General features: G+C 62.1%; 51 protein-coding genes and 1 pseudogene (2 of these 52 cut by a window edge). 27 read left to right on the forward strand and 25 right to left on the reverse strand.

Annotated features, from left to right (window positions below):
• The 5 genes from AO268_RS20990 to AO268_RS21010 all read left to right on the forward strand — a co-directional run.
• Positions 1-629 carry the 3' portion of a Yop proteins translocation protein K gene (locus AO268_RS20990; RefSeq protein WP_099169716.1) on the forward strand. 13 nt of this gene lie to the left of the window's left edge, so 629 of the gene's 642 nt are visible here — the last part of the coding sequence; its start codon lies off the left edge, out of view; its stop codon occupies positions 627-629.
• Positions 608-1,291, forward strand: a complete 684-nt coding sequence (locus AO268_RS20995; RefSeq protein ID WP_076963233.1) for an HrpE/YscL family type III secretion apparatus protein — start codon at positions 608-610, stop codon at positions 1,289-1,291. The genes AO268_RS20990 and AO268_RS20995 overlap by 22 nt, the downstream gene beginning before the upstream one ends.
• Before the next feature lie 208 nt (positions 1,292-1,499).
• Entirely contained in the window at positions 1,500-3,419 is a 1,920-nt protein-coding gene (locus AO268_RS21000) for a patatin-like phospholipase family protein (RefSeq protein WP_275942356.1), read from the forward strand.
• A 6-nt stretch (positions 3,420-3,425) separates the two neighbouring features.
• Positions 3,426-3,836, forward strand: a complete 411-nt coding sequence (locus AO268_RS21005) for a CesT family type III secretion system chaperone (RefSeq protein WP_099169718.1) — start codon at positions 3,426-3,428, stop codon at positions 3,834-3,836.
• Between the two features lie 298 nt (positions 3,837-4,134).
• Positions 4,135-4,350 (forward strand): TOBE domain-containing protein, encoded by a 216-nt coding sequence (locus AO268_RS21010; RefSeq protein WP_003173733.1) that lies wholly within the window; start codon positions 4,135-4,137, stop codon positions 4,348-4,350.
• A 45-nt stretch (positions 4,351-4,395) separates the two neighbouring features.
• On the opposite strand, the gene AO268_RS21015 is transcribed toward AO268_RS21010, so the two are convergent.
• Genes AO268_RS21015 through AO268_RS21025 form a run of 3 tightly spaced genes read right to left on the reverse strand, consistent with a single transcriptional unit; the run spans position 4,396 to position 7,210 of the window.
• Positions 4,396-5,544, reverse strand: coding sequence for a MalY/PatB family protein (locus AO268_RS21015; RefSeq protein ID WP_076963231.1), 1,149 nt, complete (start codon positions 5,542-5,544; stop codon positions 4,396-4,398).
• Positions 5,545-5,594: 50 nt separating this feature from the next.
• Positions 5,595-6,275 carry a Crp/Fnr family transcriptional regulator gene (locus AO268_RS21020; protein WP_099169719.1) on the reverse strand — a complete coding sequence of 227 codons (681 nt, stop codon included), beginning with the start codon at positions 6,273-6,275 and terminating at the stop codon, positions 5,595-5,597.
• A 47-nt stretch (positions 6,276-6,322) separates the two neighbouring features.
• On the reverse strand, positions 6,323-7,210 hold the full coding sequence (locus AO268_RS21025; protein ID WP_099169720.1) for a LysR family transcriptional regulator: 888 nt from the start codon (positions 7,208-7,210) through the stop codon (positions 6,323-6,325).
• A 113-nt stretch (positions 7,211-7,323) separates the two neighbouring features.
• Here AO268_RS21025 and AO268_RS21030 point away from each other — a divergent pair, with 113 nt between their 5' ends.
• Positions 7,324-8,184, forward strand: coding sequence for a DMT family transporter (locus AO268_RS21030; RefSeq protein ID WP_099169721.1), 861 nt, complete (start codon positions 7,324-7,326; stop codon positions 8,182-8,184).
• A 55-nt stretch (positions 8,185-8,239) separates the two neighbouring features.
• Here the strand turns inward: AO268_RS21030 and narL are convergent, their stop codons facing one another.
• Together narL and AO268_RS21040 are read right to left on the reverse strand one after the other, a co-directional pair.
• Entirely contained in the window at positions 8,240-8,887 is a 648-nt protein-coding gene (gene narL / locus AO268_RS21035; RefSeq protein ID WP_099169722.1) for a two-component system response regulator NarL, read from the reverse strand.
• A complete protein-coding gene (locus tag AO268_RS21040; RefSeq protein WP_099169723.1) occupies positions 8,884-10,689 on the reverse strand; it encodes a HAMP domain-containing protein in 1,806 nt (601 codons plus the stop codon). The genes narL and AO268_RS21040 overlap by 4 nt, the downstream gene beginning before the upstream one ends.
• 310 nt (positions 10,690-10,999) lie before the next feature.
• Between AO268_RS21040 and AO268_RS21045 the strand changes: the two genes are divergently transcribed.
• From AO268_RS21045 to AO268_RS21105, 13 genes are all read left to right on the forward strand, one after another.
• Positions 11,000-12,268 (forward strand): MFS transporter, encoded by a 1,269-nt coding sequence (locus tag AO268_RS21045; RefSeq protein WP_099169812.1) that lies wholly within the window; start codon positions 11,000-11,002, stop codon positions 12,266-12,268.
• The gene (locus AO268_RS21050) at positions 12,265-13,662 is read left to right on the forward strand and encodes a NarK family nitrate/nitrite MFS transporter (protein ID WP_099169724.1); all 1,398 of its coding nucleotides are present in this window, start codon (positions 12,265-12,267) and stop codon (positions 13,660-13,662) included. Before AO268_RS21045 ends, AO268_RS21050 begins: the two co-directional genes overlap by 4 nt.
• Positions 13,663-13,731: 69 nt before the next feature.
• Positions 13,732-17,505 (forward strand): nitrate reductase subunit alpha, encoded by a 3,774-nt coding sequence (locus AO268_RS21055; RefSeq protein ID WP_099169725.1) that lies wholly within the window; start codon positions 13,732-13,734, stop codon positions 17,503-17,505.
• Between the two features lies 1 nt (position 17,506).
• Complete coding sequence (gene narH, locus AO268_RS21060) at positions 17,507-19,045, forward strand: nitrate reductase subunit beta (RefSeq protein ID WP_029291316.1); 1,539 nt, start codon at positions 17,507-17,509, stop codon at positions 19,043-19,045.
• A gap of 3 nt (positions 19,046-19,048) precedes the next feature.
• Positions 19,049-19,804, forward strand: coding sequence for a nitrate reductase molybdenum cofactor assembly chaperone (gene narJ / locus AO268_RS21065; RefSeq protein ID WP_076963222.1), 756 nt, complete (start codon positions 19,049-19,051; stop codon positions 19,802-19,804).
• The gene (gene narI / locus AO268_RS21070) at positions 19,797-20,474 is read left to right on the forward strand and encodes a respiratory nitrate reductase subunit gamma (RefSeq protein ID WP_076963221.1); all 678 of its coding nucleotides are present in this window, start codon (positions 19,797-19,799) and stop codon (positions 20,472-20,474) included. Before narJ ends, narI begins: the two co-directional genes overlap by 8 nt.
• A gap of 10 nt (positions 20,475-20,484) precedes the next feature.
• Positions 20,485-21,381, forward strand: a complete 897-nt coding sequence (locus AO268_RS21075; RefSeq protein ID WP_099169726.1) for a peptidylprolyl isomerase — start codon at positions 20,485-20,487, stop codon at positions 21,379-21,381.
• Between the two features lies 1 nt (position 21,382).
• Positions 21,383-22,369, forward strand: coding sequence for a GTP 3',8-cyclase MoaA (moaA, locus tag AO268_RS21080; protein ID WP_076963219.1), 987 nt, complete (start codon positions 21,383-21,385; stop codon positions 22,367-22,369).
• Between the two features lie 133 nt (positions 22,370-22,502).
• On the forward strand, positions 22,503-23,555 hold the full coding sequence (locus tag AO268_RS21085; protein WP_076963218.1) for a PDDEXK nuclease domain-containing protein: 1,053 nt from the start codon (positions 22,503-22,505) through the stop codon (positions 23,553-23,555).
• A gap of 96 nt (positions 23,556-23,651) precedes the next feature.
• The gene (locus tag AO268_RS21090; protein WP_099169727.1) at positions 23,652-25,646 is read left to right on the forward strand and encodes a ribonucleoside triphosphate reductase; all 1,995 of its coding nucleotides are present in this window, start codon (positions 23,652-23,654) and stop codon (positions 25,644-25,646) included.
• A 35-nt stretch (positions 25,647-25,681) separates the two neighbouring features.
• Positions 25,682-25,837, forward strand: a complete 156-nt coding sequence (gene nrdD / locus AO268_RS21095; protein WP_038441552.1) for an anaerobic ribonucleoside-triphosphate reductase — start codon at positions 25,682-25,684, stop codon at positions 25,835-25,837.
• Positions 25,834-26,529 (forward strand): anaerobic ribonucleoside-triphosphate reductase activating protein, encoded by a 696-nt coding sequence (locus AO268_RS21100; RefSeq protein ID WP_076963216.1) that lies wholly within the window; start codon positions 25,834-25,836, stop codon positions 26,527-26,529. The genes nrdD and AO268_RS21100 overlap by 4 nt, the downstream gene beginning before the upstream one ends.
• A gap of 99 nt (positions 26,530-26,628) precedes the next feature.
• Positions 26,629-28,248: a methyl-accepting chemotaxis protein gene (locus AO268_RS21105; protein WP_099169728.1), complete on the forward strand. Its 1,620-nt coding sequence runs from the start codon at positions 26,629-26,631 to the stop codon at positions 28,246-28,248.
• A 221-nt stretch (positions 28,249-28,469) separates the two neighbouring features.
• Here the strand turns inward: AO268_RS21105 and AO268_RS21110 are convergent, their stop codons facing one another.
• From AO268_RS21110 to AO268_RS21125, 4 genes are read right to left on the reverse strand one after another with little or no spacing between them, the layout of a single operon-like run.
• Positions 28,470-29,795, reverse strand: coding sequence for a 4Fe-4S binding protein (locus tag AO268_RS21110; RefSeq protein ID WP_099169813.1), 1,326 nt, complete (start codon positions 29,793-29,795; stop codon positions 28,470-28,472).
• Between the two features lie 32 nt (positions 29,796-29,827).
• Positions 29,828-30,670, reverse strand: coding sequence for an FTR1 family iron permease (locus AO268_RS21115; RefSeq protein ID WP_099169729.1), 843 nt, complete (start codon positions 30,668-30,670; stop codon positions 29,828-29,830).
• A 17-nt stretch (positions 30,671-30,687) separates the two neighbouring features.
• Positions 30,688-31,011 carry a cupredoxin domain-containing protein gene (locus AO268_RS21120; protein ID WP_076961120.1) on the reverse strand — a complete coding sequence of 108 codons (324 nt, stop codon included), beginning with the start codon at positions 31,009-31,011 and terminating at the stop codon, positions 30,688-30,690.
• Between the two features lies 1 nt (position 31,012).
• Positions 31,013-31,543 (reverse strand): iron transporter, encoded by a 531-nt coding sequence (locus AO268_RS21125; RefSeq protein ID WP_076961119.1) that lies wholly within the window; start codon positions 31,541-31,543, stop codon positions 31,013-31,015.
• 176 nt (positions 31,544-31,719) lie between these two features.
• On the opposite strand from AO268_RS21125, the gene AO268_RS21130 reads away from it, so the two are divergent.
• A complete protein-coding gene (locus tag AO268_RS21130) occupies positions 31,720-31,929 on the forward strand; it encodes a DUF3079 domain-containing protein (protein ID WP_076961118.1) in 210 nt (69 codons plus the stop codon).
• Between the two features lie 206 nt (positions 31,930-32,135).
• Here the strand turns inward: AO268_RS21130 and AO268_RS21135 are convergent, their stop codons facing one another.
• Positions 32,136-33,020 carry an alpha/beta hydrolase gene (locus AO268_RS21135; RefSeq protein WP_099169730.1) on the reverse strand — a complete coding sequence of 295 codons (885 nt, stop codon included), beginning with the start codon at positions 33,018-33,020 and terminating at the stop codon, positions 32,136-32,138.
• Between the two features lie 74 nt (positions 33,021-33,094).
• Positions 33,095-34,264, reverse strand: a complete 1,170-nt coding sequence (locus AO268_RS21140; protein ID WP_099169814.1) for a GGDEF domain-containing protein — start codon at positions 34,262-34,264, stop codon at positions 33,095-33,097.
• A 186-nt stretch (positions 34,265-34,450) separates the two neighbouring features.
• Here AO268_RS21140 and AO268_RS21145 point away from each other — a divergent pair, with 186 nt between their 5' ends.
• Positions 34,451-35,047, forward strand: a complete 597-nt coding sequence (locus tag AO268_RS21145) for an NUDIX domain-containing protein (RefSeq protein ID WP_099169731.1) — start codon at positions 34,451-34,453, stop codon at positions 35,045-35,047.
• 97 nt (positions 35,048-35,144) lie between these two features.
• Entirely contained in the window at positions 35,145-35,732 is a 588-nt protein-coding gene (locus AO268_RS21150; RefSeq protein WP_076961115.1) for a LysE family translocator, read from the forward strand.
• Between the two features lies 1 nt (position 35,733).
• On the opposite strand, the gene AO268_RS21155 is transcribed toward AO268_RS21150, so the two are convergent.
• From AO268_RS21155 to gloB, 11 genes are all read right to left on the reverse strand, one after another.
• A complete protein-coding gene (locus AO268_RS21155; protein WP_099169732.1) occupies positions 35,734-36,555 on the reverse strand; it encodes an AraC family transcriptional regulator in 822 nt (273 codons plus the stop codon).
• Between the two features lie 77 nt (positions 36,556-36,632).
• A complete protein-coding gene (locus AO268_RS21160) occupies positions 36,633-39,101 on the reverse strand; it encodes a TonB-dependent siderophore receptor (RefSeq protein WP_099169733.1) in 2,469 nt (822 codons plus the stop codon).
• 117 nt (positions 39,102-39,218) lie between these two features.
• A complete protein-coding gene (locus tag AO268_RS21165; RefSeq protein WP_099169734.1) occupies positions 39,219-40,187 on the reverse strand; it encodes a FecR domain-containing protein in 969 nt (322 codons plus the stop codon).
• Entirely contained in the window at positions 40,184-40,714 is a 531-nt protein-coding gene (locus AO268_RS21170) for a sigma-70 family RNA polymerase sigma factor (RefSeq protein WP_083743021.1), read from the reverse strand. The genes AO268_RS21165 and AO268_RS21170 overlap by 4 nt, the downstream gene beginning before the upstream one ends.
• Before the next feature lie 251 nt (positions 40,715-40,965).
• A complete protein-coding gene (locus tag AO268_RS21175) occupies positions 40,966-42,576 on the reverse strand; it encodes an ABC transporter ATP-binding protein (RefSeq protein ID WP_099169735.1) in 1,611 nt (536 codons plus the stop codon).
• 1 nt (position 42,577) lies between these two features.
• On the reverse strand, positions 42,578-43,597 hold the full coding sequence (locus AO268_RS21180; RefSeq protein ID WP_076961110.1) for an ABC transporter permease: 1,020 nt from the start codon (positions 43,595-43,597) through the stop codon (positions 42,578-42,580).
• A gap of 1 nt (position 43,598) precedes the next feature.
• The gene (locus AO268_RS21185; protein WP_076961109.1) at positions 43,599-44,672 is read right to left on the reverse strand and encodes a microcin C ABC transporter permease YejB; all 1,074 of its coding nucleotides are present in this window, start codon (positions 44,670-44,672) and stop codon (positions 43,599-43,601) included.
• 1 nt (position 44,673) lies between these two features.
• Entirely contained in the window at positions 44,674-46,512 is a 1,839-nt protein-coding gene (locus AO268_RS21190) for an extracellular solute-binding protein (RefSeq protein ID WP_099169736.1), read from the reverse strand.
• Entirely contained in the window at positions 46,509-48,338 is a 1,830-nt protein-coding gene (locus tag AO268_RS21195) for an extracellular solute-binding protein (protein WP_099169737.1), read from the reverse strand. The genes AO268_RS21190 and AO268_RS21195 overlap by 4 nt, the downstream gene beginning before the upstream one ends.
• 163 nt (positions 48,339-48,501) lie before the next feature.
• Positions 48,502-49,902: a lytic transglycosylase domain-containing protein gene (locus tag AO268_RS21200; RefSeq protein ID WP_076961106.1), complete on the reverse strand. Its 1,401-nt coding sequence runs from the start codon at positions 49,900-49,902 to the stop codon at positions 48,502-48,504.
• Between the two features lie 98 nt (positions 49,903-50,000).
• The gene (gene gloB, locus AO268_RS21205) at positions 50,001-50,768 is read right to left on the reverse strand and encodes a hydroxyacylglutathione hydrolase (RefSeq protein ID WP_099169738.1); all 768 of its coding nucleotides are present in this window, start codon (positions 50,766-50,768) and stop codon (positions 50,001-50,003) included.
• A gap of 65 nt (positions 50,769-50,833) precedes the next feature.
• Here gloB and AO268_RS21210 point away from each other — a divergent pair, with 65 nt between their 5' ends.
• A complete protein-coding gene (locus tag AO268_RS21210) occupies positions 50,834-51,592 on the forward strand; it encodes a class I SAM-dependent methyltransferase (protein ID WP_076961104.1) in 759 nt (252 codons plus the stop codon).
• Between the two features lie 85 nt (positions 51,593-51,677).
• Positions 51,678-52,130, forward strand: a complete 453-nt coding sequence (gene rnhA / locus AO268_RS21215) for a ribonuclease HI (protein WP_010171667.1) — start codon at positions 51,678-51,680, stop codon at positions 52,128-52,130.
• Between the two features lie 3 nt (positions 52,131-52,133).
• On the opposite strand, the gene AO268_RS33260 is transcribed toward rnhA, so the two are convergent.
• Complete coding sequence (locus AO268_RS33260; RefSeq protein WP_257154427.1) at positions 52,134-52,595, reverse strand: hypothetical protein; 462 nt, start codon at positions 52,593-52,595, stop codon at positions 52,134-52,136.
• Positions 52,596-52,722: 127 nt separating this feature from the next.
• A pseudogene (locus AO268_RS33265) lies at positions 52,723-53,118 on the reverse strand (glycerophosphodiester phosphodiesterase family protein); the annotation flags it as partial.
• A gap of 327 nt (positions 53,119-53,445) precedes the next feature.
• Between AO268_RS33265 and dnaQ the strand changes: the two are divergent.
• The 3 genes from dnaQ to AO268_RS21235 all read left to right on the forward strand — a co-directional run bounded on the left by dnaQ (position 53,446) and on the right by AO268_RS21235 (position 57,227).
• Positions 53,446-54,186, forward strand: a complete 741-nt coding sequence (gene dnaQ / locus AO268_RS21225; protein WP_162237649.1) for a DNA polymerase III subunit epsilon — start codon at positions 53,446-53,448, stop codon at positions 54,184-54,186.
• A 213-nt stretch (positions 54,187-54,399) separates the two neighbouring features.
• Positions 54,400-56,655, forward strand: a complete 2,256-nt coding sequence (locus AO268_RS21230) for an Orn/Lys/Arg decarboxylase N-terminal domain-containing protein (protein ID WP_099169739.1) — start codon at positions 54,400-54,402, stop codon at positions 56,653-56,655.
• Positions 56,656-56,663: 8 nt separating this feature from the next.
• Complete coding sequence (locus AO268_RS21235; protein WP_076961101.1) at positions 56,664-57,227, forward strand: GNAT family N-acetyltransferase; 564 nt, start codon at positions 56,664-56,666, stop codon at positions 57,225-57,227.
• A 3-nt stretch (positions 57,228-57,230) separates the two neighbouring features.
• Here the strand turns inward: AO268_RS21235 and AO268_RS21240 are convergent, their stop codons facing one another.
• Positions 57,231-57,671, reverse strand: partial view of a LysR substrate-binding domain-containing protein gene (locus tag AO268_RS21240; protein ID WP_076961100.1) — the end only. 450 nt of this gene lie beyond the right edge of the window; only the last 441 of its 891 coding nucleotides appear in the window; its start codon lies off the right edge, out of view; it ends in the stop codon at positions 57,231-57,233.

Raw genomic sequence — 57,671 nt, forward strand, 5'->3', positions numbered from 1 at the left:
TGACGCCCTACCAGCTACGGTTTTGCCCGGCCCGTTACATTCACCCTGCACGCCTCCCATCTTCGCTGGCGGGCCTGACCGAAACCCTGGACCACTGGCGCCGGCACAGGGGGATCAATGCATGGCTGCTCAATGAGTTTGCGCTGGGCATCGAGTATGAATTGCCACCCATGCTCGGCGGTCTCGCGTTTTTTGAGCAGGCCGCGCTGGAAAAGACTCTCGGTTATCTGGGCGCACTGCTGCATGGTCACGCGATTCGGCAAGTGCTGGACGCGCAAAGCCTGCGGCGGGTTCACGCTGCGATTGGCGAAGCCGGGCATCGTTACTGTCTGGAACAACTGGAGCTGATTATTGGCGCCTGGCCGCAAGGCTGGCAGCAACCGTTACCAGCAGGAGAACTGGTTGATTGCCTGCGCCAGCGCGCGCTGGAGTTCTGGCTGCTGGCCTGTGATGACGCACCATCGGGATTTTCCAGGCGCCTGGCTTTACGCCTGGCGCCTGGAAAATCCCAGTTATTGGTGCCCCCTCAGCGTTGGCATGTCAGTAACAGCCAGCGTCCATTGGCCCAGGCGTTGTGTCTGAAAATCGCCCGACAAGTGAGCCCGCAATGCTTCCATTTATTGAAATAAAAGCATCTGAAGTCCGCCTCGCACCGGATCAGGTTCTGCTGCGCAGTGCTGACTATCAAGACTATCTGACGGCAGGCGAGTTGGTTGAAGTCGCCCGCAAACGTGCCGAGGAAATCGAGCGTGCTGCCCATGATGTCTATGAGCAACAGAAGGCGTTGGGCTGGCAGGCCGGCATTGAAGAGGCGAACAAGCGTCAGGCTGTACTGATTCAGGAAACGCTGTTGCAGTGTCATCAGTATTACCGCGAGGTCGAGCAGCAGATGGGCGGTGTGGTGCTGCAAGCCGTGCGCAAGATCCTTCAGCATTACGACAATATCGAGCTGACGTTACAGGTGACACAACAGGCGTTGTTGCTGGTCAGTAATCAGAAACAGGTCATTTTGCATGTGCATCCGGATCAGGTACTTGAGGTGCGCGAGCAGATTTCCCGAGTGCTCAAGGACTTCCCGGAGGTGGGCTATGTCGAGGTCGTCGCCGATGCCCGACTCGACCAGGGTGGCTGCATCCTTGAGACCGAGATCGGCATCATTGACGCGAGCGTTGGCGGCCAATTGGGGGCACTGGAAGCCGCCTTGCAGCAAACGTGGCAGCATGAAGCGCGAGCGCCTGCCCCTTCGATCGACAGACAAACTGAAGGGCAATCACTGGAAACGCTAAATTGATAAAAAAACGTCTGATACTGAAAAGGCCGGAAAACCCATTCCCTTAGTATTTGCTCCAGTCAACAACTGACTTGCCCCAGGAGCCTTTATGCTAATTCCGTCTTCAGTCAACGCACTTGCCGCTACCGGCCGGCCGCAGGAAATTACGCCGCCCAAGGATCAACCACCGCCCAAGGCCAGGTTGTCCACGGACCCTGTGGGCCAGGGTTTGACGGCGGCACTCAAGAGCAGCATCGGTGTAGCCGTCAGTGCGCAATTGCCGGATATCAGCCGGGCTGCCCTGGTGGCACCGCAACCCGAAGGCGCGTCGCAGTTGATCGCCGAAGGCGCGGGGAAGCGGCAGGTCACGCTGCGCAGTTTCGAGAACGGTGTCACCGAGGTCAAACTGACCCGGCCACCGTTGACCGGTCTGGTTCTCAGTGGCGGTGGTGCTAAAGGCGCAGCGTATCCAGGCGCTATTTCAGCGCTCGAAAATAAAGGAGCGTTGGACGGTATCAAGAGCATTTCCGGATCTTCGGCTGGGGCAATCACAGCGGCATTATTGGCGTCCGGGATGAGCGCTGGTTCGTTCAAGAGCCTGTCCGATAGCATGGACTTGATCTCCCTGCTCGACAGCGGCAAAGGCTGGATGAAAAAGCTCCAGCATCTTAACTCTGGCCTAGGCAAGTTGATAACCTTCGGCAACAACGGCGTGGTCGCCAGCATTGTGCGCTTGCTGTACAACATCCTCCCGCGCATGGGTTCAGAAGCAGCGCCACTGGAAAAAGTCCTGCGCACGGAGTCCAGCAAGTCCGTACTGAACCAGATTGCGGCCCATCCCGAGGTCGCTCGGCAGCCCGCCGTCAATGCTATTGTGCAAAAACTGCAAAAGGGCGGCGCAGTCACCTTCAGCGACCTGTCCGTGCTCAGCAGGCAGATCCCGCAGATCAAAGAACTGAACATCACCGGCACGGCAATGTATGAAGGCCGTCCGCAGTTGGTGGTATTCAATGCCGACCTGACTCCCGACATGGACATCGCCCGCGCCGCGCACATCTCCGGTTCGTTCCCGCTGGTGTTCAAACAAATGGGCGAAACCAACCATCCGTTCCAGGCAGAGAACGAGCGTACCAAGTTCCAGGACGGTGGCGTGATGCTCAACGTTCCGGTAGCGGAAATGATCAACCAACAGTTCTCGAACAGCCCGCTACGTCAAGATGACAACCTCATTCTCAAGTTTCCTGAGGACGCAGTTCCCGAGAAGGGGCCTAGTCAGTACCGCCCCAGTGTTTTCGAGTGGGTTGTAGGGGCTCCGTTGGGCGCACAAGCGGCATTGCAGGCGCGCGGGCTCGCTGCGCTGGAGGACCAGACCGTCGTGGTGCCGCTCAAAACAGAGTCGGGGGACTACAGTGGCATGCTCAGCGGAACCCTGAATTTCACAATGCCCGATGGCGTCAAGAACGAATTGCAATCGCTGTTGCACAAAGAGGTCGGCAACCACCTCGATAACCGTTTGCAGGCCCGTGAGGCCCACACGTTTGCAACCATGGAAAGCGCGCTGCTGGCGTTGGACGATGAAATGCTTGCCAGCGTTTCGGCGCAAGAGCCGGTTCGTACGGCGGATGTCGTGCAATTTAGGCGGGCGGCGACGCAGGCTTTTTCCGAACTCACAGTGGCCATCCTTTCGGCCAAGGACATGAAACTGTCCGACGGCATAAATTCGGCTTTGGCGCGCCTCGATACGTTGGCGTCGACCCCGGAACGCAAGGCATGGGTAGCCAATGCGCTGAACAGTACCGATAACACCGACCATCAGCGCTTGTTGGGGGCCTTGCGCAACACGCCTGTGGAGTCGCCGGTATTGAAAGCTGCGGTCGATGAAATGCGCAGACGTGATGTGGCAGTGATCGCCGACAACATCCGCAAAGAAGTGATTCTGCCGTCCCTCTATCGCGTTGGCCAGCCAGCCTCCAACGTCGCGCTGCTCAATCGTGTCGAGCACAGCCTGATGCGTGCGATAAGCCCGGCCCAGATCAATCAGGCCCTGGACGATCTTATCGATAACTACGGCGCACGAAACAAACCCTGGAGCAAACCGTCGAGCTCCACCACTGTCGAAATGGCCAAGGCCTGGCGAATTGCGGAGTAAGCTTGAATGTCATTGAAAAACTGGTTGGAACAATGGGATCTGGCAATGCCGCCAGAAGATCAGCCTACCTGCCGTCTGCACATTGGCGAGGATCCCGAAGTGCTACTGGAGCGAATACCGCATGGCTGGCTGATCGCCCTGCGCCTGGGCGCGCTGCCCAAGCGATTGCTGCAAGGTGTGGTGCTTCAGTTATTGCAGGTCAACAGCCCGTTCTCGGTGCTTGCCCCCGTCAGACTGACCGCTGACGCCGCTGGCGATCTGGTGCTGTGGGTCGAGGCGTTGGACGGGCAGAGCGATGTCGAGAGCCTGAACGCCTGGTATGGCAAGTTGCTCCAGGGGCATACCTTGTTCAAATCGTTGACCGAGCCAGGTGCGACGCTGTCTGATGCGCCCTTGTCGGGTGGGGTCTTTGTCTGAATGGGCTGAGTTGGCCGATCGCTTTCAAATGTGAAATAACACCGGGCCCTAATTGGGCCCGGTGTTATTTCGGTGCTTCAAACATTCAGTTCAAGGCTGCGCCGGTGAGACCGCGTTGGCCATGCAGGGGATCTACGTTCAAACCGTAGGCATTTTTGGTATGCAATTACAGAATTCTTAATATGTCAAAAAGGAATAAATAAATAGTTATTTATTCCTTTTATTGTTTGTGTGAGTGGCGCATTTTGAGGGCCTGCGCATTCGTGCGGATTGACCCAACCGTAAAAGGAAACCTCACATGACCATCAAAGCGATCAACGTACGCAACCAGTTCAAGGGCGTGATCAAGGAGATCCTGCTGGGCGAAGTGGTGTCCGAGATTGACGTGCAAACGGCGTCGGGGATTGTCACTTCGGTGATCACCACCCGCTCGGTGCGCGACCTGGAGTTGAAGGTGGGCAGCGAAGTGATTGCCTTCGTCAAATCCACCGAAGTGTCCATCGCCAAGCTCTGAGCCCAGCCCTTGCCGGAGCCGGCAAGGCGGCTCCGGCAGAGCGGTTCAGCGGTTTTGCAGGCTGCGTTCCAGGCGGGAAAGACCTTCTTCGAGCAAGGCCCGTGGGCAGCCGAAGTTCAAGCGCACGAACTGCTGGCTGTCATCGCCAAATTCCACACCCGCACTCAACCCTACCTTGGCCTGTTCCAGGAAAAACCGCTGCGGGTCTTCCAGGCCCAGGGCGCTGCAATCCAGCCAGGCCAGGTAGGTGCCTTGGGGGGCATGCATGACCACGCCCGGCAGGCGCTTTTGCACCGCCTCCAGCAGGTAGTCGCGGTTGTCTTGCAGGTACGCCACCAACGCCTGCAACCATTCCCCACATTGGCTATAGGCCGCCCAGGTGGCTTCCAGGCCCAGGGGGCTGACGCTATCGACCATGCCGCAGCGCGCCTTGTTGAAGCGCTCGCGGATGACCGGGTCCTGGACAATGGCAAAGCAGGTCTTCAGGCCGGCGACGTTGTAGGCCTTGCTGGCCGACATCAGGGTAATGGTGCGGCGGGCGATCTCTGCGCTCAACGAAGCGGTGGGGATATGCCGGCGCCCGTCGAAGCACAGTTCGGCATGGATTTCATCGGAGATGATCAGCGCGCCTGTATCCAGACAGGCGTTGGCCACGGCCAGCAGTTCCTCGCGGGCGAACACCTTGCCCAGGGGGTTGTGAGGGTTGCTCAGCAGCAAGGCGCCAGCGCCTTTCAAGGCCTGGCGCAAGGCGGGCAGGGGGGTCAGGTATTCGCCCTGGTCGCTCAGGGCAAACGGCACTTCGATCTTCGGCAGGTTCCAGTTGCCCGCCGCATGGCGTAGCGGTGCGTAGTTGGGGGTCTGCAACACCACCGGCTGGCCGGGCTGGACAAAGGCGTGCAAGGCCATGTTGAAACCCGGCTCCACGCCCGGCAGGAACAGCAGTTCATCGGGCTGCACGCGCCAGGCGTACTTGTCCCACAGGTCGCTGATGATCGCCTCGCGCACTTCGGGGCGGGCGACACTGTAGCCGAGCATCTGCTGGTCCAGGCGTGCGTGCAGGGCCTTGAGGATCGCCGGTGGGGCGGCGATGTCCATGTCGGCAATCCACATGGGCAAGACGTCTTCGGGGTAGCGGCTCCACTTGGTGCTGCCGGTGCCGAGGCGAGGGTGGATCGTGTCGAAATCAAAGCTCATGGGCGGCGCTCGTGTCAGGAAGGCGGGCGAAGAATGGCGTCGATTCTAAGTCAGCCAGCCTGATAGGTCATCAATTGCTCCTCGCACAGGATGCGGATGGTGCGGCGTTGCACCTCGATCAGGCCGGCGTCTATCAGCCGGTGCAGAATCCGCGAAAACGTCTCCGGCTGAATCCCAAGCTTGGAGGCCACCAGACGCTTGGGCACCTGCAGCACCACATCGCCGCTGACGGTATCGCGCTCCTGGATCAGAAAATTGATGACCCGGCGGCTGGCATTGGCCAGGGTCAGGGTGTCGATGTCCTTGAGGCGTTGGTGCAGGTGCAGGCTCATGGTGCCGAGGATCGCCAGGCAGATCTGTGGCTGGTCCTCCAGGGCCTTGCGGTAATGATGGCCCTCGATGCTCACCAAGACGCTGTCCTTGAGCGCCGTGGCACTCACCGGATAGGCCTTGGCCTGGCTGAACAACAGCGCTTCGGCAAAGGTCTGGCCGGGGCGGATGACTTCCACCAGATGCTCCTGGCCTTCGCCGGTGACCCGGTGCAACTTGACCTGGCCACTGACCAGCAGAAAAAACCGATCGGCAGGGTCGCCCTGGTGCATCAGGGTGGCATGCCCGGGCAGGCGCTTGAGATTGGCCAGGGTACAGACGTCCTGGAAAATCTTCTCCGGCAACGGGCTGAATAGATGATGCCGACGCAGGGTCAAGACAATGGATGGATGGGTCAACATGGCGTACCTCCGCTCCCGCCCATGGTAGGGCGTGGCGGTGGTTGGGCCTATGCCTCGTTGGAGGTAGCCCCGTGGAGGCAGTGCCCCTGCAACAGTGCCGAAAACGCATCCCGGGCCGGATGACAACCGACGTTGGCATGCCAGTAAAACAGGTTGTCGATGTGCGCCAGTTCCGCGAACTCATGGCCTTGCCAGTTGGCGCCCTGGCGGTATTGCTCGTAGATCCCCCGCGGCACCAGCGCGGCGCCGCTGCCGGCGCTGACACAGCCGACAATCGTGCCGTAGCTGGCGATGCTGACGATGGGGCAGACCTGGTCGTGGCGTGACAACCATTGTTCCAGGGCCAGGCGATACGGGCAGCCTGTGGGCCACATAAACAGGGTCAGGCCGTGCAGGTCTGCGGCACTGCGCACCGGGCCCAGCGATGTGGGGGCAATCAATATCAGGTCTTCGCTATACAGCCGCGTGCTGTGCAGCCCGGGGCGTTGCACATCCACGGCGACAATTGCCGCGTCCAGCCGATGGTGCTGGATATCCTCGAGTAACTGCGACCAGGTGCCGGTGCTCAACGCCAGCGACACCTGGGGGTACAGCGCGTGATAGCGCGCCAGCAACTGCGGCAAGCGCCCGGTTGCACTGGACTCGATAGCGCCGATACGCAAATGCCCCTGGGGCGCGCCACCCAGTGCGACGGCACGCCGGGAGGCTTCGGTCAGGTCGAGGATTTTCGTCGCGTACTCGATAAACACTTCGCCGGCGGGGCTGACCCGCAGGCCCCGGCCCTCACGCACCAACAGCGCGACGCCGAGTTCCTGCTCCAGGGCCTTGAGGCGCGCGGTGATATTGGACGGCACGCAATGCAGCTGCTGCGCAGCACGGGCGATGCTGCCCAGCTCGTAGACCGTCTTGAACATACGCAGTTGGGACAGTTCCATGGTTCACCTGGAGTGAAGAGTGGGCTCAGTTTAAGTCACTTTTTTCAAGGCCTGGGGTTTCTCATACTGTTGCCAGGCAGTGCCTGTGTGCTGCCACGTCCCCGAGAACGCCCATGCCCCGCGCAAAAGTTGTCCTGGCAACCGTCTTTGTCATTCTCTGCTGGGCGTATTCGCCTATCGGTATCCATATCGCTTTGCAGGCCTACGCCCCCGACAACCTGGCCTTGCTGCGCTTTTTGATTGCGTCGGTATTGATGGCCGCGGTGGCCTGGGGCAAGGGCATTGCACGGCCCCGGGTCCGGGATTTGCCTTTGTTTGCGGTGCTGGGGTTGTTTGCGGTGACCCTGCACCACATCGCCCTCAATTACGGCCAGCGCGGTGTGAGTGCCGGCGCTGCCAGCGTCCTGGCGCAATCTACACCACTGTTCAGCGCGGTGCTGGCCAGCACCGTGTTCAGGGAACGGCTCGGCGCCTGGCAATGGGGCTGTGTACTCGGCGGCCTGCTCGGTGCCGGGGTGGTGGCGGTGGGGGATCGCGGCTTGGGCGAGCTGGAGGGGCATAGCGTGTTGATCCTGTTGGCGGCGGCGTCCTGGAGCCTGTATTTCGCCCTGCAAAAGCGTTATTCCCAGCGTTATGACGGGCTGACGATGGTGTGCTGCACCCTCTGGTCAGGCACGGCGTTGCTGCTGGTGTATCTGCCGGGGTTGCCGGGGGAGCTGGCCCAGGCTTCGATATCGGTGAACCTGGCCGTGCTGGTGCTGGGCATTTTTCCCAGTGCGCTGGCGTACCTGGCTTGGGCTTATGTACTGGCCCATAGCCAGGTCAGCCGGGCAGCGATTGCGCTGTATCTCATCCCGCCGGTGGCGATGCTGATGGGGTGGGTGATACTGGCGCAGCGGCCTTCGGTGATGGTGATGGTGGGGACGGTTATTGTCCTGGCGAGTGTGGGGGCGTTGACAGTGAAAGGGCGATGAGGACGCAACTAAGCTGTAGGTGCTGGCTTGTCGGGTCGTTCCCACAGGGCAAACCCTACCCAGCCTGACGCAAATGCTCCATCGCCCACACCGCCGCTTCCACCCGCGAGCGCAACCCCAGCTTGTGCAGCAGGTTCTTCACATGCACCTTCACCGTGCCTTCGGTAATCCCCAGCTTATGCCCGATCACCTTGTTGCTATAGCCCCCGGCAATGGTCTTCAACACCTGCCGCTCGCGCTCGGTCAGTTCCACCGCCGCATGGGGCTGGGGCGAGCGCAAGGCCTGGGCCAGCACGCGGGTCAGGCCGGGGCTGATCACCAGGGCGCCGTGCAGGGCATCGCGGATGTACTGGATCAGCAACTCCGGCTCCATGTCCTTGAGCAGATACCCGTTGGCATCCAGGCGCAGGGCATCGCGGATATCGTCTTCGGCATCGGACACGGTAAACAGCAAGACCTTGCCGCCATAAGCCATGGCCCGCAGGCGGCGCAGGGTTTCCAGGCCGTTCATCTGCGGCATGTTGTTGTCCAGCAGCACCAGGTCCGGTTGCAGCGACTCGATCAGGCCCAGGGCCTCCTCGCCATTGCCGGCTTCGCCCACCACATGCAGGTCATCTTCCAGTTCGAGCATCTGGCGCATGCCGTGGCGCATCATCGGGTGGTCGTCGACGAGCAGGATGCGGTGGCGCAGTGAGGTGTTCATGACAAGCTACCTTCTTGGAGAGAGTGCCCGAGAAACTCCGGGCGAAACAGCAAGTGCACCCGCGTGCCCTGGGGCTCGCGGGGGGAAATATCCAACTGGCCGTGCAGGCTGCGGGCGCGTTCGTCCATGATGGTCAGGCCGTGGTGTTCGCGCTGGTCCACCGGCTCGCTGAAGCCGCGGCCATCGTCTTCAATGCTCAGGCTCACGGTTTCGCCATGCTGGCGCAGTTGCAGCCAGGCGTTTTCGGCGTGGGCATGGCGCAGGCAGTTGGACAGCGCTTCGCGGGTTACTTGCAACAGGTGGATCTGTTCACTGGCCGACAGCTGGAAGGCCAGGGCATCCACATGCAGGTGCACCTGGAATTCGCCACGGCGCGAGAATTCCTCGGCGGTGTCTTTGAGCTCCTGCACCAGCCCTGCATCGTGGATTTGCAGGCGGAAGGTGGTGAGCAACTCGCGCAGTTGCCGGTAGGCATTGTTCAGGCCTTCGCGCAGTTCGCCGGTGACGGTTTCCAGGGTGGCCTTGGGTTCGTCGCGGCGCAGCAGGGTCTGCATGCGGCTGACTTGCAGCTTCATATAGGACAGGGCCTGGGCCAGGGAGTCATGCAGTTCGCGGGCGATGATGGTGCGTTCGTCCAGCAGCAATAAACGGTGGTCCTGCTCACGCTGGCGCTTGAGGGACAGCGAGGTGCCAATCAGGTTGGCCAGGGCCTGGATCAGTTGCTGCTCCCAGGCCTGGGGCGTATGGCCGTCGACAAAGTGGGCCTTGAGTTCGCCCAGTTCCGCACCCTGGTTGCTGATGCTGAACACCTGGGGCGGGGCGACGTGATGGCGCTCGCAGGTGGCGCAATCGCCGATGGCGCAGACATTGCGGCTGTTCTCGCCATGCAGCGCCAGCATCTGTTTGGCGGGGGCGAGGAAGTGCCCTTGCAGGCACAGCGACAGGCGCAGGCCCGGCAGGCGTTTCTGAAAGCGGCGGATCAACTCGTCGAGGCCCTCGGCATTGGCCAGGCGCGTGGCCAGGCTGCGGCTGCTCTCGTAGAGCAATTCCAGGGCGGCGTTGGCCTGTTGCAGGTTGAGGGTCTTGTGCTGCACCTGGCTTTCCAGGGTGCGATGGGATTGCTCGATGGTTTCGGCCAGGGTGTTGAAGCTCAGGGCCAACTGCCCCAGTTCGTCCTGGGAGCGATGATTGACCCGCGCCGTGTAGTCACCCTCACGAAAGCGCCGGGTGGCGTCCACCAGTTCCTTCAAGGGCGTGACCACACCGTACTGCAATTCATACAGCCCCAGCAGCAGGATGATCAGGGTGCTGAACAGCGCCAGGCCCTGGATCAGTTGTTGCCAGCCTTGTTTGTGCTCGCTCTGTTGCTGCAACAGGCTGACGAACTGGTTCAGTTGCTCGACAAAGGCCGGCGCGTGCTCGCGGAAGAACACGCTGTCGCCGCGCTCGATGGCCGGGCGCAGCTCTTGGTTCCAGTGTTGCTGGATCTGCCGGTAGCTTTGTTGCAGGGCGCTGTGGGGGCCGTCTTCCAGCACTGCTTTCAAGGACTGGCTGTCCAGGCGTCGTTGCAGGCTCTGGGTGATGGCCTGGATCTCGTCGGCGGGGGCGTGGTCGGCGAGTTTCCAGCTCAGGTGGTAGGTCTCCATGCGCACTGAACCGGCGGTGTTGATGGCCGCGCCGTCGCCCTGGCTGAACCAGGCGATCAGCCCGGCGCTCAGGGAACTGGCCAGGGCCAGGATCGCAATCAGGATCACCGCGACACCGGCGCGCGCGGGCAGGGAGCTGCGCAGCCAGTTAAACATCACGGCGTAATCGAAGGGGCAAGAACAGCAGCATGGCGGCACCTGGCAAAGGAAACAGTATTCAATTCTGCATTCCCTGGCGCACTACCTCTAAAGAGTTGCCGGCGCACCCTCCCACGGGAAAAAGCCGGCACAAGAGATCAATCCATTGATAAATAAAGACTTTCTCTTGTTATTTAGCCTACCTCTTAAGAGGTAGATGGGCCCAGCATAGGCCAATACCCCCCAGGTGGACGTTGATCTGGGTCAAGTTCCTGGAGGACGTCGCCCCTAACCTGCGCTCATGGAATCACTTCTGGGAGCGCAAACCGTGACTCAACCCCGTGTAAGACAAGGCCTGGTGCTGGGCATGAGTACGCTGGCCTTCACCGTGTGCTTTATGGTCTGGATGATGTTCGCCGTGCTCGGCGTGCCGATCAAAGAGCTGCTGCAACTCAACGAAACCCAGTTCGGCCTGCTGGCGGCCACCCCGGTCTTGACCGGCTCCCTGGTACGCCTGCCCCTGGGCCTGCTGACTGACCGCTTCGGCGGGCGCATCGTGTTCTTTGTCTTGATGCTCACCTGCGTGCTGCCGCTGTACCTGATCACCTACGCCACGGCTTTCTGGCAATTCCTGGTGCTGGGGCTGTTTGTCGGCCTGGCCGGCGGCTCGTTCTCGGTGGGTATCGCCTACGTCGCCAAGTGGTTCGACAAAGACAACCAGGGCTTTGCCATGGGCGTGTTCGGTGCCGGCAACGCGGGGGCGGCGGTCACCAAGTTTCTGGCGCCGGCCCTGATTGCCCTGGGCACCTGGCACCTGGTGCCGAAGGTGTTCAGCGCGATCCTGTTTATCACCGCGCTGCTGTTCTGGTTCCTCACCAGCGAAAACAAGGCCCACCGCAGTGCCGGCGGCGCCACCTTGCGCGAACAACTGCTGTGCCTCAAGGACCCGGCCGTATGGCGCTACTGCCAGTACTACTCGATTGTGTTCGGTGGCTACGTGGCCCTGGCGCTGTGGGCGACCAAGTACTACGTGCAGGAATACGGCTTCAGCCTGCAAAGCGCCGCGCTGTTGGCCGCGTGCTTTTCCCTGCCCGGTGGCGTGCTGCGCGCTGTGGGTGGCTGGATGTCCGACCGCTGGGGCGCCCAGAGCGTGACCTGGTGGGTGTTGTGGGTGAGCTGGATCTGCCTGTTCCTGCTCAGCTACCCGCAGACCCAGTTGCAGGTGCAGACCGTCAACGGCCCGCTGGATTTCCACATCGGCCTCAACGCCACCGTCTTCACCATCCTGCTGTTTGTGATGGGCATCGCCTTCGCCTTCGGCAAGGCCTCGGTGTTCAAGTACATCGCCAATGACTACCCGCAAAACATGGGTGCGGTGTCCGGCATCGTCGGCCTGGCGGGCGGCCTGGGTGGTTTTGTGCTGCCGATCATGTTCGGCGCCCTGGTGGACCTCACCGGCGTGCGCTCCTCCTGCTTCATGTTGATGTACGGCGTGGTCTGGGTGTCCTTGACCTGGATGTACTTCAGCGAAATCCGCAAACAGCCGCTGCTGGGCAAAGCCCCGGCGGCCCAGCCTCTCCAGGGAGAATCAGTATGACTATCGCGCAAAAGCCCGACTCGGGCCCGGTGATCCACGACTGGCGCCCCGAAGACCCGGCGTTCTGGGGTGCCAGCGGCAAACAGACCGCGACCCGCAACCTGTGGATCTCGATCCCGGCGCTGCTGTTGGCCTTCGCTGTGTGGATGGTGTGGAGCACGGTGATCGTGCGCCTGAACGCCATCGGCTTCAGCTTCACCACCGACCAGTTGTTCTGGCTGGCGGCGTTGCCGGGCCTGTCTGGCGCCACGTTGCGCGTGTTCTATTCGTTCATGGTGCCGATCTTCGGTGGCCGCCGCTGGACGGCCCTGAGCACCGCGTCGCTGCTGATTCCATCACTGTGGATGGGCTTCGCGGTACAAGACCCGAGCACCTCCTACAGCGTGTTTGTATTGATCGCGCTGCTGTGCGGCTTCGGTGGCGGCAACTTCGCCTCTAGCATGTCCAACATCAGCTTCTTCTACCCCAAGTCCCAGCAAGGCACGGCCCTGGGCCTGAACGCCGGCCTGGGTAACCTGGGGGTGTCGGTGATGCAGTTCTGCGTGCCGCTGGTGATTACCTTCGGCGTGTTCGGCCTGCTTGGCGGCCAGCCACAGACCCTGGAAGACGGCAGCCAGTTGTGGTTGCAGAACGCCGGGTTTATCTGGGTGCCGTTCATTATCACCGTGACCCTGTTTGCCTGGTTCGGCATGAATGACCTGTCCAGCGCCCGCGCTTCGTTCAGCGAGCAGGCGGTGATCTTCAAGCGCAAGCACAACTGGCTGATGTGCTGGTTGTACCTGGCCACCTTCGGTTCCTTCATTGGCTTTTCGGCCGCCTTCCCGATGCTGATCAAGACCTCGTTCCCGGACGTCAACGCCCTGAAATTTGCCTTCCTCGGCCCGCTGGTAGGTGCCCTGGTGCGCCCTTTGGGCGGCTGGCTGGCCGACAAGCTGGGCGGTGCGCGGGTGACCTTGTGGAACTTCGTGCTGATGATCGCGATGGTGTTCGGCGTCCTGCACTTTTTGCCCCTGAACGGCGAGGGCGGCAGCTTCTACGGCTTCCTTGGCCTGTTCATGCTGCTGTTCATCACCACCGGCATCGGCAATGGCTCCACCTTCCGCATGATCCCGGTGATCTTCCGCACCCAGCATGAAAAAGCCAGCGCCGGCAAACCCGTCGCCGTGCGTGAGCAGGCCCTCAAAGACGCGAGCAAGGAGTCGGCCGCGGTGCTGGGCTTCAGCTCGGCCATGGGCGCCTTCGGTGCGTTCTTCATTCCCAAGACCTTTGGCTCGTCCATGGCCTACACCGGCAGCCCGGCCATGGCGTTCTACATGTTTGTCGGCTTCTACCTGACCTGCATCGTCGTGACCTGGTGGTGGTATGCGCGCAAAGGCGCCGAGACCCCCTGCTGAGTCGACCCGAATTCAAACCTTGCGTGGGCGGGGCACAGAACCCCGCAGCAAGCCTCTGAGGAAAGCACCATGAGTCATTTACTCGATCAACTGCGGTTCTTCAATCGCAAGCAAGACGAATTCTCCGAAGGTCACGGCGAGACCCGCAAGGAGTCCCGCGACTGGGAGAACGTCTACCGTTCGCGCTGGCAGTACGACAAGATCGTGCGCTCCACCCACGGGGTGAACTGCACCGGCTCGTGCTCGTGGAAGATCTACGTGAAGAACGGCCTGATCACCTGGGAAACCCAGCAGACCGACTACCCGCGCACCCGCAACGACCTGCCTAACCACGAGCCGCGCGGCTGCCCCCGTGGCGCGAGCTACAGCTGGTACATCTACAGCGCCAACCGCCTGAAGTACCCGAAGATCCGCAAGCCCTTGCTCAAGCTGTGGCGCGAGGCGCGCCTGACCCTGTCGCCGGTCGAGGCCTGGGCGAGCATTGTCGAGGACAAGGCCAAGGCCGACTCCTATAAAAGCAAGCGTGGCATGGGCGGCTTCATCCGCTCCAACTGGGATGAAGTCAACGAGATCATCGCCGCGTCCAACGTCTACACCATCAAGCAGTACGGCCCGGACCGCATCGTCGGCTTCTCGCCGATCCCGGCCATGTCCATGGTCAGCTACGCGGCAGGTTCGCGTTACCTGTCGTTGATCGGCGGCGTGTGCCTGAGTTTCTACGACTGGTACTGCGACCTGCCGCCAGCCTCGCCGATGGTCTGGGGCGAACAGACCGACGTGCCGGAATCGGCCGACTGGTACAACTCCAACTACATCATTGCCTGGGGTTCCAACGTCCCGCAGACCCGCACCCCGGATGCGCACTTCTTCACCGAGGTGCGCTACAAGGGCACCAAGACCGTGGCCATCACCCCCGACTATTCGGAAGTGGCCAAGCTCACCGACCTGTGGCTCAACCCCAAGCAGGGTACCGACGCCGCACTGGCCCAGGCCTTCAACCATGTGATTTTCAAGGAATTTCACCTGGATAAACCGAGTGCCTATTTCACCGACTACGCCAAGCGCTACACCGACTTGCCGGTGCTGGTAATGCTCAAGCCCATGACCGGTTTTGCCCCGGGCGCAGGCTTCCAGCCGGACCGCTTCCTGCGTGCGTCGGACCTGGTGGACAACCTGGGCCAGGACAACAACCCGCAATGGAAAACCATCGCCCTCGACGAGAGCGGCGAACTGGTTTCGCCACAAGGTTCCATCGGCTATCGTTGGGGCGAGAAGGGCAAGTGGAACATCCTGGCCAAAGAAGGCGGTGAAGGCCGCGAGATCGACCTCAAGCTGAGCCTGATCGGTGAGGACGTCGCCGAAGTGGCATTCCCGTATTTTGCCGGTGAAGCCCACGACTACTTCCAGCACGTGGCCGGCGATGCCGTGCAGTTTCGCCGGGTACCGGTACACAGCGTGACCCTGGCCGATGGCTCGGTGGCCAAAGTGGCGACGGTGTTCGACCTGTCGGCGGCCAACCTGGCCATTGACCGTGGCCTGGGCGGCAGCAACGTGGCCAAGGACTACAACGACGCCAGCGTACCGGGCACGCCAGCCTGGCAGGAGGCAATCACCGGGGTCAGCCGCGAAAAGGCGATCCAGATCGCCCGTGAGTTTGCCGACAACGCCGACAAGACCCGTGGGCGTTCGATGATCATCGTCGGCGCGGCGATGAACCACTGGTACCACATGGACATGAACTACCGCGGGCTGATCAATATGCTCATGCTCTGCGGTTGCGTCGGCCAGACCGGCGGTGGTTGGGCGCACTACGTGGGCCAGGAAAAACTGCGTCCGCAATGCGGCTGGCTGCCTCTGGCATTCGGCCTGGACTGGAACCGTCCGCCACGCCAGATGAACGGCACCAGCTTCTTCTACGGCCACAGCTCGCAATGGCGCCACGAGAAGATGAGCATGCACGACATCCTCTCGCCGCTGGCTGACAAGTCGCAGTTCCCCGAGCACGCCCTGGACTACAACATCCGCGCCGAACGCGCCGGCTGGTTGCCCAGCGCGCCCCAGCTCAATACCAACCCGCTGCACATCTGCCGCGACGCGGCGGCAGCCGGCATGGACCCGAAAGACTACGTGGCCAAGTCCTGGCAGGACGGCAGTCTGCGCTTTGCCTGCGAGCAGCCGGACAGCCCGGTGAACTTCCCGCGCAACATGTTTATCTGGCGCTCCAACCTGCTGGGTTCGTCGGGCAAGGGCCACGAGTACATGCTCAAGTACCTGCTCGGCACCAAGAACGGGGTGATGAACGAAGACATCGGCCACAGCACCGAATGCAAGCCGACCGAGGCCGAATGGGTCGAAGACGGCGCCATCGGCAAGCTGGACCTGGTGACCACCCTGGACTTCCGCATGTCCTCGACCTGCGTCTACTCCGACATCGTGTTGCCAACGGCAACGTGGTACGAAAAAGACGACATGAACACCTCGGACATGCACCCGTTCATTCACCCGCTGTCGGCGGCGATTGATCCGGCGTGGGAGTCGCGTTCGGACTGGGAAATCTACAAAGGCATCGCCAAGGCGTTCTCGGCCATGTCGGTCGGCCACCTGGGCGTGGAGCAAGACCTGGTCACCGTGCCGTTGTTGCATGACAGCGTTGGCGAACTGGCCCAGCCGTTTGGCGGCACCGACTGGAAAAGCGCCGGCGTGGCACCGGTACCGGGCAAGAATGCGCCGAACATGGCGGTGGTGGAACGGGACTACCCGAACATCTACAAGCAGTTTTCGTCCCTGGGCCCGCTGCTGGAAAAACTCGGCAATGGCGGCAAGGGCATCAACTGGAACACCGACGAAGAGGTCGAGTTCCTTGGCGAACTCAACCACCACGAAGGCGACGCGGGCATCAGCCACGGCCGGCCAAAAATTGACACGGCCATCGACGCCGCCGAGGTGATCCTGTCCCTGGCCCCGGAAACCAACGGCAAGGTCGCCTTGAAAGCCTGGGCGGCGCTGTCGGAATTCACCGGCATCGACCACAGCCACCTGGCGATTTCCAAGGCCCACGAAGCGATCCGCTTCCGCGATATCCAGGCGCAGCCGCGCAAGATTATCTCCAGCCCCACCTGGTCGGGCCTGGAAGACGAGCACGTGAGCTACAACGCCGGCTATACCAACGTCCATGAAAACATCCCATGGCGCACCATCACTGGCCGCCAGCAGTTCTACCAGGATCACCCGTGGATGCAGGCGTTCGGCGAGCAATTGATGAGCTACCGGCCACCGGTCAACACCCGCACCATCGAAGGGGTGAAGGGCAAGCGCAGCAATGGCCAGACCGAGATCGTCCTGAACTGGATCACGCCGCACCAGAAGTGGGGGATCCACAGCACCTACAGCGACAACCTGCTGATGCTCACCTTAAGCCGTGGCGGCCCGATTGTGTGGCTCTCGGAAATCGACGCCAAGCGCGCCGGGATCGAGGACAACGACTGGATCGAGTGCTTCAACGTCAACGGCGCCCTGACGGCCCGTGCGGTGGTCAGCCAGCGGGTCAAGGAAGGCATGGTGATGATGTACCACGCCCAGGAACGCATCGTGAACGTACCGGGTTCGGAAACCACCAAGACCCGCGGCGGCCACCACAACTCGGTGACCCGCGTGGTGCTCAAGCCGACCCATATGATCGGCGGCTATGCCCAGCAGGCCTACGGTTTCAACTATTACGGCACGGTCGGCTGCAACCGCGATGAATTCGTGGTGGTGCGCAAGATGGTCAAGGTCGATTGGCTCGATGGCTCCAGCGGTGATGATCTGCCGCGTCCATTGCCGACCGATATCGAGGAGAACTGAGATGAAGATCCGCTCACAAATCGGCATGGTCCTGAACCTGGACAAGTGCATCGGCTGCCACACCTGCTCGATCACCTGCAAAAACGTGTGGACCAGCCGCGAAGGCATGGAATACGCGTGGTTCAACAACGTCGAATCCAAGCCCGGTATCGGCTACCCCAAGGAGTGGGAAAACCAGGACAAGTGGAAGGGCGGCTGGATCCGCAACGCCAACGGCTCGATCAACCCGCGCATCGGCGGCAAGTTCCGCGTGCTGGCGAACATCTTTGCCAACCCGGACCTGCCGAGCCTGGACGACTACTACGAGCCGTTCGACTTCGACTACCAGCACCTGCACACCGCGCCTTTGGGCGAGCACCAACCGACCGCACGCCCGCGTTCGGTGGTGTCCGGCAAGCGCATGGAAAAAATCGAGTGGGGCCCCAACTGGGAAGAAATCCTCGGCACCGAGTTCGCCAAGCGCCGCAAGGACAAGAACTTCGACCAGATCCAGGCCGACATTTATGGCGAGTACGAAAATACTTTCATGATGTACCTGCCGCGCCTGTGCGAGCACTGCCTGAACCCTGCGTGCGCGGCGTCGTGCCCCAGCGGCGCGATCTACAAGCGTGAAGAAGACGGCATCGTGCTGATCGACCAGGAAAAATGCCGCGGCTGGCGCATGTGCATCAGCGGCTGCCCGTACAAGAAAATCTACTTCAACTGGAAGAGCGGCAAGTCCGAGAAGTGTATCTTCTGCTATCCACGGATCGAAGCCGGCATGCCCACCGTTTGCGCGGAAACCTGCGTCGGACGTATCCGCTACCTCGGCGTGCTGCTGTATGACGCCGACCGCATCAGCGAAGTGGCCAGCACCGCCAACGAGCACGACCTGTACGAGAAACAGCTGGAAATCTTCCTCGATCCGAACGACCCGGCGGTGATCCGCCAGGCCCTGGCCGATGGTGTACCGCAGTCGGTGATCGACTCGGCCCAGCGTTCGCCGGTGTACAAAATGGCCGTGGACTGGAAGCTCGCCCTGCCGCTGCACCCGGAATACCGCACCTTGCCGATGGTCTGGTACGTGCCGCCCCTCTCGCCGATCCAGAACGCGGCCGCCGCTGGCACCGTGGGCATGAACGGGGTGATCCCGGATGTCGACAGCCTGCGTATTCCCCTGCGTTACCTGGCCAACATGCTCACCGCCGGTGACGAAAAGCCGGTCAAGCGTGCCCTGAAACGCCTGCTGGCCATGCGCGCCTTCAAGCGCTCGCAGCAAGTGGATGGCGTCGAGGACCTGCAAGTATTGGCCGACGTGGACCTGAGCGTGGCCCAGGTGGAAGAGATGTACCGCTACCTGGCGATTGCCAACTACGAAGACCGCTTTGTGGTGCCCAGCGCCCACCGTGAAGATGCGATGAGCGATGCATTTGCCGAGCGTTCCGGCTGTGGTTTCAGCTTCGGCAGCGGCTGCAGTGGCAGCTCCGACACCAATATGTTCGGGGCGAAAAAGGCCAACCGCCGCGACGTGCTAAAAACCGTCCAGATCTGGGAGGATTGAGCCATGCGCATTCTTAAAGTGATCTCGTTGCTGCTGGACTACCCCACCCAAACCCTGGTCGACGGCCACGATGAACTGGAGCAGGCGATTATCGAAGCGCGGGAAATCAGCCCCAAGCAACGCGGTGCGCTGTTCGAGTTGCTGGAACTGATCTGCAGCAATGACCTGATGGATGGCCAGGAGCATTACGGCGCACTGTTTGGCCGCGGCCGCTCGCTGTCGTTGCTGCTGTTCGAGCACGTGCATGGCGAGTCGCGGGACCGCGGCCAGGCCATGGTCGACATGATGGCCCAGTACCAGGAAGCCGGGTTTGCCATCGGCGTCAAGGAGCTGCCGGACTATATCCCGCTGTACCTGGAGTTTCTGTCCACCCGCGAAGACATCGAGGCCCGCGAGGGCCTGGCGGATGTGGCGCACCTGCTGGCCCTGCTGGCGGCGCGCCTGGATGAGCGTGAAAGCGCCTACGCCAGCTGCTTCCGTGCGCTGTTGCAGATCAGCGGCGCCGAGCCGCATCAGGCCATTGCCGAGTTGCGCGCCCAGGTCGCCGCCGAAGTGCGCGACGACTCCCTCGAAGCCCTGGACAAGGTCTGGGAAGAGGAGGCCGTGGACTTTATGCAGGCCGAGCAGCAGGACCGTTGCAGCTCGATGCCCAGCGCACCGGGCAAGGCCCGCGAAGAAAGTGCGGTGCCGTTGCACTGGGTGGATTTTCAGCACGAAGGGCTGGCCGCCGTGCCAGCCAAGGAGGTGGGTAATGTCTAAGTGGAATTTGCTGGTATTTGGCGTGTATCCGTATGTCGCCCTGGCCATTTGCCTGTTGGGCAGTTGGGCGCGGTTTGACCTGTCCCAGTACACCTGGAAGGCCGGCTCCAGCCAGATGCTCAATAACCGTGGAATGCGCGTGGCGAGCAACTTCTTCCATATCGGCGTGCTGTTCGTGCTGGCCGGGCATTTTGTCGGCCTGCTGACCCCGGCGTCGATCTATCACCATGTGATCAGCACCGAGCACAAGCAACTGCTGGCGATGGTCTCCGGGGGCTTCTTCGGCCTGCTGTGCCTGGTGGGCCTGCTGATGCTGGTCAAGCGCCGCCTCACCGACCCACGGGTTCGGGCTACGTCGAGCCCGTCGGACATCCTGATCCTGCTGGTGTTGCTGGCGCAGTTGGTGCTGGGCTTGCTGACCATCGTCGCCTCGACCGGGCATATGGACGGCTCGGTGATGGTGATGCTCGCGGACTGGGCGCAGAACGTGGTGTTGCTGCGGCCCGTGGAAGCGGCGGCGGCGATTGCCCCGGTCAGCCTGATCTACAAGGCCCACGTGGCGCTGGGCCTGACCCTGTTTGTGCTGTTCCCGTTTACCCGTCTGGTGCATATGGTCAGCGCGCCGATCTGGTACTTGGGGCGTCGTTATCAAATCGTGCGGCAGAAGTGAGGAGAACGTCATGACGACAGGATGCGGATGTGGTGGCGGTTGCAGTTCTTCGGCCAAGGCGGTGGAAGTGGTGTTGCCCGAGGTCGAGGTGGCGGTTGAGCCGCAACTGATCGCCAGCAGCGAGCAGGAATGGCCGATTGTCAGCGTCAACGGGGTGCTGATCAGCCCCGAGACGATGGCCCAGGAGCTGCAATATCACCCGGCGCAAAGCCGCGAGGAGGCGGTGTTCCTCGCCGCCCGCGCGCTGGTGATCCGTGAGCTGTTGCAGCAGCGGATCCGCGAGTTGGGTGTGCAACTGGAAGTGGGCGCCGGCGAGAACGAAGAAGAGGCGGCGACCCGCCTGTTGCTGGAGCGCGAAGTCAAGGTGCCGGACTGTGACGAGGCCACCTGTGTGCGCTACTTCGAGAGCAATCGCGGGCGCTTTCACAGCGCGCCGTTGCTGGCGGTGCGGCACATCCTGCTGGAGTGCGCGCCGGATGACGCCGAGGCGCGGCATGTGGCGCACTCCCAGGCCGAGGTGCTGTTGCTGAGCCTGGAAGAGACGCCCGGCGCGTTTGCCGAACTGGCGCTGAAGTATTCGGCGTGCCCCTCCAAGGCCCAGGGCGGCTCCCTGGGGCAGGTCAGCAAGGGCCAGACTGTGCCGGAGCTGGAGCGCCAGTTGTTCACCCTGGCGCCAGGGTTGGCCAGTAAACCCCTGGAAAGCCGTTATGGCTGGCACGTCATCAGTGTCGATCAGCGCATCGAAGGCCAACCGCTGCCTTACGAAGCCGTGGCGACCGCCATTCGTACCCAACTGCAGCAAGGGGTGTGGCAGAAGGCGCTGGTGCAATACCTGCAAACCCTGATTGGCGCGGCCGATGTGCGTGGCATCGCGTTGCAGGGCGCCGACTCGCCGTTGGTGCAGTGACATGAGCCTGGTGGATGGTGTGGGCCGTTCCATTGACTACCTGCGGTTGTCGGTGACCGATCGTTGTGATTTTCGTTGTGTGTATTGCATGGCGAAAAACATGACCTTCCTGCCGCGCCAGCAGGTGCTGACCCTGGAGGAACTGCAACGGCTGGCGACGGTGTTCGTCAGCCAGGGTGTGCGCAAGATCCGCCTGACCGGGGGCGAGCCGCTGATCCGTCCGGGCATTGTCGAGCTGTGCCGCCATATCGCCGCGTTGCCTGGCCTGCGCGAACTGGTGATGACCAGCAACGGCTCGCAACTGGGCCGTCTGGCGCGGCCGCTGGTGGAGGCTGGGGTCAAACGCATGAATATCAGCCTCGACAGCCTTGACCCCGAACGCTTTCGCGCGATTACCCGCAACGGCGACCTGCGCCAGGTACTGGACGGTATCGAGGCGGCACGGGATGCCGGGTTCGAGCGGGTCAAGCTCAACTGCGTGGTGATGCAGGGGCGCAACTTCGATGAAGTCCCGGCGCTGGTGCAGTACGCCATCGACCAGGGCATCGATATCAGCTTTATCGAAGAGATGCCATTGGGCGATGTAGGGCGCTCGCGGGGCGAATCCTTCTGCTCCAGCGAGCAGGTCCGGGCCTTGATTGCTGAACATCACCCGCTGCTCGACAGCCCCGAAAACAGCGGCGGCCCGGCGCGCTATGTACGCCTGGCCCGGCATCCGCAGACGCGCATCGGCTTTATCTCGCCCAACTCCCATAACTTCTGCGCCAGCTGCAACCGGGTGCGGATGACGGTGGAAGGGCAGTTGCTGTTGTGCCTGGGGCAGGACAATGCGGTGGATTTTCGGGCGTTGGTACGCCGCTATCCACTGGATGACCAGCCGTTGGTGGAAGCGCTGCACAAGGCGTTGCGGGGCAAGCCATTGCGCCATGATTTCACCGGGCAGGGCGAGGTGCAGGTGGTGCGGTTTATGAATATGAGTGGGGGGTGAGGAGGTGCTGGAACCCTGTTGCATAGTAGTTCCCGTCATTTTGTATCAAGGGCATTCCGCTGGCCCGCGTGGCTTTTTTCCGTCGTTACCATTGCTGGTTTCTACAACGTGCAATATCGACAAGGAACTCGGAATGAATCGATCAGATGATGGCCTCACTACACCACCTGAGGGATATGGCGACTGGTTGAAGGAATTGAAAAAACGCATCCACTCTGCCCAGATTCGTGCATCCCTGGCGGTAAACCGCGAGCTTGTGCTGCTGTACTGGCAGATTGGCCAGGACATATTGACCCGACAGGCGCAGCAGGGGTGGGGAGCCAAAGTCATTGAGCGTCTGGCGCGGGATTTGCGTTCGGCTTTTCCTGATATGAAAGGTTTTTCGCCGCGTAACCTCAAGTATATGCGCGCATTTGCCGAGGCTTGGCCTGATGTTCAATTTGTGCAACAGGCTGCTGCACAATTGCCGTGGGGTCATAATTTGGTCCTGCTGGATAAACTGCCCGGCCCCGAAACCCGCCGCTGGTACGCCGCCCAAGCCATTGAACACAACTGGTCACGCAATATTCTGGTCATGCAAATCGAGACCCGTTTGCTGGAGCGTAGTGGCAATGCTGTCAGCAACTTTGAAAACCTGCTGCCCAAGCCCCAATCGGACTTGGCCCGCGAGTCGCTGAAAGATCCCTATCGTTTCGACTTTCTGGGGCTGACCCTGGACGCGCAGGAGCGTGAGATCGAAAGCGCACTGATCAAGCATGTCACCGACTTTCTACTGGAGTTGGGGGCAGGCTTTGCCTTCGTCGGCAAGCAGGTACTGCTGGATGTGGGCGGCGAGGAGTTCTTTATTGACCTGCTGTTTTACCACCTGAAATTGCGCTGTTACGTCGCTATTGAGCTCAAGGCCGGCAAGTTCAAGCCAGAGCATCTGGGGCAGTTGGGTTTTTACCTCGCCGCGGTGGACGCCCAACTCAAGCACCCACAAGACAGCCCCACCATTGGTTTGCTGCTGTGCAAAAGCAAAAACAAGATCGTGGCTGAATATGCCTTGCGCGACAGCGCTCGACCCATCGGGGTGGCGGAGTACCAGTTGGTCGGCTCCCTCCCGGCAGAACTGCAAACCAGCTTGCCCAGCATCGAACAGATTGAACGTGAACTGGCCTGTGACGATACCTCTGCGCAAACTTGACCCTGGTCAATTGCAACCCACCTTTCACTGCGTACCATCACTGCATATTGTGTTTATACAAATTATTAAATCTATATGTAGTGTTTGGAGCCCCCAATGCAGATCACCTCAAGCCCGCTGGCCAGTACCCGCCTACACAAGCGCGATGGCACCCTTGTTGCCTTTGACGCCGAGAAAATCCGCCAGGCGATGATCGCCGCGGGCAACGCCACCGGTGAGTATCAGGATGCCGAGGTCGATCTGTTGTTGGGGGCGGTGCTTGCCCGGTTGCGCGGGATTGTTCGTCTGGATGTGGAACAGATCCAGGACAGTGTCGAGCGGGTGCTGATGGATGCCGGGTACTTTCTGGCGATGCGCGCCTATATCGTCTACCGCGAGCAGCATGGGCGCCTGCGTCGGGATCGCAAGACCCTGGTGGAGGTCGCCACCTCGATGAACGAGTACCTCGACCGTGAAGACTGGCGCGTGCAGGCCAACGCCAACCAGGGCTATTCCCTGGGCGGGCTGGTGCTCAATGTGTCGGGCAAGGTTACCGCCAATTACTGGCTGGACGAGGTCTACAGCCAGGAGATCGGCCAGGCCCACCGCGAGGCGGACTTGCATATCCATGACCTGGACATGCTCGCCGGCTATTGCGCCGGCTGGTCCCTGCGCACGCTGCTGCACGAAGGCCTCAATGGCGTGCCGGGCCGCGTTGAAGCCGGGCCGCCCAAACATCTGGGCAGCGCCCTGGGGCAGATGGTCAATTTCCTCGGCACCCTGCAGAACGAGTGGGCCGGCGCCCAGGCGTTCAGCTCGTTCGACACCTACCTGGCGCCTTTTGTGCGCAAGGACCAACTGACGTTCCCCGAGATCCGCCAGGCGGTGCAGGAGTTCATCTACAACCTCAACGTGCCATCGCGCTGGGGCACCCAGACGCCGTTTACCAACCTCACATTCGACTGGGTCTGCCCGGAGGACTTGCGCGAGCAGATCCCGATTATTGGCGGCGAAGAAATGCCGTTTGCCTACGGCGACCTGCAAGCGGAAATGGAGCTGATCAACCGTGCCTACATCGAAGTGATGCAGGCGGGCGACGCCAAGGGCCGGGTATTTACCTTCCCGATCCCCACCTACAACATCACCCATGACTTCCCGTGGGACAGCGAAAACGCCGACCGCCTGTTCGAGATGACCGCGCGCTACGGCCTGCCGTACTTCCAGAACTTCCTCAACTCCGATATGCAGCCCAACCAGGTGCGCTCGATGTGCTGCCGCTTGCAACTGGACGTACGCGAGTTGCTCAAGCGTGGCGGCGGGTTGTTCGGCTCGGCGGAGCAGACCGGTTCCTTGGGCGTGGTAACGATCAACTGCGCGCGCCTGGGCTATCTGTTCAAGGGCGACACCAGTGGCCTGCTGCAACGCCTGGACCACTTGATGGAACTGGCGATGGAAAGCCTGGAGGTCAAGCGCAAAGTGATCCAGCACCACATGGATGCCGGCTTGTACCCCTACACCAAGCGCTACCTGGGCACCTTGCGCAATCACTTCTCCACCATTGGCCTTAACGGCATGCACGAGATGCTGCGCAACTTCACCGGGGACGAGGAGGGCACGCACACCGCCCGTGGCCGTGAGTTTGCGTTGCAGGTGCTGGACCATGTGCGCGCCACATTGCTGCGCTTCCAGGAAGACACCGGCCACCTGTACAACCTGGAAGCCACGCCGGCCGAAGGCACCACCTACCGGTTTGCCAAGGAAGACCTCAAGCGCTTCCCCGCCATCCTCCAGGCCGGCAGCCTTGACGCGCCGTACTACACCAACTCCTCGCAGCTGCCGGTGGGCTATACCGAGGACCCCTTCGAGGCCCTGGAGCTGCAAGACGAACTGCAATGCAAATACACCGGCGGCACCGTGCTGCACCTGTATATGGCCGAGCAGATCTCCTCGGCCCAGGCCTGCAAGCAACTGGTGCGCAAGGCCCTGGGGCGCTTCCGCCTGCCGTACCTGACGGTGACGCCGACGTTCTCCATCTGCCCGGTGCATGGCTACCTGGCGGGCGAACATGAGTTCTGCCCCAAGTGTGACGAAGCCCTGGGCATTGCCCTGTAGACGCCAACCCTATTCCAACCCCAAGGAGATTCACCATGCAAACCTCCCAGCCCCAACGCCAACGCTGTGAAGTCTGGACCCGTGTCATGGGCTACCACCGACCGGTTTCGGCCTTCAACCCCGGCAAACAATCGGAGCACCGTGAGCGCGCGCACTTTACCGAAAGTGCCGCTGCGGCCGGGCGCCAATGAGTCGAGCGCTACGGGTCGGGGGCCTGGTGCCCCTGACCACCCTCGACTACCCCGGCATGCTCGCCTGCGTGCTGTTTTGCCAGGGCTGTGCCTGGCGGTGTCGGTACTGCCATAACCCGGACCTGATCCCCCCTCGCGGCAGCGATGAGGTGGATTGGCGCCGGGTTTTGCTGTTTCTGCAACGGCGCCAGGACCTGTTGGACGCCGTGGTGTTCAGCGGTGGCGAACCGACCTTGCAGGAAGGCCTGCCGGCCGCCATGGACGAAGTACGCCAGATGGGTTTTCGCATCGGCCTGCACAGCGCCGGGATCAAGCCCACGGCGTTTGCCCATGCCCTGGCCCATGCCGATTGGGTCGGCTTCGACGTCAAGGCCCTGGCCGAGGACTGCCAGTTGATCACCCAGGTCAAGGGCAGCGGCGCCGCCAATTGGCGCAGCCTCGACCTGTTGCTGCACAGCGGTGTGGACTATGAGTGCCGCACCACCGTGCACTGGCACCTGATCGACCCACAGCGCCTATTGCTGCTGGCCCAGCGTTTGCAGGAACGGGGCGTCAAGCGCTTCGCCGTACAACTGGTGCGTACTGCGCGCATGCTCGATGAGCAGTTGCCGAGTGTTTCGGCACAGGCCTTGCTGCCTGAACTATGGGAGAAAATGCGGGCACTGTTCCCGGCATTTGTTTTACGGGGCTGATCCCTTCGCGGAGCCCTTTCAAGCGTGGCGATTGAACTCCCACCGGATTATCAAAGATGCTGCCCCTCGTGGGCAGGTATTCATCAGGGAGCTTATGACATGACTCGATTAACCACCGCCCGCCGCATCGCGATCGGCTTTGCTATCGCACCCCTGGCCCTGGCCGGCATGGCGCTCTACGCCTTGCATGACCTGGGCACCCTCAAGCAACAATCGGAACTGATCGTGCAGCAGGACTGGCCGAAAATCGCCCCGATCATGGTGATTGCCACCGGCGTGCGCGACAACGGCCGTAATACCCGCGACTTGCTGATCGACCAGGACAACCAGGCCGCCCAGCAGGCGATTGGCGCCACGCGGCAACGCATCACCGAGGCCTTCACCCAGTTGGAACCGCTGTTCGTCACGCCCGCTGGCCAGGCCGCCTATGCTGACCTGAAGCAGCATCGCGAGGCCTATGTCGCCGCCTTTACCCAGGTGCAGGCGCTGATCCGCCAGGGCGCCCATGCCGAGGGCGTGACCCGGCTCAAGCAAAACGTGCAACCCGCCGAGCAGGCCGTGTTCAAGAGCCTGGAGGCGATGATGGCCTTGCAGGGGCAGATCTTTACCCAGCGCGAACACGCGGCGCAGACCCTGTACAGCGAGGCGCGGCGCAACATGCTGGGGCTGTTCCTGCTGTGCGTGGCGCTGGTGGTGGCGGCAGCGGTGATCGTCACCCGCAGCGTGACCCGGCCCCTGGGCGGCGAGCCCGACGAGGCGGCGCGAGTGTTGAGCCAGATCGCCCAGGGCGACCTGACCACCGTGGTGCCAACGGCGGGCAGCGCCGATGGCAGTGTGATGAAAAACATGCAGCAGATGCAGCACAACCTCAACGAAATGGTGCGCCAGATCGCCGCGTCGGTGGACCGCGTGGCCAGCTCTTCCGAGGAGTTGAGCGCGGTCAGCAGCCAAACCAGCAGCAGCCTGCAGTCGCAAGGCATGGAGATCGAGCAGGCCGCCACGGCGGTCAATGAGATGACGGCAGCCGTGGATGAGGTGGCGCGCAATGCCGTGAGCACCAGCGAAGCCTCGCGTGTGTCGGCACAGACCGCCCAGCTTGGCCGTGATCAGGTGCAGGAAACGGTCGCCTCGATCAGCACCCTGGCCGACGGGGTCAGCGGCACTTCGGTGCGTATCCAGCAACTGGCCGGGCGGGTGCAGGACATCAGCGGCGTGTTGGAGGTGATCCGCAGCATTGCCGACCAGACCAACCTGCTAGCGCTCAACGCCGCCATCGAAGCGGCACGGGCCGGGGATGCCGGGCGCGGGTTTGCGGTGGTGGCCGATGAGGTCCGGGCCCTGGCCCACCGCACCCAGGCCTCGACTCAGGAGATCGAGCAGATGATCGGCAATATCCGCCTGGACACCGAACAGGCCGTGACCGCGATGCAAGACAGCAGCGACCTGGTGCGGACCACCTTGAGCGTGGCCCAGCGCTCGGGCCAGGCCCTGGAAGCGATTACCCAGTCGATCTCGCAGATCAACGAACGCAACCTGATGATCGCCAGCGCCACCGAAGAGCAGGCGCTGGTGGCACGGGAGGTGGATCGCAACCTGGTGGGCATTCGCACCCTGTCCGAGCAGGTCTTGCTCGGGGCCCGGCATACCGATACGGCAGGGCATGAACTGGCGCAGATGGCCGGGGAACTGCACCTGATGGTTGCCAGGTTCCGCGTCTAGCGCTGGGCCTGTGGGCTTGCTCGCGATAGCGGCGGGTCAGTTAATGCAACTCTGACTGACACACCGTCATCGCGAGCAAGCCCGCTCCCACATTTGATCTTCGTTGCTTTGAGCATTGCGTTCACTTAACTGAACGGCATTAGGGCAAGCCCGCTCCCACACAAGCCCCACATTTGATCTGCGCTGTTTTGAGCATTGCGTTCGCTTAACTGAACGGCGTCTTACAGGCTCCAGCCCCAAAACTGTAGCCACCAGCCATACCCCACCAGCCCATTGCCCACCAGCAGGCAGCTCCAGGCCGCGCAACGTCGCGCCAGTGACAGGTCGGCCAGCTGTTTCCAGGCCAGCCACACACACCAGCCCAGCGCTGCGATCAGCAAGGCGCCACGCGCCGGTTGTACCCATTCGAGCAAGAGCCCTTCATAGCGCAGCAACTTCACCGTGGTGGCCGACAGCCCCAGAAACAGCCCGGCACCCCCCATGGGCGTCAAGGTCAGGGCCAGGGCCCAAGAGCGTGCCCGATCCCCGCTCAATCTTGCGCCCAGGTGCACCAGCCCCAGCAAGGCGCCGCCGAGCAGCAGGCTGCTGGCGCCCAGGTACGCGACGATGCAAAACCCATCTAGCCAACTGAAGCTGTCGTTGACCTGGGGGTAATGGGTCAACAGCCACCACGGCGCGCTGTCCTGCAATGGCCACAGCCAGTCATGCTCCACCAGCCATTGCGCCAGGCACTGCTTGAGCGTGATGAACCACGGGCTGACGGTCCACTGGAAGGCGCCCATTGCCAGGCCGATCACGCCGAACAACAACAGGCGCGTATCCCACACCAACGTGGGTTTACGCGGGGCCTGGAGGATTTCGCTATTGCATGAGCGGGCAATCAACTGCACCGCGCCCCGTTGCCCGCTGCAACGGCCGCAGGCGTGGCAATCGCTGGCACCTTGCAGGCGGCGGATGTCCAGCAGCGGTGCGCAGTTGGGCAATGGCAGGCGCGGGCCGGCGTTGGCTTTCCAGCGTTGTTCGTCGACCTGGAAGTGCACCGGTGCCAGGCGTGCGAGCAGGGCGAATACGCCGCTGACCGGGCACAGGTAGCGGCACCACACCCGTTTGCCGCGCACGAACAACAGGCCCACCAGCACTGCGGCCACGGTTGAACCGCCGAGGATCAGCAAGGCCGCCTGGGCGTAGTCGTACACACTGATGAGCTGGCCGTAGAGGGTGGTCAGGCCAAAGCCCACGGTGGGCCAGCCGCCCCAGCGGATCCAGTTTGGAATACCCAGGCCGCGTCCATGGCGGCTGGCCCATTCGCTCAAGGACCCTTCGGGGCAGAGCACGCCGCACCACACGCGGCCGAACAACACGATGGACAGCACCACGAACGGCCACCACAGGCCCCAGAACAGGAACTGGGCCAGCAGCGTCAGGTTATCCAGCAGGCGTGCCTGGCTGGTGGGCAGCGCCAGCCAGGCGGGCACTATCAGCAACCCGGCGTAGAACAGCACCACCGCCCATTGCACGCCACGAATCAGTCGCCCATGGCGGCGCATGCCATCCCCCAGGCGTTGCAGCCAGGGGTCGTTCACAATGGCGCTCGCCGGGCCCGGTACAGCCCGCGACCGACCAGCAACCAATAACCGGCGAGTACCAGCAGGGTGATCGTGCTGGGCGTTGCGCGGTAGCCGGCAAAGCCTGCGAGCACGGCGCCCAGGCCGTGGCTGTCACTGAGCAGGGGGCTGCTGTCCCACCAGGCTTCGCCCACCAGGGTGTAGACCCAGTCGGGCATGTCCATGGCCAGCAGTTGCCCGCCGATGCGTTCCACGGCGGCCACCAGCAAGGCGGCCGCCAACAGCAGTAACAGCACCTCGCTGAGGGCGAAAAACCGCGGCCAGGAAATCAACCGCCGCGTGCTGCGCAGCAGCATTACCGTCAGCCCGGCCAGCACCAGGCCGAGCAGGCCGCCAATGGCGAACAGGCCCAGTGCCGGGCCGTGCAACTGGGCGCCAGCACCGTACAGGAATACTACGGTTTCGCTGCCTTCGCGGCTGACTGCCAGCAACGCCAGCAACAGCAACCCCAGGCCACCCTGGCGTGCCGCACGCTGCTCGGCGTCGCGCAGCAGGGTCTGGCGCAGGCCCGGCCCGTGGCGGTGCATCCAGAACACCATCTGCACCATCAGCAGGCTTGCCACCAGGGTCATGCCAGCCTGGAACCATTCGCCGCCGGGGCCGCTCATGGCTTCGCCGGCCCAGAGCATCAGGCCGGCCAGCCCGGCGGAACACAGCAGGCCCAGCACCACGCCGGCCCACAGGAAGCGCCCCAGGCGCGAGCCCTCGGGTTGCTGGCTGATCCAGGCCTGGAGGATGCCGATCACCAGCAGCGCCTCGACGCTTTCGCGCCAGACGATAAACATCGATTGATTCATCAAAGGCTCCCGGGCCGTTATTCGGCGAGGATGCTGCCTGCGGGCAGCTGTAAGTTGAATTCGTCGAAAAACCCATAGGTGCCCGGTTTGAGCGGGTGGATCACCACAAAGGTGGTGACCCCGGGTGACAGCACTTTTTCCACGCGCAGCGGCGTGCTCTCGAACTCGGCCGGGCCCTGGCCGATGTTTTTCAGCACGATCTTGAAGCGCTGGCCGGCCGCCACCTTGAGCTGCGCCGGGGTGAAGTGGCCGTCTTGCAGGGTCAATTCATAGGTGGGCAACGGCGCGGCCAGGGCCGTGCCAGCAGCCAGCAGGGCGCAGAGGGCGAGGGGCAGGCGCATTTCAGTAGCCGCCTTTTTTGCCAATCCCCGCGTAGACGAATTCATAGTGCACTTCACAGCGCTCGAACCAGGGCGCGACCCCGGTTTCCTTGTCGGTATGCCGGCCCAGAGAGCCATGGCCGCTGGGTGGCATCACGGTAAAGGTCAACTGGTATTTGCCAGGGCCCAGCAGCTTGACGTTGTCACCGTAGTGCGGCCCGTCGTTGGCCACCATGGCGTGGAACTCACCGATGATCGGGCTGGCGCCGCCTTGCTTTTGCAGGCGGAACGACACGTTCAGGTAGGGCACAAAACTGCCTTCCTGGAAGCCCTGCTGGTTGTCGGCGGTGGCGCGGATATCGGCCTCCAGGTGCACATCCGAATCGGCGGTGGCGCGCATCATGCCCGGTGGCGCCATCTCGATCGGTTGCAGATAGACCGCGCCGACTTCCAAGCCGGGACACATTTGTGGCTCGCCGATCGGGTATTCCTTGGCGACGGCCACGCCAGTCGACAACAGCAGGGCCAGTGACAGGGTGAAGGGGATACGCATGGGGGCTTCCTGACAGGGCAAATGAGAAGCCGAGTCTAGAAAGCTTTGCTGTAAACAATAATGATTCTTGTCAAGTTTCCAGGGATATACACACAACCCTTCTTGACGTTGGTCAAGGCTGTGGGCCTGTAGCGACCGTAGGATCAAATCACTGCCCACCGCTGTGGAGCCTGCTCATGGCCAAGCCGTTCCCGCTCAACCCCAAACACCCCGAGCGCATTTGCTGGGGCTGTGATCGTTACTGCGCGACCACCGCCCTGGCCTGCGGCAATGGTGCCGATCGCACCATGCATCCGGCCGAGATGATCGGTGAGGACTGGTACCTGCATGGCGATTGGGGGATTGAAGTGCCGATTGCTACGGATAAGGTGCCAGAGGCCAACTGACCGGCCGTTTCGGCAAGCCCCTGGCCCAAAATACAAAAAGAGTTGTCCACGAAAACCGTGGGTATCTCTGTGGATAACCTTGCGCGGGCCCGGCAGCGCTGGCGATTTAACCTGCGGTCAATATTTGATCAGGATCGTTTGCAGGCCTTTTTGCGCGAGGCTTGCGCTTGACACGCCTCGCTGAAATCGGTGCCGGATCCGCCGTTTTACAGCAAACCCTGCAGTGCCTGGCGATAGGGGCGACCGCCCAGGCTCAGGCTGTTGTTGTGACTGGCCCCTGGTACCAGCAGCAAGTGCTTGGGCTCTTGGGCAGCATCAAACAATTGCTGGCTGAAACGCGGCGGCACATAGCGGTCGTCGAGGCCATGCACCACCAGCAAGGGCATGTGGATATCGGCGATCTTGTCGATGGAATCGAACTTCTGCGACAGCACCCAGCGCACCGGCAGCGAGGTGTTGACCACGGCTGCGGCGACATCGGCCAGTGAGGTAAAGGTAGATTCGATCACCAGCCCCCGCACCGGCGGCGACCGCTGTTGGCTGGCCGCCTGCTGGCCCAGTTCCGCCGCCAGGTCGATGGCCACGGCACCGCCCAGGGAGTGGCCGTAGATCAGGCGTTTGCGCGGATCGGGTTGCAGCACCTGGAAGCGCTCCCAGGCAATCCGCGCATCCTCGTAGACGCTGCGCTCGGACGGCAGGTCGCCCCGGCTCTGGCCAAACCCCCGATAGTCGATGGCCAGCACCGAGTAGCCCTGGGCGTGCAGTTGCTTGATGCGAAACAGTTGGCCCGTGAGGTTCCAGCGCACGCCGTGCAGGTACAGGATCGCCGGCGCGTCTTTTTTCGCAGCTGGCCACCACCAGCCATGCAGGCTCTGCCCGGACTTGAAGCTGGCGGGCTTGAGCTCGAACTCCTGCACCGCGTTTGGCAGGCCACGATACCAGCTGGCAGTACCGGGCTCGATACGAAACACCAGCTCGCGCTCCTTGTGTTGCAGCACATGGCAGCCCACCGGCAGGCCGAGGACCAGCAGCGCCATGCATAGCAGGGGCAACCAACGCAAACGCAGGCGCGAGAGAAAACGTGAGGACATAAAGGTTCCAGGACCGGAGCGAAGCAGGATTTTTACCAGATGCCTTGCCCGTAAAGAAAATATTCAGACCATCGTCAGGGGGCGATTGCTTGCAAAGTGTTACAGGCCGTCTGCACACGGTTGCGCCCCTGATCCTTGGCGCGGTACAGCGCCTGGTCGGCCTGGGACAGCAGGCGTGACAGATCGTGGCATTGAGCGGTGGTGGTCACCACCCCGATGCTCACACTGAGAAACCCCGGCGCCAGCAGGTCCAGCGCGGCGAACTGCTGGCGAATGCGTTCGGCCACCTGTACGGCGCCTTGCTCATCGGTATTGGCCAGCAGGCAGGCAAACTCTTCGCCGCCAATGCGCGCAAACAAATCGTGCTTGCGCAAGATCGCCGAGGTCAGCCGGCTGAACGCGATCAGCGCCTGGTCGCCCATGGGGTGGCCGAAGCTGTCGTTCAGGCGCTTGAAGTAATCCAGGTCACACAGCAGCAGGGTCACCGGTTGCCGGCGTTGCGTGCTGTCGGCCAGCAGTTGCTCGCCGTGCTGCATGAAGGCACGGCGATTGCCAATGCCGGTCAATACATCGCTGAACGCGGCGGCCTTGAAGTTGAGTTCGGCGCGCTCCTTGACCATCGCCAGCGTGACGTAGGCGATACCGATGGCATACAGCATCGACTCGAACAGCATGAACGAGAAGAGCTGTACGCCTTCGCCCAGCAGCGTGTGCTGGTTCTTGAAGGGCATGCCGGGATCGATCACGGCGCGCACACAGTAGAACGTGGTGTGCAACAGCATCAGCCCCACCGCCGGCAGATAGGCCACTTGCAGGTGTTGGCGATGGCGCCATAACTCCAGCGCCGACAGCACACCGTAGCTCGCCGCTACCAGGGAATACAGCGACACCCGGCTGGACATCGAGCCGTAGAACTGCGGGATCAGGCACATCAAGACCCAGAGCACCGGGCCTGCGAGGATGCCCGGCAGGTGGGGCTTGCCTTGGACAAACACGCGCATGGCGGTCCAGTTCATTGCCGCGCCCAACAGCAACACCACATTGCCCAGCACCAACGCGACAAAATCCACGCCCACACCGCGCACTACCATCAAGGCGGTGCCGAGGGAGGCCAGCAATAGCATCACCCCCAGATAGCCCAGGGTCGGCTCACGCACGCGATGCCAGGCATGCACGGTGAGCAGGCCCATCAGGCAAAAAACGAAGACCGCGACCAGCAATAGCGTCGGTATGTGCAGCATCATGTCCTTGACCCCGCGGGATGCACTGCCGAGATAACCCATCAGCCACAGGCCCGCGGGGTCATCCGGTGCAGAAAAGGCGCAATTGTAGCTGGATAACGTTCCGCAATGCTGGCCTATGGACAGCTTGACGCTGGCAGGGTGTCACCGACATGCTGCTCGCCCCTCTTTTTGACCAAAGGACCTGTCATGGACAACAGTCCCGTACGCATCACTGCCGAAGAACTGCTCTCGGACAACTGGTACCTGTTGAAAAAGTACAGTTTCGACCTGCGCCGCCGCGACGGCAGCTGGCAAGCCCAGACCCGCGAGGTGTACGACCGTGGCAACGGTGCGACCATCCTGCTGTACAACACCTTGCAGCGCACGGTGCTGCTGATCCGCCAGTTCCGCATGCCGGCCTTCGTCAATGGCCATGACGGCTACCTGATCGAAACCGCCGCCGGCCTGCTGGACAACGCCAGCCCCGAGGAACGCATCCGCCTGGAAGCCGAGGAAGAAACCGGTTACCGCGTAGGGCATGTGGAAAAAGTCTACTCGGCGTTCATGAGCCCGGGCTCGGTGACCGAGCGCATTCATTTCTTTATCGGTGAGTATCAGCCCGGCGATCGTGTAGGCGAGGGCGGTGGCCTGGAGGAGGAGGGCGAGGATATCGATGTGCTGGAGTTGGGGTTTGACGAGGCCATTGCCATGGTTGCGCGCGGTGAGATTGTCGATGGCAAGACCATCATGCTCCTGCAATACCTGGAGCTGCGTTTGCTCAAGGCAGGGCTGACGCCTGTGTAGGCGCCGCTGCGGCAAGGGGCATTTTCTTCAATACGCACTGGCTACAGGAACGTAGCGTACAGGCCTGTCCCCCTGTCATTACAAAAAAGGAAGTGCAATGAGTTTGCTCATGTCCATGGCCGCCTTCGCCCTGGCGACCTCCATTACCCCCGGCCCGGTCAATGTGGTCGCCCTCGGCTCGGGCGCGCGCTTTGGGTTTGCCGCCAGCCAGAAACACGTGGCCGGCGCGGCGCTGGGGTTTACGTTGCTGTTGGTGTTGATTGGCCTGGGCCTGCATGAGCTGCTGGTGCGTTGGCCGATCCTGACCCAGGGCATCCAGTGGGGTGGGGTCGTATTCCTGCTGTATATGGCCTACAAGCTGGCGATGGATGATGGCCAGCTGGAGGCGCAAGACGCGGCGGCTGCACCGTCGATGCTGTATGGCGCGGTGATGCAATGGCTCAACCCCAAGGCCTGGCTGGCGTGTGTGGCGGGCATGGGCCTGTTTGCCGCTGACGGTGAGGCTGCGCGTGTGTGGCAGCTGGCGGCGGTGTACCTGGTGATTTGCTACCTGTCGGTGGCGTGCTGGGCGTATGTGGGCACGTTCTTTCGCCGTTACCTTGGCAATGCCCGGGGCATGCGCCTGTTCAACCGGGCCATGGCGCTGTTGCTGGTGATCAGCGTGGCGTACCTGCTGCTGGCATGAGTCAGCCGCGATACTGCCCCGGCGTGGCTGCCAGGTGTTGTTTGAACGTGCGCTGCAGATGCGCCTGGTCGGCAAAACCGGCGGCCAGTGCCACATCGGCAATCAACTGGCCGCTACGCAGTTGGTTGCGCGCAAACTGCACGCGCTGGTTGATCAGGAACGCATGGGGCGTCATGCCATAAGCCTGTTTGAAGGCCCGGATCAGGTACGACGGCGACAGCTGCGCCGCCTGGCAGATCGTTTCCAGTTTCAGCGCTTCGGTGCAGTGCTCGCGGATGTACTCGGCGGCGCGTTCCAGCTTGTGATTGACCTCCCGCGCAGGCAATGCCGCCGGGTTCAGGCGCGTTTGCACCGCCGTGAAAAAGCGCACCACGGCGCTGTGTTTATGCCGGGCGGCGGCGTGTTCGTCGATCAGCACGGCGTACAGTTCCAGCAGGCCGGTAAACAGCAGTGGGTCAGCGGTATGGGTGGCGTCGAAGCGGCGAAAACCCAAGTGGCTGGCAAACCCCAGTTGGTGTTGCAGCTCGGTCAGCCAGGGCGTGTCGATGTAGAGCATGTGATACGACCAGGGCTGGTCGTCGAGAGGGTTGCAGGCGTGCACGTCGCCAGGGTTCATCAGCACCACGGTGCCGCTGTGGACCTGGAAGGTGTCCGTGCCATGGAGATACAGGCTCTGCCCGGCGGTGATCGCGCCAATCGAGAAATGGTCGTGGGCATGCCGGGTGTAGCAGACCTTGCGCCCATCATCGATGGTGCGCGCCTCGATAAACGGCAGGCGAGGATCCCGCCAGAAACGCGGGGCGGCCAGGTCGGGCAGCGACATGATGCAATCTCCGGGGAACCGTGTAGGGCCCCGATGATTGCACACAATACGCCGCCCATCCTATCCCTAGGGAGTGCTTAGAAGTCCCAGCGCGTGGCCAGTTGCAGGCTGCGCGGCTCGCCGTAGAAACCGGTGCCGAAGTTGCCCAGGCCGGTGTAGTACTTTTTGTCGAAGGCGTTCTTCACGTTCAACGTGGTGCTCAAGTGCTCGTTGAAGCGATAACGCGCCATCAGGTCTACCAGGTAGTAGCTGTCCTGGGTGATGCGCGCGTATTGGCCGAAGTTGACCGTGTCATTCGGGTTGGGCTGGAACACATTGCCGAAGAACTCGCTCTGCCAGTTGACCCCGGCCCCGAGGGTCACCTTGTCCAGTGCGCCCGGCAGGCGGTAGGTGTTGAACAGGCGCACCACTTGCTGCGGCGTGGTGGTTTGCAGCACCGAGCCGTAGACATAGTCGTCGTTGGCATCGCGGGTGTGCTGGTAGGTGTAGCCGGCCGAGACATTCCAGCCCTCCAGCACTTCGCCGGCCAGTTCCACTTCAAAGCCCTTGGTGGTGGCGCCGGCAATCGGGCGATAGATCGAGTCGCTTTCAAAGCCCGAGACGTATTGCGCGACATTGTCCTGTTCGATGCGGAAAGCGGCGAAGCTGGCATTCAGGCGACCGTCGTAAAAGGCCGCCTTGAGCCCGGCTTCGTAGGTGTCGCCTTCAATTGCGTCGAGCAATTTGCGATCGGCATCCTTGCTGTTCTGCGGCCGGTAGATCTTGGTGTAGCTGCCGTAGACCGACCAGATATCGTTGAGGTCGTAGACCACCCCGGCGTAGGGCGTCACCACACCGGTTTGTTTATAGCTTGTGCGGTTGTCGGTGGCGGTTGGCGCGTAGAAGTCGGTGTTATCGGTGTTGCTGAAATTGCTGACGCGGGTGCCGAGGATCACCGACAGGTCATCGGTGGGTTTGAGGCGGGTTGCCAGGTAGGCGCCGGTCTGGCGTTGCACAATATCGTTCTGGCCACTGCGCGGGATATCCGGCTTGGGGTATTCGCCGCGCCAGTCATAGATGCTGCCGCCCACCGGCGGGTAGATCGAGCCGTAGACCGGCACGTCCTGTTTCGAGCGGGTCGCCATAAAGCCCATGATCAACTCATGTTCGCGGCCAAACAGGCTGAACGGGCCGTTGAGGTTGACGTCGAGGGTGTTCTGCACCTGGTCGCCCTTGTACTTGCCCATGAACATGTACATGCCGTCGCCGCTGGCCTGGTCGGGGTTGCCGCCACTGGCCGAGGCGAGCAGGGTGTCGTGCTGGCTGCGCTTGCGGTCCAGGCTGACTTTGAGCGACCAGTCGTTGGCCAGTTGTTGTTGCACCGAGGCGAAAATCGTCTGGTTCTGGAAGTCGCGGCGGCTCCAGTCGGCAGCCGGGTTGAACGAGCGCGAGAAGTTCGTGCGATTGCCGTTGCTGAAGTACATCGGGAACCCGGCCCAGCTGGCGCCGCGGGAGCGGGTGTCCTGTTGGTCGATACCGAAGGTCAGCAGGGTGTCGGGGGTCAGATCGGCTTCGAGGATGCCGTAGGCAATGTCCTTGGTGTGCTGGTAGTGGTCCAGGTACGACGAGCGATCCTGATAAACCCCGACAAAGCGCCCGCGCACATTGCCCGACTCGGTCAGCGGCCCGGAGATATCGCCTTCGGTGCGGTAGTTGTCCCAGGAGCCCACGGTGCCGGTGACCGAGGCCTTGAAGTCGCGGGTGGGCTTTTTGCGGATCAGGTTGACCGTGGCCGAAGGGTCGCCCGAACCGCTCATCAGGCCCGCTGAGCCCTTGATGATTTCCAGGCGGTCGTACACCGCCATGTCGGTGCTGGTGGTGCCGTAGTCATACACGCCGTCGTAGGTGGAGTTGACGCCGTCGTACTGGAAGTTGGTGATCGGCAGGCCGCGGCTGGAGAACTCCCAGCGCTCGCTGTCGTAGTTCTGCACGCTGATGCCCGGGGCGCGGCGCAGGGTGTCGGCGATGCTGTTGGAGCCCTGGTCATCCATCTGCTGGCGGGTGATCACGGTGACCGACTGCGGTGTTTCGCGGATCGACAGCGGCAGGCCGGTGGCCGAGGCCATCGAGCCGGTGGTGTAGGCGTGGCTGTCTTCGGTGGTGGCCCCCAGGTTCACGCCGGAAATGGTGGTGGCGCCCAGTTCCAGTTCGCCGGTATTGAGCGGCGCCAGCTCCAGCACATAACCCTGGTTGCCCTGGGGCCGGGCTTGCAAACCGCTGCCTTGCAACAGCTGCTGCAAACCGCCGGTGGGGGAGAAGCTGCCGCTGAGGCCGGGGCTGTTTTTCCCGGCGGCCAGGCTGTTGTGGCCGGCGATAAAAATCCCCGATTGCTCGGCAAAGCGGTTCAGCACGCTGACCAGCGATCCGGCGCCGATACTGTAGCTGCGGGTGGTTTCCTGGGTCGCTGGCGTTTGCGCCGCCTGCACGTGGAGTGGGCCCAGGCAGAGCAGGGTCGCGGTGATGGCCAGCGCCAGGGGGCGCACAGTGAAAGCAGCGGGTTGCGGCATGGAAGGTTCCCTACGGGTTCGGCGAATATGAAAGCGTCTGCTGGGTTAACCGAACGAACGTCGAAAAGGGGAACTGGAGGGGCAAAAAAAATGTGCTCGCCCATTTGGGCCAAGGCATCAGGTCGCGTGTGTTTTCGGCCCCACGCTGACCCACCACGGCATCAGCCGGTCCACTTGGATCGGCAACGCCGCCTCCAGCAGCCGCAGCGCATGTTCGCTGTCCTTGAGCGGGAACGAGCCCATCACCGGCAAATGGGCCACTGCCGGATCGCACCCCAGGTGGCCGCGGCGGTAGCGGTTGAGTTCGCCGATCAATTGGCCCAGGGGCAGGTTGTCGGCCAACAGCACGCCACGGCTCCAGGCCTCGCGGGTGGCTGATGCCGCTAGCGGGCTGCGGATGCTGTGGCGATCGAACACCGCCTGTTGCCCGGACTCGATAATGCGCACCTGCTGCCCATCGGCGGTGCGCACTTCTACCCGACCGTCGAAGACATTCAGCGTGGTGCCGTCCTCGCCCTGCAACACACTGAAGCGCGTGCCCAGGGCACGCAGGCGGCCGTGCGCGGTGTCGACCAGGAACGGGCGCTGGAGATCCTTGGCGGTGTCGATCAGCACTTCGCCAAAGCGCAGGTGCAACAGGCGCTGGTGCGCGTCGAAGCGTACATCCATGGCGCTTAGCGCGTTGAGCCAGATATGCGTGCCGTCGCCAAGCAAGGTGTCGCGGATTTCGCCACTGGCCGTGGCGTAGTCGGCGCTCCAGCCGCCGACCACCCGGGGCAGGGCAGTGCCGCGCCAGGTGCCCCAGGCCAAGGCTGAACCTGCGCCCAGCACCAGGAGCGTCTTGAGGGTTTGCCGCCGGGTGCTGCGCAGGGCACGGCCGGCGCCGATGGGCTCGTCGGCCAGGGGCGCGAAGCGTTGGCTGACGCGCTCGACGTAACGCCAGGCGGCCTGGTGCTCGGGGTTCTGTCCCAGCCAGGCTTGCCAGTGCTGTTGCGCCTGGCTGTCGCCTTGCGGGTCTTGCAGGCGCACATACCAGTGGGCGGCCTGTTGCAGGCTGGCGTGGCTGAGTTTGCCGGCGGGGGTCATTCCACCAGCAACCCGTCGAGTTCGGCTTCCAGCACCGCGCAGTGCAACAGCGCCTGGGCCATGTATTTTTTCACCATGCGCTCACAGACTCCCAGCTGTAGGGCGATTTGCTTGTAGGTCATGCCATGCAGTTGCGCCAGCAGGAACGCATCGCTGACCTTGCGCGGTAGGCGCGCAAGCATGGCGTCTACCTCGTACAGGGTTTCGACGATAATCGCCCGCTGCTCCGGCGATGGCTGCACCGCTTGCGGACGGTCGGCGAGGCTTTGCAGCCAGGCCTGCTCCAGTTGGCGCCGGCGCCAGTGGTCGATGCACAGGCCACGGGCGATGGTGGCCAGGTACGAACGCTCGCGCATGGCGCAGGCCTGGTCGGGCGGGCGCTTGAGTACGCGGATAAAGGTGTCTTGCGCCAGGTCGGCGGCATCCCAGCGATTGCTCAGGCGCCGGCGCAACAGGCCGAGCAGCCAGGAATGGTGGCTGCCGTAGAGCTGGCTGAACGAAGTGGGGGAGGTCGACACAATATCCAACCGGCGCGGATGCCATGATGTGAATAGGAATTGGTCGCGATTAAAGCAAAGGCCTGCGAGCAGCGCAAATGATATTGGTTTGCTTTTGCGAAAGACGCGGTCTGTGGGCTTGCACGGAGCAAATGTGGGAGCTGGCTTGCCTGCGATAGCGGCGGTACAGGCAACATCCCAATTGGCTGGCCCACCGCTATCGCAGGCAAGCCAGCTCCCACAGGGGATCAGCGGTGGATCTTGACCCCTGGCATGACAGGTCAGATCCGGGAGGTCGGCACCAGGAAGGCAGCCTCCAGCAACTGTCGGGTATAGGCATGCTGCGGATCAGCGAAGATCGCCTTGGCATCCCCCTGTTCCACCACCTGGCCCTGTTTGACCACCATCAACTGATGGCTCAAGGCTTTGACCACCGCCAGGTCGTGGCTGATAAACAGGTAGGTCAGGTTGTACTTGGTCTGCAGGTTGCGCAGCAGTTCCACCACCTGGCGCTGCACCGTGCGGTCCAGGGCCGAGGTGGGTTCGTCCAGCAGGATCAGGCGTGGCTTGAGCACCAGGGCGCGGGCGATGGCGATGCGCTGGCGTTGGCCGCCGGAGAATTCGTGGGGGTAACGATGGCGGGTCTGTGGGTCCAGCCCGACCTCCTGGAGCGCTGCGATAATCGCCGCCTCCTGCTCGGCCGCCGTGCCGATCTTGTGGATGCGCAAGCCTTCGCCAACGATCTCGCTGACGCACATGCGCGGGCTCAGGCTACCAAACGGGTCCTGGAACACCACCTGCATTTCCCGGCGCAAGGGCCGCACCTGTTGCTGGGTCAGTGGGTCCAGTTGCTGGCCTTCAAAACGGATCCCGCCCTTGCTGCCGATCAACCGCAGGATCGCCAGGCCCAGGGTGGATTTGCCCGAGCCGCTTTCGCCGACAATGCCCAGGGTCTGGCCCTGGGGCAGGCTGAAGTTAATGCCGTCCACCGCCTTGACGTAATCGATGGTGTTGCGCAAAAAGCCTTTCTTGATCGGGAACCAGACCTTCAGGTCGTCGACTTCCAGCAGCGGCGGGCCAATCGCATTGGTCGCCGGCCCGCCACTGGGCTCGGCGGCCAGCAGTTCCTGGGTATAGGGGTGCCGGGGCGCGCGGAACAGCTCCTCGCAGGACGCCTGCTCGACAATGCAACCGCGCTGCATCACACACACGCGGTGGGCAATGCGCCGCACCAGGTTCAAGTCATGGCTGATCAGCAGCAGCGCCATGCCCAGGCGCGCCTGCAACTCCTTGAGCAATTCGAGGATCTTCAACTGCACGGTCACGTCCAGGGCGGTGGTCGGTTCATCGGCGATCAACAGTTCCGGCTCGTTGGCCAGGGCCATGGCGATCATCACCCGCTGGCGCTGGCCGCCGGACAGTTCGTGGGGCAGGGCCTTGAGGCGCTTGCGCGGTTCGGGGATGCCCACCAGGTCCAGCAGTTCCAGGGTGCGCAGAGTCGCGGCCTTGCCGGTCAGGCCCTTGTGCAGGCCCAGCACCTCGTTGATCTGCTTCTCGATGCTGTGCAGCGGGTTTAGCGAGGTCATGGGCTCCTGGAAGATCATCGCAATGCGGTTGCCGCGAATCTGGCGCAAGGGCTTTTCTTTCAGGGTCAGCAGATCCTGCCCGGCATACTCGATGGTGCCGGATGGGTGCCGCGCCAGGGGGTAGGGCAGCAGGCGCAGGATCGAGTGGGCGGTCACCGATTTGCCGGAGCCGCTTTCGCCGACCAGGGCCAGGGTTTCACCACGGCGGATATCGAAACTGATGTTCTCCACCACGCGTTGATGCTGCTCGCCGGTGACGAACTCGACACTGAGGTCGCGGACTTCGATCAGATTGTCCTGATTCATCTCATTTCCTCGGGTCGAAGGCATCGCGAGCGGACTCGCCGATAAACACCAGCAAGCTCAACATGATCGCCAGCACCGCAAAGGCACTGATGCCCAGCCACGGCGCCTGCAGGTTGGATTTGCCCTGGGCCACCAGTTCGCCCAGGGACGGCGAACCGGCGGGCAGGCCGAAGCCCAGGAAGTCCAGGGCGGTCAGGGTGCCGATCGCGCCGGTCAGGATGAAGGGCATAAAGGTCATGGTCGAAATCATGGCGTTGGGCAGGATATGGCGGAACATGATCGCGCCGTTCTGCATGCCCAGGGCCCGGGCCGCGCGCACGTATTCCAGGTTGCGCCCGCGCAGGAACTCGGCACGTACCACGTCCACCAGGCTCATCCAGGAAAACAGCAGCATGATCCCCAGCAGCCACCAGAAATTGGGTTGCACAAAGCTGGCGAGGATGATCAGCAGGTACAGCACCGGCAAGCCCGACCAGATTTCCAGGAAGCGCTGGCCGGCCAGGTCGACCCAGCCGCCATAGAAACCCTGCAAGGCCCCGGCCGCCACGCCGATGATCGAGCTCAAGACCGTGAGGGTCAGGGCAAACAGCACCGAGATCCGAAAGCCATAGATCACCCGCGCCAGTACATCCCGGCCCTGGTCATCGGTGCCCAGCAGGTTGTCGGCCGACGGCGGGGCCGGGGCCGGGACTTTCAAGTCGTAGTTGATGCTCTGGTAGCTGTAGGGGATCGGCGCCCAGAGCGTCCAGGCGTCCTTGGCCTTGAGCAGTTCGCGGATATACGGGCTTTTGTAGTTGGCTTCCAGGGGGAATTCGCCGCCGAAGGTGGTTTCCGGGTAGCGCTTGAGCGCTGGGAAGTACCAGTCACCGTCGTAATGCACCGCCAGCGGCTTGTCGTTGGCGATCAGCTCGGCGCCCAGGCTCAGGCCAAACAGGATCAGGAACAGCCACAGCGACCACCAGCCACGCTTGTTGGCCTTGAAACGTTCAAAACGGCGGCGATTGAGGGGGGATAGCGTCATCTCAATGCTCCCGGCTTTCAAAGTCGATACGGGGGTCGACCAGGGTGTAGGTCAAGTCACCGATCAGTTTTACCACCAGGCCCAGCAGGGTGAAGATAAACAGGGTGCCGAACACCACCGGGTAATCACGGTTGATCGCCGCTTCAAAGCTCATCAGGCCCAGGCCGTCGAGGGAGAAGATCACCTCCACCAGCAGCGAGCCGGTAAAGAAAATGCCGATAAACGCCGAAGGGAACCCGGCGATCACCAACAGCATGGCATTGCGGAACACGTGGCCGTAGAGCACGCGGTGATGGGTCAGGCCCTTGGCCTTGGCGGTGATTACGTACTGCTTGTTGATTTCGTCGAGAAAGCTGTTCTTGGTCAGCAGGGTCATGGTGGCGAAGTTACCGATTACCAGGGCCGTAACCGGCAGCGCCAGGTGCCAGAAGTAGTCGAGGATCTTGGCGCCCCAGCTCAGTTCCTCGAAGTTGTTGGAGGTCAGCCCGCGCAAGGGGAACCAGTCAAAATAACTGCCGCCGGCGAATACCACGATCAACAGGATGGCAAACAGGAACGCCGGGATCGCATAGCCGACGATGATGGCCGAACTGGTCCACACGTCAAAGTGGCTGCCATGGCGGGTGGCCTTGGCGATCCCCAGAGGGATCGAGACCAGGTACATGATCAGGGTGCTCCATAACCCGAGGGAAATGGACACCGGCATCTTTTCCTTGATCAGGTCGATGACCTTGGCATCGCGAAAAAAGCTGTCGCCAAAATCCAGTCGGGCGTAGTTCTTGACCATGATCCACAAGCGTTCCGGCGCCGACTTGTCGAAGCCGTACATCTTCTCGATTTCCTTGATCAGCGTCGGGTCCAGGCCCTGGGCCCCCCGGTAGCTGGAGCCGGCCACCGAGACTTCGGCGCCGCCACCGGCGATACGGCTGGTGGCGCCTTCAAAGCCTTCGAGCTTGGCGATCATTTGCTCCACCGGGCCACCGGGAGCGGCCTGGATGATGACAAAGTTGATCAGCAAAATGCCGAACAACGTGGGAATGATCAGCAGCAACCTGCGGAAAATATAAGCCAGCATGTCAGTCGCCTCCGCTCGCCGGATCGGCGCTGGTGTCGGTGGGGGGCGTCACTGCCGGCGGTGTGTCGGGTTTGATCCACCAGGTATTGATGCCCACGTCATAGCGCGGCGGGACTTTGGGGTGGCCAAGGTGATTCCAGTAGGCCGCGCGGTAGGTCTTGATATGCCAGTTGGGGATCACGTAGTAGCCAAATTGCAAGACCCGGTCCAGGGCCTTGGCGTGGGCCACCAGGCTGTTGCGTGAGTCGGCGTTGATCAACTGTTCCACCAATTCGTCGATGGCCGGATCCTTGAGGCCGATGTAGTTGCGGCTGCCGGGGTTGTCGGCACTGCCCGATTGCCAGAATTCACGCTGCTCGTTACCCGGGGAAGAGGACTGCGGGAAACTGCCGACCATCATGTCGAAATCCCGCGAGCGTATGCGGTTGACGTACTGCGAGATATCGACCCGGCGGATCACCAGTTCGATCCCCAGGTCTGCCAGGTTGCGCTTGAAGGGCAGCAGGATGCGCTCGAAGTCGGTCTGGGCCAGCATGAACTCGATGCTCACCGGCTTGCCGTTGGTGTCGACCATCTTGTCGTCGACGATGCGCCAGCCGGCTTCCTGCAACAGTTGATAGGCTTCGCGCTGCTGGGTGCGGATCATGCCGCTGGCGTCGGTTTTCGCTGGGGCGAAGGCCTGGGTGAAGGCTTCGGGCGGGATCCTGCCGCGCAGCGGTTCGAGAATCGCCAACTCGGCCGGGCCGGGCAGGCCGGTGGCGGCCATGTCCGAGTTCTCGAAATAGCTGCGGGTGCGGGTGTAGGCGCCGTTGAACAGTTGCTTGTTGGTCCATTCAAAGTCCATCAACAGGCTGATGGCCTTGCGCACCCGCACGTCCTGGAACATCGGCTTGCGGATATTGAACACAAAACCCTGCATCCCGGTGGGATTGCCGTTGGGCAGTTCTTCCTTGATCAGCCGGCCCTCGGCCACGGCCGGGACGTTGTAGGCATTGGCCCAGTTCTTGGCCGTCATTTCCTGCCAGTAATCGAACTGCCCGGCCTTGAGTGCTTCCAGGGCCACGGTGTTGTCACGGTAATAGTCGCTGATGCGGTAATCGAAGTTGTACAGGCCCTTGTTGATCGGCAGGTCCTTGCCCCAGTAGTCCTTGACCCGCTCGTAGCGGATCGAGCGCCCCGGCTTGACCTCGGCCACTTTGTACGGGCCGCTGCCCAGGGGCATCTCCAGGCTGCTCTTGGCAAAGTCACGCCCGACCCACCAGTGCTTGGGCAATACCGGCAACTGGCCAAGGATCAGCGGCAGTTCGCGGTTGCTGGTGTGCTTGAACTTGAACAGCACGCGCAACGGGTCTTCGGCCACCACTTCGGCGACGTCGGCATAGTAGGTGCGGTAAATAGGGCTGCCTTGCTTGATCAGGGTTTCAAAGGTGAACACCACATCTTCGGCGTGCACCGGATGGCCATCGTGAAAGCGTGCTTCGGGGCGCAGGTAAAAACGCACCCAGCTGTTATCCGGGGCTTTTTCGATCTTGCCGGCGATCAGGCCGTACTCGGTGATGGGTTCGTCCAGGCCCTGCTGGGCCAGGGTGTCGTAGACCAGGCCGATATTGTCGGCGGGCACGCCCTTGCTGATAAACGGGTTGAGGCTGTCGAAGCTGCCCATGGCCGCCTCGCGGAAGGTGCCTCCCTTGGGCGCGTCCGGGTTTACATAGTCGACATGCTTGAAGTCGGCGGGGTACTTGGGCGGCTCGTCATACAGGGTCAAGGCGTGTTGGGGGGCGGCCACGGCCTGGGTGCACAATAACAGGCCACTGATAATCGCAGTACGCAAAGCCATCATTGGGGTTTCTCCGATGCTTTCAGCCACCACGCGCTCAGGCCCAGGCTGTAGGGCGGCGTGGTCACGAAGGCGAACCGGTTACGGTACGCCAGGCGATGATAGTTGAGATACCAATTGGGAATACTGTAGTGCTGCCACAGCAGGACCCGGTCCAGGGCCCGGCCGGCAGCGACTTGCTGGTCGCGGGTCTGGGCGGCGAGCAACTGCTCCAGCAGGTGGTCGACCACCGGGTTGGCGATGCCCGCGTAATTCTTGCTGCCCTTGATCTCGGCCTGGCTGGAATGGAAGTACTGCCACTGTTCAAGGCCGGGGCTGAGGGTTTGGTTGAGGGTCATCAGGATCATGTCGAAGTCAAACTGGTCGAGGCGCTGTTTGTACTGCGCGCGATCCACCGTACGCAAGCGGGCATCGACACCGATGCTGCGCAGATTTTCCACATAAGGTTGCAGGATCCGCTCCAGGTTCGGGTTGACCAGCAGGATTTCAAAGCGCAGCGGCTGCCCGTCGCGATTGAGCAGGCGCTGGCCGGAGAGTTTCCAGCCACCTTCGGCCAGCAGGCCGAGGGCGCGGCGCAGGGTGTCCCGGGGGATGCCGCGCCCGTCGGTCTGCGGCAGGCTGAAGGCCTGGGTAAACAGATTGGCCGGTAGTTGCTCGCGATAGGGCGAGAGCATCAACCATTCATGGCCCACCGGTAGGCCGCTGGCGGAGAACTCGCTGTTGGGGTAGTAGCTCAGGGTGCGTTTATAGGCGCCGCTGAACAGGGTGCGGTTGGTCCACTCGAAATCGAACATCAGCCCCAGCGCTTCGCGCACCTTGGCCTGGCTGAACGTGGTGCGCCGGCTGTTCATGAACAGGCCCTGGCTCTGGGTCGGGATCTGGTGGGGGATCTGCGCCTTGACCACCTCGCCACGGTTCACCGCCGGGAAGTTGTAGCCATTGGCCCAGTTCTTGGCCTGGTGTTCGATATAGATGTCGAATTCGCCGGCCTTGAATGCCTCGAAAGCCACGTCGCTGTCGCGGTAGAACTCCACCTCGACCTTGTCGTAGTTGTAGAGCCCGCGATTGACCGGCAAGTCCTTGCCCCAATAGTCCTTGACCCGCTCGAACACCAACTGCCGGCCCGGCTGGACCTGGCTGATCCGATAGGGCCCGCTGCCCAGCGGCGGTTCAAAGGTGGTGGCCTTGAAGTCACGGTTTTTCCAGTAGTGCTGGGGCAACACCGGCAGCTCACCCAGGCGCAGGATCAACAAGGGGTTGCCGGCGCGCTTGAACACGAAGCGGATGCGCAGGGGGCTCAGCACGTCCACCCGGGCCACTTCCTGCAGGTTGGTGCGGTATTGCGGGTGACCTTCGGTGAGCAACGTGCGATAGGAAAAGGCCACGTCGTCGGCGGTGATGGGTTTGCCGTCATGGAAACGCGCTTGTGGCCGCAGGTTGAACACCACCCAACTGCGGTCCTCGTTGTACTCCACGGATCGGGCGATCAGGCCATAACTGGAGGTGGGTTCGTCACCGGAAGGGGCGTACTGGCCAGTGCCGACCATCAGTGGCTCGTTGAGCTCATTGACCCCGTATTGCAGGAAGTTGGCGGTGGAGACCGGGCTTGAGCCCTTGAAGGTATAGGGGTTGAGGGTGTCAAACGTGCCAAAGGCCATGACCCGCAAGGTGCCACCCTTGGGCGCTGCGGGATTTACCCAATCGAAGTGGGTGAATTTGGCCGGGTACTTGAGTGTGCCGAACTGCGCATAACCGTGGTTTTCGGTAATGGTTGCATTCGCGCAAAAGCTCAAGGCCAGACTTATTAGTAGAAGGAGGGGACGCTTCAAGTCAGAAATCCGATCCGGGCGGCTTGGGCTTTATGACCGGTACAGTAACAGCTTGTTCCACTTGGAAAAAGACTGTTGAAAAGGCCATTTCCAGGCCCGGAGGGATCATGTGGGAGCTGGCTTGTGTGGGAGCTGGCTCCACACAAGCCAGCTTGCACTCGGTTTATCTTGGCCCGGACACTACCAGCATCTGCCCCGGCTTCAACGCCTGGCCAGTGCGTGGGTTCCAACGCTTGAGGTGTTGCATCTCGACGTTGAAACGCTTGGCAACCATGTACAGCGAGTCACCTTTCTTGACCTTGTACTGCACCGGCTTCTTGGCCACGACTTTACGGGTGTCCTGCATCACCAGGGTCTGGCCGACCTTCAGCGCCTGGCCATTGAGCTTGTTCCAGCGCTGCAGGTCATGCACATCGACCTTGTTGGCCTTGGCAATCAGGGTCAGGTTGTCGCCGCTCTTGACCTTGTAGCTGCGCGAGCGGCCGGCCACGGCCTTGTGCTCGACTTCGTCGAACACCGGTTTTTTCGGACGCAGGCTCAACAGCTCCTCGGGATTCATCGAGGACAGGCTACTGGCCAGCAGTTGCGCCTTGGAGGTGGGCACCAGCAAGTGCTGGGGACCGTCCAGGGTGGTGCGTTGCTTGAAGGCCGGGTTGAGCTGGAACAGCTCGTCTTCGTCGATTTCGGCCAGCGCAGCGACCCGGGACAGGTCCATGCTTTGCTTGACTTCGACCATTTTGAAGTACGGCGTGTTGGCAATCGGGTTCAGGTTGACGCCGTAGGCCTCGGGGGCCAGCACCACCTGGGACAGCGCCAGGAACTTGGGCACGTAGTCCTTGGTTTCCTGGGGCAGTGGCAGGTTCCAGTAGTCGGTGGGCAGGCCGAGCTTCTCGTTGCGCTCGATGGCCCGGCTGACCGTGCCTTCACCAGCGTTATAGGCCGCCAGGGCCAGCAACCAGTCGCCGTTGAACATGTCATGCAGGCGTGTCAGATAGTCCAGGGCGGCGGTGGTGGAGGCGGTGATGTCGCGGCGGCCATCATAGGCGCGGGTCTGGCGCAGGTTGAAGTAGCGCCCGGTGGAGGGAATGAACTGCCACAGGCCGACCGCATCGCTGCGCGAATAGGCCATTGGGTTGTAGGCACTTTCAATCACTGGCAGCAGCGCCAGCTCCAGGGGCATGTTGCGCTCTTCAAGGCGTTCGACGATGTAGTGAATATAGAGGCTGCCACGTTCGCCGGCATTCTCCAGGAAGGAGGGATTGCTGGCGAACCACAGGCGTTGTTGCTCGATACGCGGGTTGACGCCCACGCCGTCCTGCAATTGGAACCCCTGGCGCATGCGTTCCCAGACATCCTGGGGCACCTGTGGGCTTGGCTTCTCTGAGAGCCAAAGGGGTTTTTGCTTGATCTTGGCCGCAAGATTGGGTTTGGGTTGCACGGTGGATTGTGCAGCGTAATGGGTCGTTTGGCAGCCCGCCAGAGTTGCGGATACGGCCACCGCAATGGCTTGAGCCAGGCGGGTCAATGCGTCTGAATGGTTGGATTTACGAATAGATGACGACATTGGCTGGAAGTGAGTTCCGGGCAAAAATGTCGGGCGATTCTAGAAAGCGCTTGGGTTCCGGTCAACCATTCAGAAATTTCGTATCAGAACCTGTCTGCTTAGAACGTATCTTTCCAAGCCCGCAAGCTAGCAAAAACCGCGCTCCCAGAGCGGTTATCGCAGTTCCCCCATTCGTCCGCTTTTTGTTTAACGGATGTTTCAGCGGTGCGCAAAAACGGGTTGGTGAGTTTTTCCAGGGCCAGGGTCGAGGGTAAGGTCATCTTGCCGTCTGCCCGGAGTTGGCTGACTTTGGCCACCCGTTCGGCGATATCGGTGTTGTGCGGCTCCACGGCCTGGGCAAAGCGCAGGTTGCTTTGTGTGTATTCGTGGGTGCAGTAGACCAGCGTGTCGGCCGGCAGCGCGGCCAGGCGCTCCAGGGAGATGTGCATCTGTTGTGGCGTGCCCTCGAACAGACGCCCGCAACCGGCGGCGAACAGCGTGTCGCCGCAGAACAGCAAGCCATGATGATAAAAGGCTATATGTCCCAGAGTGTGTCCCGGCACGGCCAGGACCTTGAAGTCCCAACCCAGCACATGGATATCATCGTTATCGTTGAGCGCGACATCACGTGCCGGGATGTTTTCAGTGGCCGGGCCATAGACCCTGGCGCCTGACGCCTCCTTGAGCTGCACGACACCGCCCACGTGGTCGTGGTGATGGTGGGTGACCAGGATATCGCTGAGGGTCCAGCCGGGGTGTTGCGCCAGCCATGCCAGCACAGGCGCGGCATCGCCAGGGTCGACCACCGCGCAACGCAGGGTGCGATGGTCTTGTAACAACCAGATGTAGTTATCGGTGAAGGCGGGCAGGGCACTGATCTGTATCATTCTTCTATTCGCCAAGCTGGACACATTGGTGCATCTTAGAACGTCTTGGCGAGTTGGAGAATGCAATGACTGATAAAGCGTTCGCCCAGGCCGATCCCGAGTGGCTGGCCTTGATCAGCGCAGCCCGTGAGTGGCTGTCCGGGCCGATCGGGCAATTTTTGCTGGAACAGGAGCGGCTGATGCTCGAAGAAGAGCTTGAGCGCTTCTTTGGCGGCTACCTGGTGCACTACGGCCCTTCGGCACAGGCCCCGCCGTCCGCGCCCCAGGTGCAGCGCAATGTACGCCTGGGTGCGCCATTGCCGGGGGTCGAGATTGTCTGCGAAGAACAGGCCTGGCCCCTGAGCGAGCATGCCGCCGACGTGGTGGTGATGCAGCATGGCCTGGATTTCTGCCTGTCGCCCCATGGCTTGCTGCGGGAAGCGGCCAGCGCCGTGCGCCCGGGTGGCCATTTATTGATCGTTGGCATCAACCCCTGGAGTTCATGGGGGCTGCGGCACGTCTTTGCCCATGACGCATTGCGCCAGGCCCGCTGCATCTCGCCCTCGCGGGTCAGCGACTGGTTGAACCTGCTGGGCTTCGCGCTGGAGAAACGCCGCTTCGGGTGCTATCGTCCGCCGCTTGCCTCGCCCAAGTGGCAGGGCCGTTTGGCGGGCTGGGAGCGCCGGGCCGGGGCCTGGCAGTTGTCCGGTGGCGGTTTCTACCTGCTGGTGGCCCGCAAGATCGTGGTCGGGCTGCGGCCGGTGAGCCAGGTACGGCGCGAGCCCATGGGCAAACTGGTGCCGATGCCCCTGGCCAAGGTCAACCGTCGCTCCAGCGAGCCATAAATCACTTTTCTGGAATTCAGGTCGTCGTGTTCGACCTCGGGAGCTGCCGGTCGATTGCCGGCAACCCGCTTTGATGGATAGCGTAATGACCGATAGCGTAGAACTCTTTACCGACGGCGCCTGCAAGGGCAATCCGGGGCCGGGCGGCTGGGGCGCCTTGCTGGTGTGCAAGGGCGTGGAGAAGGAGTTGTGGGGCGGTGAAGCCAACACCACCAACAACCGTATGGAACTGATGGGCGCCATTCGTGGCCTGGAAGAGCTCAAGCGCCGTTGCGACGTGTTGCTGGTGACGGACTCGCAGTACGTCATGAAAGGCATCAACGAGTGGATGGTCAACTGGAAAAAACGCGGCTGGAAAACCGCGGCCAAGGAGCCGGTGAAAAACGCCGACCTGTGGCAGTTGCTGGATGAACAGTGCAACCGCCACAACATCACCTGGAAGTGGGTACGCGGGCATATCGGCCACCCCGGTAACGAGCGGGCCGATCAATTGGCCAATCGTGGCGTGGATGACGTGCGCGGCTACAAGCAGAGCTGACCGTCAGTCACACCGCAGCGGCCATTCGAGCCGCTGCTTCACGCCTCGCATCGTGCGGGGCGAGTCCACCAGCACCGCGTCGATGTTACGGCACGCTGCCGCCCGGTAGTCCTCTTCGCTGTTAATGCCGATCGCCAGGATATGCACCTTGCCCTTGGACTGGAAACAGTCAATGGCCGGCGCTGTCCACAGCTTGGCATTCACCGGCGAGCGTGCTTCCCCAAGGGTGAAGGTTTCCACCAGTTCGACCTTGCGCTGATACTCGAATGCCACCCAGCTCCCTGCCTGGGGCGCCGGCTGGCAACTGTGGGCCAGGGCTACGTTGGCCAGGCGGTCACGTGTCCGGTCCCGGCTCTCGAACAACCGCGCCTGGGGGTATTGCGCGAAGGCTTGTTGGTAGCTGGCGTCGGTGGAGTAGATCAAGACCCGGTCCCAGGCCTGGTTTTGCTCCAGGACCTGGGCCACGGCCTTGGCCTGGGGGGGCGGCGGGTAGGGCTTTCATGTCGAGGATGATCGGGGTTGTCCGCGGAATCGCGGCCAAGGCTTGCTGCAGGGAGGGCAGCCTCACGGGGTTTGTGCGATAGGGGAAGACCACCTGACCATTGGCCGCATCCTGCTTGAATTGCCACCCGGCGTTGAGCTGTTGCAGCTGGGCCAGGGTTTTCCCGGCCACGGGGCCCGAGCCATCGGTATTGGCACTCAGGTCTGTCGGCCGGTACAGCACGGGGACCTGGTCACTGCTCAGTTGCACGGTGAGCCAAATCATGTCCACCTTGTTTTGCAGGGCGTTATCGATGGCCAGCAGGGTATTTTCCGGGAAATCCGCCGTACCGCCACGGTGGGCGACGATCTGCGGCGGCTGCCCGGTTGTCGGGCTGGAGACAGGCTGGGACACACAGCCGCCGAGGGTCAGGCTGGCGACCAGTAGGGCAAGGGCATATCGCGTTTCAATCATCGGAATGCTCGCGTTCTCGGGTGGGCTTGGCATTTTACCAAGGCAGGGTAAACGGACAACGATCGACTTGTTTGATAAACGAAGACGACCCTTATCAAATTAATACCTCAGCCAACGCCATAAGAAAACCTCGCGTGCAATCCATCGTTACAAGAGCAGGATCGCCCGGGTGAGTTGCTCGTCCGTTGCGTGCAGGCCGCAAGAGCCGTAATGGCAAACTGCGCAAGCTTTGCTAAATCTTGTAAAAAACTGTTGGACAAGGGGCTGCGGTTTTCCTCGGGGCGGCGTTTAGGTTATAGAGCGTGCTAATATCCCGCCCCTTGAAATACACACACCGTTGAGAGCTGAACCCTGATGGCCATCCGATCTGTTGTACTCGATACCGAAACCACCGGCATGCCGGTGACCGATGGCCACCGGATCATTGAAATCGGCTGTGTCGAGTTGATGGGCCGCCGCCTCACCGGTCGGCATTTCCACGTGTACCTGCAACCGGACCGGGAAAGTGACGAAGGCGCCATTGGCGTCCACGGCATCACCAATGAATTCCTGGTGGGCAAGCCGCGTTTTGCCGAAGTCGCCGATGAGTTTTTCGAGTTCATCAACGGCGCCCAGTTGATCATCCACAACGCGGCGTTCGACGTTGGCTTCATCAACAACGAATTTGCCTTGATGGGCCAGGCGGATCGGGCGGACATTACCCGTCACTGCTCGATCCTCGATACCTTGATGATGGCCCGTGAGCGCCACCCGGGCCAGCGCAACAGCCTCGATGCCTTGTGCAAACGCTACGGTGTCGATAACTCCGGCCGTGAGCTGCACGGCGCGTTGCTCGACTCCGAGATCCTGGCGGACGTCTACCTGACCATGACGGGCGGGCAGACCAGTCTGTCCCTGGCCGGCAACGCCTCCGATGGCAACGGTTCGGCCGAAGGCTCGGGCAATCGGCCTTCGGAAATCCGCCGCCTGCCGGCTGATCGCAAAGCCACCACAATCATCCGCGCCAGCGAGCAGGACATGGCCGAGCATGCGGCACGCCTGGAGGCCATTGCCAAGTCGGCGGGTGCGCCGGCGTTGTGGACTCAACTGACCCAACACTGACGCGGTCGAAAAATGTGGCAGCGGGTTTGTGTGGGAGCGGGCTTGCCCGCGATTGGGGTTTGACAGTCAGTACATCTGTTACTGATACACCGCCATCGCGGGCAAGCCCGCTCCCACATAAACCCTCACATTTCATACCTGCAAAATCTTCATTCGCCACATTCACTCCCAGCTTCTACCCTGAGTACATCGCCCTCAGGACGCCAAGCCCCCATGTACAAAGACCTGAAGTTCCCGATCCTGATCGTGCACCGCGACATCAAGGCCGACACCGTCGCCGGTGATCGGGTCCGGGGCATCGCCCGGGAGTTGGAGCAAGAGGGTTTCAGCATCTTTTCCGCAGTGGACTATGCCGAAGGCCGGCTGGTGGCCTCGACCCATCATGGCCTGGCGTGCATGCTGATCGCGGCTGAAGGCGCCGGGGAAAATACCCATCTGCTGCAAAACATGGTGGAACTGATCCGACTGGCACGCCTGCGTGCACCCAACCTGCCGATCTTTGCCCTGGGCGAGCAAGTCACCCTGGAAAATGCCCCGGCCGATGCCATGAGCGAACTCAACCAGCTGCGTGGCATTCTCTACCTGTTTGAAGACACGGTGCCGTTTCTCGCCCGGCAAGTGGCCCGCGCCGCACGCACTTACCTTGATGGCCTGTTGCCGCCATTCTTCAAGGCCCTGGTGCAGCACACGGCCGACTCCAATTACTCCTGGCATACCCCCGGTCACGGCGGCGGCGTTGCCTATCGCAAAAGCCCGGTGGGGCAGGCGTTTCATCAGTTTTTCGGGGAAAACACCCTGCGCTCGGACTTGTCGGTGTCGGTGCCGGAACTGGGCTCGCTGCTGGATCACACCGGGCCTTTGGCCGAAGCCGAAGCCCGTGCCGCGCGCAACTTTGGCGCCGACCACACCTTCTTCGTGATCAATGGCACCTCCACGGCCAACAAGATCGTCTGGCACTCCATGGTCGGGCGCGACGACCTGGTGCTGGTGGACCGCAATTGCCATAAGTCGGTGCTGCACTCGATCATCATGACCGGCGCGATCCCCCTGTACTTGTGCCCAGAGCGCAACGAACTGGGGATCATCGGCCCGATTCCACTGACCGAGTTCAGCCGCGAATCGATTCGCGCCAAGATCGCGGCCAGCCCCTTGACCTGTGGCCGCGAGCCCAGGGTCAAGCTGGCGGTGGTGACCAACTCGACCTATGACGGCTTGTGTTACAACGCCGAGCTGATCAAGCAGCAATTGGGCAACAGTGTCGAAGTTCTGCACTTTGACGAGGCCTGGTACGCCTACGCAGCCTTCCACGAGTTTTTCGCCGGGCGCTATGGCATGGGCACCTCGCGTACGCCCGACAGCCCGCTGGTGTTTACCACGCACTCAACCCACAAGCTATTGGCGGCGTTCAGCCAGGCGTCGATGATCCATGTGCAGGATGGCGGGGCGCGGCAACTGGACCGTGACCGGTTCAATGAAGCATTTATGATGCATATCTCCACCTCGCCGCAGTACAGCATCATCGCCTCGCTGGACGTAGCCTCGGCCATGATGGAGGGGCCGGCGGGGCGTTCGCTGCTCCAGGAAATGTTCGATGAGGCCTTGAGCTTTCGTCGGGCCCTGGCCAATTTGCGCCAGCATATCGCCGCCGACGATTGGTGGTTTTCTATCTGGCAGCCGCCTTCGGTGGCCGGCATTGACCGGGTGGCGACGGCCGACTGGTTGCTGCAGCCCGAGGCCGATTGGCACGGGTTTGGGGATATTGCCGAAGACTACGTGTTGCTCGACCCGATCAAGGTCACCCTGGTGATGCCCGGCCTCACGGCGGGTGGGGCCTTGAGTGATTGTGGGATTCCGGCGGCGGTGGTCAGTAAATTCCTCTGGGAACGTGGCCTGGTGGTGGAAAAGACCGGGCTGTATTCGTTCCTGGTGTTGTTCTCCATGGGCATCACCAAAGGCAAGTGGAGTACCCTGCTCACGGAACTGCTGGAGTTCAAGCGCAGTTACGACGCCAATACCAGCCTGGCCAGTTGCCTGCCATCGGTGTTCCAGCAAGGTCCTGCACGTTATCAGGGCATGGGGTTGCAGGACTTGTGCGACCAGTTGCACGGCTGCTATCGCAGCAACGCCACGGCCAGGCACCTCAAGCGTATGTACACGGTGTTGCCGGAAATCGCCATGAAGCCGGCCGATGCCTATGACCAATTGGTGCGCGGTGAGGTCGAGGCGGTGTCCATCGATGCCTTGCCAGGGCGCATTGCAGCCGTGATGCTGGTGCCTTATCCGCCGGGCATTCCGCTGATCATGCCGGGGGAGCGCTTTACCGAGTCGACGCGTTCGATCATCGACTACCTGGCCTTTGCCCGGGAGTTCGATAGCAGTTTCCCGGGGTTTGTCGCCGATGTACATGGCTTACAACACGAAGACGACGGCAACGGTCGTTGTTACACCGTCGATTGCATCAAGTGTTAAGGAAAGTTATGCAAGCTGTAGTGAATCCGAAGTACCCGGGGCTCAGTGTACGAGTCGCCGACGAGGGATTTGACGCCTACGTATGGGGCAATGATTTCAGCTTTGAGGTAGACGTGTATGGCACGCCGGAGCTGGGCAAGCCGGTCGATCAATGGGCGCTGGAGCAGGTGTTGCCCTACCGCAAGTGCTACGGCATCGATCCCGAGGAGTTCGCCAGCTATCGCGATGCCACCGACAGTGCGGTATTCATGGCCTACCTGGACGATCGGCCAGTGGGCCATATCGTCGTCAGTACCAATTGGAACGGTTATGCCCATGTCGATGAGCTGGCGGTGGTGCTGGCGGCACGGCGCTATGGCGTGGCCAAGGCCTTGCTCGATGTGGCGCAGTTCTGGAGCCGCAAGAAAAACCTGCCGGGGATGATGCTGGAGACCCAGAACAACAACCTGGGGGCCTGCCGCTTGTATGAGCGTTGCGGTTATGTGCTGGGCGGCATCGACCACCTGCGTTATCGCGGGATTGATCCGCAGACGCGTGAGGTGGCGATTTTCTGGTATCGCTTGTTCAACTGACCGTCAGGACAACAGCGCCTGGGCCTTCTGCGTGACAATCTCCAGCAAGGCATTGAGCGCCGGGCTCGGGCTGCTGTCCTTGAGCGTCAACCCATACAGGCTCACCAGGATCGGCGGCGACAGTGGGCAGGTATCGAGCCCGGCCTCACGCGCGCCGCTGGCGGTGAAGGGGTCGACCACCGCTAACCCTTCGCCGGCCTCGACCATGCTGCGCATCATCTGGTAGGTCTGTACCCGTGTCTGGATCACCGGCAGCGGCCGCAGCGCCTGCAACTTGCTGTCCAGCAACTGGCTCAACGGGTCCTGGCCCTCCAGGCCGATCATCGACTGGCCGGCCAGCTCCTGCAGGGCGATGTATTTCTGCCGGGGCTTGAGCCAGCCGTGGGGTGCCAACAACTGCAACTTGCCCTGGGCCAGCACGGTACGGGTGATTTGCGGGTGCTC

Source organism: Pseudomonas sp. ICMP 8385 (genome assembly GCF_002699915.1).
Lineage (GTDB): Bacteria > Pseudomonadota > Gammaproteobacteria > Pseudomonadales > Pseudomonadaceae > Aquipseudomonas > Aquipseudomonas gessardii.

Coding starts and splice junctions, on each gene's coding strand:
- AO268_RS21235 (WP_076961101.1), top strand. CDS start 56,664: ATGCAAGCTGTAGTGAATCCGAAGTACCCGGGGCTCAGTGTACGAGTC.
- AO268_RS21130 (WP_076961118.1), top strand. CDS start 31,720: ATGGCCAAGCCGTTCCCGCTCAACCCCAAACACCCCGAGCGCATTTGC.
- AO268_RS21180 (WP_076961110.1), bottom strand. CDS start 43,597: ATGACGCTATCCCCCCTCAATCGCCGCCGTTTTGAACGTTTCAAGGCC.
- nrdD (WP_038441552.1), top strand. CDS start 25,682: ATGCAAACCTCCCAGCCCCAACGCCAACGCTGTGAAGTCTGGACCCGT.
- AO268_RS21165 (WP_099169734.1), bottom strand. CDS start 40,187: ATGACCCCCGCCGGCAAACTCAGCCACGCCAGCCTGCAACAGGCCGCC.
- AO268_RS21125 (WP_076961119.1), bottom strand. CDS start 31,543: ATGCGTATCCCCTTCACCCTGTCACTGGCCCTGCTGTTGTCGACTGGC.
- AO268_RS21020 (WP_099169719.1), bottom strand. CDS start 6,275: ATGTTGACCCATCCATCCATTGTCTTGACCCTGCGTCGGCATCATCTA.
- AO268_RS21110 (WP_099169813.1), bottom strand. CDS start 29,795: ATGCGCCGCCATGGGCGACTGATTCGTGGCGTGCAATGGGCGGTGGTG.
- AO268_RS21150 (WP_076961115.1), top strand. CDS start 35,145: ATGAGTTTGCTCATGTCCATGGCCGCCTTCGCCCTGGCGACCTCCATT.
- gloB (WP_099169738.1), bottom strand. CDS start 50,768: ATGATACAGATCAGTGCCCTGCCCGCCTTCACCGATAACTACATCTGG.
- narH (WP_029291316.1), top strand. CDS start 17,507: ATGAAGATCCGCTCACAAATCGGCATGGTCCTGAACCTGGACAAGTGC.
- AO268_RS21090 (WP_099169727.1), top strand. CDS start 23,652: ATGCAGATCACCTCAAGCCCGCTGGCCAGTACCCGCCTACACAAGCGC.
- AO268_RS21185 (WP_076961109.1), bottom strand. CDS start 44,672: ATGCTGGCTTATATTTTCCGCAGGTTGCTGCTGATCATTCCCACGTTG.
- AO268_RS21105 (WP_099169728.1), top strand. CDS start 26,629: ATGACTCGATTAACCACCGCCCGCCGCATCGCGATCGGCTTTGCTATC.
- AO268_RS21120 (WP_076961120.1), bottom strand. CDS start 31,011: ATGCGCCTGCCCCTCGCCCTCTGCGCCCTGCTGGCTGCTGGCACGGCC.
- AO268_RS21040 (WP_099169723.1), bottom strand. CDS start 10,689: ATGTTTAACTGGCTGCGCAGCTCCCTGCCCGCGCGCGCCGGTGTCGCG.
- AO268_RS21175 (WP_099169735.1), bottom strand. CDS start 42,576: ATGAATCAGGACAATCTGATCGAAGTCCGCGACCTCAGTGTCGAGTTC.
- narI (WP_076963221.1), top strand. CDS start 19,797: ATGTCTAAGTGGAATTTGCTGGTATTTGGCGTGTATCCGTATGTCGCC.
- AO268_RS21015 (WP_076963231.1), bottom strand. CDS start 5,544: ATGAGCTTTGATTTCGACACGATCCACCCTCGCCTCGGCACCGGCAGC.
- AO268_RS21160 (WP_099169733.1), bottom strand. CDS start 39,101: ATGCCGCAACCCGCTGCTTTCACTGTGCGCCCCCTGGCGCTGGCCATC.
- AO268_RS21055 (WP_099169725.1), top strand. CDS start 13,732: ATGAGTCATTTACTCGATCAACTGCGGTTCTTCAATCGCAAGCAAGAC.
- AO268_RS21005 (WP_099169718.1), top strand. CDS start 3,426: ATGTCATTGAAAAACTGGTTGGAACAATGGGATCTGGCAATGCCGCCA.
- AO268_RS21145 (WP_099169731.1), top strand. CDS start 34,451: ATGGACAACAGTCCCGTACGCATCACTGCCGAAGAACTGCTCTCGGAC.
- AO268_RS21050 (WP_099169724.1), top strand. CDS start 12,265: ATGACTATCGCGCAAAAGCCCGACTCGGGCCCGGTGATCCACGACTGG.
- AO268_RS21030 (WP_099169721.1), top strand. CDS start 7,324: ATGCCCCGCGCAAAAGTTGTCCTGGCAACCGTCTTTGTCATTCTCTGC.
- AO268_RS21115 (WP_099169729.1), bottom strand. CDS start 30,670: ATGAATCAATCGATGTTTATCGTCTGGCGCGAAAGCGTCGAGGCGCTG.
- AO268_RS21140 (WP_099169814.1), bottom strand. CDS start 34,264: ATGATGCTGCACATACCGACGCTATTGCTGGTCGCGGTCTTCGTTTTT.
- AO268_RS21200 (WP_076961106.1), bottom strand. CDS start 49,902: ATGTCGTCATCTATTCGTAAATCCAACCATTCAGACGCATTGACCCGC.
- AO268_RS21025 (WP_099169720.1), bottom strand. CDS start 7,210: ATGGAACTGTCCCAACTGCGTATGTTCAAGACGGTCTACGAGCTGGGC.
- AO268_RS21010 (WP_003173733.1), top strand. CDS start 4,135: ATGACCATCAAAGCGATCAACGTACGCAACCAGTTCAAGGGCGTGATC.
- AO268_RS21075 (WP_099169726.1), top strand. CDS start 20,485: ATGACGACAGGATGCGGATGTGGTGGCGGTTGCAGTTCTTCGGCCAAG.
- AO268_RS21155 (WP_099169732.1), bottom strand. CDS start 36,555: ATGTCGCTGCCCGACCTGGCCGCCCCGCGTTTCTGGCGGGATCCTCGC.
- AO268_RS21230 (WP_099169739.1), top strand. CDS start 54,400: ATGTACAAAGACCTGAAGTTCCCGATCCTGATCGTGCACCGCGACATC.
- AO268_RS21210 (WP_076961104.1), top strand. CDS start 50,834: ATGACTGATAAAGCGTTCGCCCAGGCCGATCCCGAGTGGCTGGCCTTG.
- AO268_RS21135 (WP_099169730.1), bottom strand. CDS start 33,020: ATGTCCTCACGTTTTCTCTCGCGCCTGCGTTTGCGTTGGTTGCCCCTG.
- narL (WP_099169722.1), bottom strand. CDS start 8,887: ATGAACACCTCACTGCGCCACCGCATCCTGCTCGTCGACGACCACCCG.
- rnhA (WP_010171667.1), top strand. CDS start 51,678: ATGACCGATAGCGTAGAACTCTTTACCGACGGCGCCTGCAAGGGCAAT.
- AO268_RS21100 (WP_076963216.1), top strand. CDS start 25,834: ATGAGTCGAGCGCTACGGGTCGGGGGCCTGGTGCCCCTGACCACCCTC.
- AO268_RS21085 (WP_076963218.1), top strand. CDS start 22,503: ATGAATCGATCAGATGATGGCCTCACTACACCACCTGAGGGATATGGC.
- AO268_RS20995 (WP_076963233.1), top strand. CDS start 608: ATGCTTCCATTTATTGAAATAAAAGCATCTGAAGTCCGCCTCGCACCG.
- moaA (WP_076963219.1), top strand. CDS start 21,383: ATGAGCCTGGTGGATGGTGTGGGCCGTTCCATTGACTACCTGCGGTTG.
- AO268_RS21190 (WP_099169736.1), bottom strand. CDS start 46,512: ATGATGGCTTTGCGTACTGCGATTATCAGTGGCCTGTTATTGTGCACC.
- narJ (WP_076963222.1), top strand. CDS start 19,049: ATGCGCATTCTTAAAGTGATCTCGTTGCTGCTGGACTACCCCACCCAA.